The 56,140-nt window shown below is 69.8% G+C and carries 56 protein-coding genes and 1 pseudogene (2 of these 57 cut by a window edge); 28 read left to right on the top strand and 29 right to left on the bottom strand.

Annotation, left to right across the window (positions count from 1 at the left end; genetic code table 11):
* The 3 genes in view from ATM97_RS17665 to ATM97_RS17675 are tightly spaced (each overlapping or abutting the next) and all read left to right on the top strand, a layout consistent with a single transcriptional unit that may run on beyond the window.
* Window positions 1–152: the final stretch of an acyl-CoA dehydrogenase gene (locus tag ATM97_RS17665; RefSeq protein WP_255587954.1), read on the top strand. 889 nt of this gene lie to the left of the window's left edge; only the last 152 of its 1,041 coding nucleotides appear in the window; its start codon lies off the left edge, out of view; the stop codon is at window positions 150–152.
* Window positions 134–886, top strand: a complete 753-nt coding sequence (locus ATM97_RS17670) for a PIG-L deacetylase family protein (protein WP_255587955.1) — start codon at window positions 134–136, stop codon at window positions 884–886. Before ATM97_RS17665 ends, ATM97_RS17670 begins: the two co-directional genes overlap by 19 nt.
* Window positions 883–1,506 (top strand): SAM-dependent methyltransferase, encoded by a 624-nt coding sequence (locus ATM97_RS17675; protein ID WP_308248529.1) that lies wholly within the window; start codon window positions 883–885, stop codon window positions 1,504–1,506. The genes ATM97_RS17670 and ATM97_RS17675 overlap by 4 nt, the downstream gene beginning before the upstream one ends.
* 42 nt (window positions 1,507–1,548) lie before the next feature.
* Here ATM97_RS17675 and ATM97_RS17680 read toward each other — a convergent pair whose 3' ends face one another.
* The 13 genes and pseudogenes from ATM97_RS17680 to ATM97_RS17740 all read right to left on the bottom strand — a co-directional run bounded on the left by ATM97_RS17680 (window position 1,549) and on the right by ATM97_RS17740 (window position 14,470).
* A complete protein-coding gene (locus tag ATM97_RS17680; protein WP_218719126.1) occupies window positions 1,549–1,713 on the bottom strand; it encodes a hypothetical protein in 165 nt (54 codons plus the stop codon).
* Window positions 1,714–1,753: 40 nt separating this feature from the next.
* Complete coding sequence (locus ATM97_RS17685; RefSeq protein WP_218719127.1) at window positions 1,754–2,086, bottom strand: hypothetical protein; 333 nt, start codon at window positions 2,084–2,086, stop codon at window positions 1,754–1,756.
* A 141-nt stretch (window positions 2,087–2,227) separates the two neighbouring features.
* On the bottom strand, window positions 2,228–4,453 hold the full coding sequence (gene katG, locus ATM97_RS17690) for a catalase/peroxidase HPI (protein ID WP_218719128.1): 2,226 nt from the start codon (window positions 4,451–4,453) through the stop codon (window positions 2,228–2,230).
* Complete coding sequence (locus tag ATM97_RS17695; RefSeq protein ID WP_218719129.1) at window positions 4,450–4,929, bottom strand: Fur family transcriptional regulator; 480 nt, start codon at window positions 4,927–4,929, stop codon at window positions 4,450–4,452. The genes katG and ATM97_RS17695 overlap by 4 nt, the downstream gene beginning before the upstream one ends.
* A gap of 56 nt (window positions 4,930–4,985) precedes the next feature.
* Window positions 4,986–5,222: a hypothetical protein gene (locus ATM97_RS17700; RefSeq protein ID WP_218719130.1), complete on the bottom strand. Its 237-nt coding sequence runs from the start codon at window positions 5,220–5,222 to the stop codon at window positions 4,986–4,988.
* An 8-nt stretch (window positions 5,223–5,230) separates the two neighbouring features.
* A pseudogene (locus ATM97_RS17705) lies at window positions 5,231–5,413 on the bottom strand (GlsB/YeaQ/YmgE family stress response membrane protein); the annotation flags it as partial.
* Between the two features lie 63 nt (window positions 5,414–5,476).
* On the bottom strand, window positions 5,477–5,683 hold the full coding sequence (locus ATM97_RS17710; protein WP_218719131.1) for a cold-shock protein: 207 nt from the start codon (window positions 5,681–5,683) through the stop codon (window positions 5,477–5,479).
* Between the two features lie 163 nt (window positions 5,684–5,846).
* Window positions 5,847–6,197, bottom strand: coding sequence for an HNH endonuclease (locus ATM97_RS17715; protein WP_374104875.1), 351 nt, complete (start codon window positions 6,195–6,197; stop codon window positions 5,847–5,849).
* Between the two features lie 91 nt (window positions 6,198–6,288).
* On the bottom strand, window positions 6,289–7,662 hold the full coding sequence (locus ATM97_RS17720) for a cutinase family protein (RefSeq protein ID WP_218719132.1): 1,374 nt from the start codon (window positions 7,660–7,662) through the stop codon (window positions 6,289–6,291).
* A 359-nt stretch (window positions 7,663–8,021) separates the two neighbouring features.
* On the bottom strand, window positions 8,022–9,380 hold the full coding sequence (locus tag ATM97_RS17725) for a helix-turn-helix domain-containing protein (protein WP_308248530.1): 1,359 nt from the start codon (window positions 9,378–9,380) through the stop codon (window positions 8,022–8,024).
* The gene (locus ATM97_RS17730) at window positions 9,377–11,008 is read right to left on the bottom strand and encodes an MFS transporter (RefSeq protein ID WP_218719133.1); all 1,632 of its coding nucleotides are present in this window, start codon (window positions 11,006–11,008) and stop codon (window positions 9,377–9,379) included. The genes ATM97_RS17725 and ATM97_RS17730 overlap by 4 nt, the downstream gene beginning before the upstream one ends.
* 41 nt (window positions 11,009–11,049) lie before the next feature.
* Window positions 11,050–13,434 (bottom strand): glycoside hydrolase family 3 protein, encoded by a 2,385-nt coding sequence (locus ATM97_RS17735; protein WP_218719134.1) that lies wholly within the window; start codon window positions 13,432–13,434, stop codon window positions 11,050–11,052.
* Between the two features lie 22 nt (window positions 13,435–13,456).
* On the bottom strand, window positions 13,457–14,470 hold the full coding sequence (locus tag ATM97_RS17740) for a hypothetical protein (protein WP_218719135.1): 1,014 nt from the start codon (window positions 14,468–14,470) through the stop codon (window positions 13,457–13,459).
* A gap of 147 nt (window positions 14,471–14,617) precedes the next feature.
* Between ATM97_RS17740 and ATM97_RS17745 the strand changes: the two genes are divergently transcribed.
* The gene (locus tag ATM97_RS17745; RefSeq protein WP_218719136.1) at window positions 14,618–15,865 is read left to right on the top strand and encodes a helix-turn-helix domain-containing protein; all 1,248 of its coding nucleotides are present in this window, start codon (window positions 14,618–14,620) and stop codon (window positions 15,863–15,865) included.
* A 2-nt stretch (window positions 15,866–15,867) separates the two neighbouring features.
* Here the strand turns inward: ATM97_RS17745 and ATM97_RS17750 are convergent, their stop codons facing one another.
* Genes ATM97_RS17750 through ATM97_RS17760 form a run of 3 tightly spaced genes read right to left on the bottom strand, consistent with a single transcriptional unit; the run spans window position 15,868 to window position 18,637 of the window.
* Window positions 15,868–16,485 (bottom strand): DUF305 domain-containing protein, encoded by a 618-nt coding sequence (locus ATM97_RS17750; RefSeq protein WP_218719137.1) that lies wholly within the window; start codon window positions 16,483–16,485, stop codon window positions 15,868–15,870.
* Window positions 16,482–18,032, bottom strand: coding sequence for an LVIVD repeat-containing protein (locus ATM97_RS17755; protein WP_218719138.1), 1,551 nt, complete (start codon window positions 18,030–18,032; stop codon window positions 16,482–16,484). The genes ATM97_RS17750 and ATM97_RS17755 overlap by 4 nt, the downstream gene beginning before the upstream one ends.
* Window positions 18,029–18,637, bottom strand: a complete 609-nt coding sequence (locus ATM97_RS17760) for a TetR/AcrR family transcriptional regulator (RefSeq protein ID WP_218719139.1) — start codon at window positions 18,635–18,637, stop codon at window positions 18,029–18,031. Before ATM97_RS17760 ends, ATM97_RS17755 begins: the two co-directional genes overlap by 4 nt.
* Before the next feature lie 127 nt (window positions 18,638–18,764).
* On the opposite strand from ATM97_RS17760, the gene ATM97_RS17765 reads away from it, so the two are divergent.
* From ATM97_RS17765 to ATM97_RS17795, 7 genes are all read left to right on the top strand, one after another.
* Window positions 18,765–19,880, top strand: coding sequence for a hypothetical protein (locus ATM97_RS17765; RefSeq protein WP_218719140.1), 1,116 nt, complete (start codon window positions 18,765–18,767; stop codon window positions 19,878–19,880).
* The gene (locus tag ATM97_RS17770) at window positions 19,880–20,908 is read left to right on the top strand and encodes a phosphotransferase family protein (RefSeq protein ID WP_255587956.1); all 1,029 of its coding nucleotides are present in this window, start codon (window positions 19,880–19,882) and stop codon (window positions 20,906–20,908) included. Before ATM97_RS17765 ends, ATM97_RS17770 begins: the two co-directional genes overlap by 1 nt.
* A 60-nt stretch (window positions 20,909–20,968) precedes the next feature.
* A complete protein-coding gene (locus ATM97_RS17775; protein WP_308248531.1) occupies window positions 20,969–21,553 on the top strand; it encodes a TetR/AcrR family transcriptional regulator in 585 nt (194 codons plus the stop codon).
* Between the two features lie 100 nt (window positions 21,554–21,653).
* Window positions 21,654–22,667 carry a TIGR03617 family F420-dependent LLM class oxidoreductase gene (locus ATM97_RS17780; RefSeq protein ID WP_218719141.1) on the top strand — a complete coding sequence of 338 codons (1,014 nt, stop codon included), beginning with the start codon at window positions 21,654–21,656 and terminating at the stop codon, window positions 22,665–22,667.
* Complete coding sequence (locus tag ATM97_RS17785) at window positions 22,664–23,476, top strand: enoyl-CoA hydratase/isomerase family protein (protein WP_218719142.1); 813 nt, start codon at window positions 22,664–22,666, stop codon at window positions 23,474–23,476. Before ATM97_RS17780 ends, ATM97_RS17785 begins: the two co-directional genes overlap by 4 nt.
* Window positions 23,477–23,624: 148 nt before the next feature.
* On the top strand, window positions 23,625–25,886 hold the full coding sequence (locus ATM97_RS17790) for an acyl-CoA dehydrogenase (RefSeq protein ID WP_218719143.1): 2,262 nt from the start codon (window positions 23,625–23,627) through the stop codon (window positions 25,884–25,886).
* Window positions 25,883–26,719, top strand: a complete 837-nt coding sequence (locus ATM97_RS17795) for an SMP-30/gluconolactonase/LRE family protein (protein WP_218719144.1) — start codon at window positions 25,883–25,885, stop codon at window positions 26,717–26,719. The genes ATM97_RS17790 and ATM97_RS17795 overlap by 4 nt, the downstream gene beginning before the upstream one ends.
* A gap of 104 nt (window positions 26,720–26,823) precedes the next feature.
* Here ATM97_RS17795 and ATM97_RS17800 read toward each other — a convergent pair whose 3' ends face one another.
* Window positions 26,824–27,426 (bottom strand): TetR/AcrR family transcriptional regulator, encoded by a 603-nt coding sequence (locus ATM97_RS17800; protein ID WP_218719145.1) that lies wholly within the window; start codon window positions 27,424–27,426, stop codon window positions 26,824–26,826.
* 135 nt (window positions 27,427–27,561) lie between these two features.
* On the opposite strand from ATM97_RS17800, the gene ATM97_RS17805 reads away from it, so the two are divergent.
* Window positions 27,562–28,413, top strand: coding sequence for an alpha/beta fold hydrolase (locus ATM97_RS17805; protein ID WP_218719146.1), 852 nt, complete (start codon window positions 27,562–27,564; stop codon window positions 28,411–28,413).
* Window positions 28,410–30,791: a glycoside hydrolase family 3 protein gene (locus ATM97_RS17810; protein WP_218719147.1), complete on the top strand. Its 2,382-nt coding sequence runs from the start codon at window positions 28,410–28,412 to the stop codon at window positions 30,789–30,791. The genes ATM97_RS17805 and ATM97_RS17810 overlap by 4 nt, the downstream gene beginning before the upstream one ends.
* Before the next feature lie 253 nt (window positions 30,792–31,044).
* On the opposite strand, the gene ATM97_RS17815 is transcribed toward ATM97_RS17810, so the two are convergent.
* Window positions 31,045–32,058, bottom strand: coding sequence for a MerR family transcriptional regulator (locus tag ATM97_RS17815; protein ID WP_218719148.1), 1,014 nt, complete (start codon window positions 32,056–32,058; stop codon window positions 31,045–31,047).
* Window positions 32,052–32,714, bottom strand: coding sequence for a HEAT repeat domain-containing protein (locus ATM97_RS17820; protein ID WP_218719149.1), 663 nt, complete (start codon window positions 32,712–32,714; stop codon window positions 32,052–32,054). The genes ATM97_RS17815 and ATM97_RS17820 overlap by 7 nt, the downstream gene beginning before the upstream one ends.
* A 250-nt stretch (window positions 32,715–32,964) precedes the next feature.
* Here ATM97_RS17820 and ATM97_RS17825 point away from each other — a divergent pair, with 250 nt between their 5' ends.
* Window positions 32,965–33,915, top strand: coding sequence for an ABC transporter substrate-binding protein (locus ATM97_RS17825; RefSeq protein ID WP_218719150.1), 951 nt, complete (start codon window positions 32,965–32,967; stop codon window positions 33,913–33,915).
* A 6-nt stretch (window positions 33,916–33,921) separates the two neighbouring features.
* On the opposite strand, the gene ilvD is transcribed toward ATM97_RS17825, so the two are convergent.
* On the bottom strand, window positions 33,922–35,613 hold the full coding sequence (gene ilvD, locus ATM97_RS17830; protein WP_218719151.1) for a dihydroxy-acid dehydratase: 1,692 nt from the start codon (window positions 35,611–35,613) through the stop codon (window positions 33,922–33,924).
* 231 nt (window positions 35,614–35,844) lie between these two features.
* Between ilvD and ATM97_RS17835 the strand changes: the two genes are divergently transcribed.
* Entirely contained in the window at window positions 35,845–36,246 is a 402-nt protein-coding gene (locus ATM97_RS17835) for a hypothetical protein (RefSeq protein WP_218719152.1), read from the top strand.
* A gap of 316 nt (window positions 36,247–36,562) precedes the next feature.
* Window positions 36,563–36,904, top strand: coding sequence for an LGFP repeat-containing protein (locus tag ATM97_RS17840; protein ID WP_218719153.1), 342 nt, complete (start codon window positions 36,563–36,565; stop codon window positions 36,902–36,904).
* 69 nt (window positions 36,905–36,973) lie between these two features.
* Here ATM97_RS17840 and ATM97_RS17845 read toward each other — a convergent pair whose 3' ends face one another.
* A complete protein-coding gene (locus tag ATM97_RS17845; RefSeq protein ID WP_218719154.1) occupies window positions 36,974–38,482 on the bottom strand; it encodes an aldehyde dehydrogenase family protein in 1,509 nt (502 codons plus the stop codon).
* A gap of 16 nt (window positions 38,483–38,498) precedes the next feature.
* Entirely contained in the window at window positions 38,499–39,614 is a 1,116-nt protein-coding gene (locus ATM97_RS17850; RefSeq protein WP_218719155.1) for an NDMA-dependent alcohol dehydrogenase, read from the bottom strand.
* Window positions 39,615–39,746: 132 nt separating this feature from the next.
* On the opposite strand from ATM97_RS17850, the gene ATM97_RS17855 reads away from it, so the two are divergent.
* Window positions 39,747–41,363 (top strand): sigma-54-dependent Fis family transcriptional regulator, encoded by a 1,617-nt coding sequence (locus tag ATM97_RS17855; RefSeq protein WP_255587959.1) that lies wholly within the window; start codon window positions 39,747–39,749, stop codon window positions 41,361–41,363.
* Window positions 41,364–41,469: 106 nt separating this feature from the next.
* Entirely contained in the window at window positions 41,470–42,006 is a 537-nt protein-coding gene (locus ATM97_RS17860) for a DUF732 domain-containing protein (RefSeq protein WP_218719156.1), read from the top strand.
* A 51-nt stretch (window positions 42,007–42,057) separates the two neighbouring features.
* Here ATM97_RS17860 and ATM97_RS17865 read toward each other — a convergent pair whose 3' ends face one another.
* Window positions 42,058–42,681, bottom strand: coding sequence for a carbonic anhydrase (locus ATM97_RS17865; RefSeq protein WP_218719157.1), 624 nt, complete (start codon window positions 42,679–42,681; stop codon window positions 42,058–42,060).
* A 185-nt stretch (window positions 42,682–42,866) separates the two neighbouring features.
* On the opposite strand from ATM97_RS17865, the gene ATM97_RS17870 reads away from it, so the two are divergent.
* From ATM97_RS17870 to ATM97_RS17890, 5 genes are all read left to right on the top strand, one after another.
* Window positions 42,867–43,523, top strand: coding sequence for a fasciclin domain-containing protein (locus ATM97_RS17870; RefSeq protein ID WP_218719158.1), 657 nt, complete (start codon window positions 42,867–42,869; stop codon window positions 43,521–43,523).
* 122 nt (window positions 43,524–43,645) lie between these two features.
* The gene (gene sigK, locus ATM97_RS17875; RefSeq protein WP_218719159.1) at window positions 43,646–44,293 is read left to right on the top strand and encodes an ECF RNA polymerase sigma factor SigK; all 648 of its coding nucleotides are present in this window, start codon (window positions 43,646–43,648) and stop codon (window positions 44,291–44,293) included.
* On the top strand, window positions 44,290–45,024 hold the full coding sequence (locus ATM97_RS17880) for an anti-sigma factor domain-containing protein (RefSeq protein WP_218719160.1): 735 nt from the start codon (window positions 44,290–44,292) through the stop codon (window positions 45,022–45,024). Before sigK ends, ATM97_RS17880 begins: the two co-directional genes overlap by 4 nt.
* A 49-nt stretch (window positions 45,025–45,073) precedes the next feature.
* Window positions 45,074–46,615, top strand: coding sequence for a molybdopterin-dependent oxidoreductase (locus ATM97_RS17885; RefSeq protein WP_218719161.1), 1,542 nt, complete (start codon window positions 45,074–45,076; stop codon window positions 46,613–46,615).
* A gap of 115 nt (window positions 46,616–46,730) precedes the next feature.
* Window positions 46,731–47,357 (top strand): hypothetical protein, encoded by a 627-nt coding sequence (locus ATM97_RS17890; RefSeq protein WP_218719162.1) that lies wholly within the window; start codon window positions 46,731–46,733, stop codon window positions 47,355–47,357.
* Between the two features lie 84 nt (window positions 47,358–47,441).
* Here the strand turns inward: ATM97_RS17890 and ATM97_RS17895 are convergent, their stop codons facing one another.
* On the bottom strand, window positions 47,442–48,629 hold the full coding sequence (locus ATM97_RS17895; protein WP_218719163.1) for an acyl-CoA desaturase: 1,188 nt from the start codon (window positions 48,627–48,629) through the stop codon (window positions 47,442–47,444).
* A 137-nt stretch (window positions 48,630–48,766) separates the two neighbouring features.
* On the opposite strand from ATM97_RS17895, the gene ATM97_RS17900 reads away from it, so the two are divergent.
* Window positions 48,767–49,147: a DUF5994 family protein gene (locus ATM97_RS17900; RefSeq protein ID WP_218719164.1), complete on the top strand. Its 381-nt coding sequence runs from the start codon at window positions 48,767–48,769 to the stop codon at window positions 49,145–49,147.
* On the opposite strand, the gene ATM97_RS17905 is transcribed toward ATM97_RS17900, so the two are convergent.
* Window positions 49,116–49,808, bottom strand: a complete 693-nt coding sequence (locus tag ATM97_RS17905) for a TetR/AcrR family transcriptional regulator C-terminal domain-containing protein (protein WP_218719165.1) — start codon at window positions 49,806–49,808, stop codon at window positions 49,116–49,118. The genes ATM97_RS17900 and ATM97_RS17905 overlap by 32 nt on opposite strands.
* Window positions 49,809–49,953: 145 nt before the next feature.
* Between ATM97_RS17905 and ATM97_RS17910 the strand changes: the two genes are divergently transcribed.
* Together ATM97_RS17910 and ATM97_RS17915 are read left to right on the top strand one after the other, a co-directional pair.
* Entirely contained in the window at window positions 49,954–50,853 is a 900-nt protein-coding gene (locus ATM97_RS17910; protein ID WP_218719166.1) for a DUF5994 family protein, read from the top strand.
* A 48-nt stretch (window positions 50,854–50,901) separates the two neighbouring features.
* Complete coding sequence (locus ATM97_RS17915; RefSeq protein ID WP_218719167.1) at window positions 50,902–51,054, top strand: hypothetical protein; 153 nt, start codon at window positions 50,902–50,904, stop codon at window positions 51,052–51,054.
* A gap of 32 nt (window positions 51,055–51,086) precedes the next feature.
* Here the strand turns inward: ATM97_RS17915 and ATM97_RS17920 are convergent, their stop codons facing one another.
* On the bottom strand, window positions 51,087–51,485 hold the full coding sequence (locus tag ATM97_RS17920) for a VOC family protein (protein WP_218719168.1): 399 nt from the start codon (window positions 51,483–51,485) through the stop codon (window positions 51,087–51,089).
* Window positions 51,482–52,243 (bottom strand): MarR family transcriptional regulator, encoded by a 762-nt coding sequence (locus ATM97_RS17925; RefSeq protein WP_218719169.1) that lies wholly within the window; start codon window positions 52,241–52,243, stop codon window positions 51,482–51,484. The genes ATM97_RS17920 and ATM97_RS17925 overlap by 4 nt, the downstream gene beginning before the upstream one ends.
* Window positions 52,244–52,313: 70 nt before the next feature.
* On the opposite strand from ATM97_RS17925, the gene ATM97_RS17930 reads away from it, so the two are divergent.
* Window positions 52,314–53,576: an APC family permease gene (locus tag ATM97_RS17930; protein WP_308248532.1), complete on the top strand. Its 1,263-nt coding sequence runs from the start codon at window positions 52,314–52,316 to the stop codon at window positions 53,574–53,576.
* Here the strand turns inward: ATM97_RS17930 and ATM97_RS17935 are convergent.
* Both ATM97_RS17935 and ATM97_RS34470 read right to left on the bottom strand, forming a co-directional pair.
* The gene (locus ATM97_RS17935; RefSeq protein WP_218719171.1) at window positions 53,558–54,871 is read right to left on the bottom strand and encodes a DUF1254 domain-containing protein; all 1,314 of its coding nucleotides are present in this window, start codon (window positions 54,869–54,871) and stop codon (window positions 53,558–53,560) included. The genes ATM97_RS17930 and ATM97_RS17935 overlap by 19 nt on opposite strands.
* Window positions 54,872–55,009: 138 nt before the next feature.
* Window positions 55,010–55,747 (bottom strand): VOC family protein, encoded by a 738-nt coding sequence (locus ATM97_RS34470; RefSeq protein ID WP_308248533.1) that lies wholly within the window; start codon window positions 55,745–55,747, stop codon window positions 55,010–55,012.
* Window positions 55,748–55,894: 147 nt separating this feature from the next.
* Here ATM97_RS34470 and ATM97_RS17950 point away from each other — a divergent pair, with 147 nt between their 5' ends.
* Window positions 55,895–56,140: the 5' portion of an STAS domain-containing protein gene (locus tag ATM97_RS17950; protein WP_218719172.1), read on the top strand. Its footprint extends 201 nt past the window's final position; the window shows 246 of its 447 coding nt (coding positions 1–246); it begins with the start codon at window positions 55,895–55,897; its stop codon lies beyond the right edge, outside the window.

A 56,140-nucleotide genomic window follows, 5' to 3' on the forward strand; every position in this document is an offset into this window, starting at 1 on the left:
TGGGCGCCGGCCCGCTGTGCGGCGACGAAGCCCATGCGCGCAGAGTCGCCGACCTGACGGTGTACCTGCGTCAGAGCCATGCCGAACGCGATCTCGCCGCCCTCGGACGAGACCAGGCGGACAAGGAGTTCTCATGGTGGCCATGCCCCTGATCGACCCGACCGATCCCGGCACCGCGGAAGGCGCGTGGACGCCGTGGCGCGAGAGCAGACCCGAACTGCGCGTGAAGCATTGGCGGCATCTGATCGTCGTCGCCCCGCACCCCGACGACGAGGTACTCGGCGTCGGCGGGCTGATCGCGCACCTGCGATCGGCCGATCTGCCGGTCACCCTGATCTCGGTCACCGACGGTGAAGCCTCGCACCCCGGCTCGCCCACCCACACCCCGGCCGAGCTGGCCGGCCTGCGGATCGAGGAATCGGCCAACGCGGCCCACGAACTCGCCATCGGGGCGCCGATGCGGCTGGGCATGCCCGACGGCCGGGTCGCCGAGCAGCAGGCCGAACTCACCGACCTGCTCACCGAGGTGCTCGCGGTCCTGGGCGGGCCGGGGGTTCGATGCGCCGCCACGTGGCGACACGACGGCCATCCCGACCACGAAGCCGTCGGCCGCGCGACCGCCGAGGCGTGCGCGAACACAGCGACCGAATTGCTCGAGTATCCCGTCTGGATGTGGCACTGGGGCAGCCCCGACCATCCGCGAGTCGCCGCGGCCAATGCCTTCGGCCTGGCGTTGCCGTCGTCGGCGGTCGCGGCCAAGGCACGGGCACTGGCACAGCACCGCAGTCAGATCCGTCCGCTGTCGGACCATCCGGCTGACCGTCCCGTCCTGCCTCCCCATGTCCTGCATCGGTTCACCACACGCGACGAGGTCTTCTTCCAGTGACCGAGTCCGCCCTGCCGCCAGGCTATTTCGACCGGATGTACGCCACCGACGACGACCCGTGGCAGTTCACGCTCCGCTGGTACGAGCGGCGCAAACGCGCGCTGACGATGGCTATGCTGCCCAGGGCGCGCTACCGCGCCGGGTTCGAGCCCGGCTGTTCCATCGGCGTGCTCACCGAGGAACTCGCCGGGCGCTGCGATCGCCTCGTGAGCACCGATGTCGCCGAGCGGGCCCTGGATTCGGCGCGCGCACGGCTGTCGCGTTCTGGCCACGCGTCGGTGGAGTTGCGCCGGTGGGGGCTGGGACAGCGCTGGGCGGCAGAGGAATTCGATCTCATCGTGCTGAGTGAGGTCTGCTACTACCTCGATGCCGAGACGCTGCGCCAGGCCTTCGACCGTGCGGTCGCGCACCTCGAACCCGGCGGCACGCTGCTGTGCGCGCACTGGCGCCACGTGGTGGCCGACTATCCGCTGACCGGCGACGAGGTGCACGCGATCGCGCATCGCACCGCCGGACTGGCGGCCACGGCCCACTACGGCGACGAGGATGTGCTGATCGACGTGTTCGCGGCCTCGCCGCCGAACCCGCCGTCGGTGGCCCGCGTCGAGGGTCTCGTCTGAGGCAGGGGAGTCGCGGGCCGGGCGCGGCGGCCCGGCCGCGACTCAGGACCGCCGCCGTCGCCGGGCGATCAGCCAGACCACGAACCCGGCGAGCACCGCGGCTGCCACCGGCAGCGCGGGCGTGCGGGCGACATCGGCGGCCTGCCCGGTCGCATCCAGCGCCAAGTCACGGTCGAGCCGGGGGACCGGGTCGTCGGACTCGCTCATCGCGGGTTCCTTCCTCGGTGGTCTCGCAGCGTGGGGGCTGTCAGTGCCCGCGCTGATCGGTGAGCTTCAGGCCCTCCTTGGCCTTGATGCGCCGGTGCTCGAGCAGCAGCCAGACGACACCCGCGCCGGCGAGCAGGACCGCCGCGACCCCGGCGACGGTCGCCCAGCCGGTGAACCCGTAGCCGGTCGCGGTCAGGCACAGACCCAGCGCGATGACGCCCAACGCGCACAGGATGATCCCGGGGAAGTTGTAACCGTCTTCCAGGCCCTCGCCGGCGTGGCTGCGGGTCGTGCGGGCATGGTCGGGGAATTCGTCGTCGTGTCGGTCGGCGCGCTGCGGCGCGGAATCGTGGTGCGGATTCGGGTAGGTCATGGATGGTTCCCTCCAGGTTGACCGGTATGAGCGGGCCATACCCGCTGGGCCGCTGGTCAATCACCGGGCGGCGGACCGGAGGGCGAACTCGACGCGAAAAGAGCCCGGGCCGAGGGTCGGCCCGGGCTCTTCGACACCCGATCAGCGCAGGTCGAACCGATCGTTGTCGACCACCTTGACCCAGGCGGCGACGAAGTCGTCGACGAACCGCGCGCCCGCGTCCTGCTGCGCGTAGACCTCGGCCACCGCGCGCAACACCGAGTGCGCGCCGAAGACGAGGTCGTTGGCGGTGGCCGTCCATCGGGCCTGACCCGTCTTGCGGTCGACACCGTCGAAGACGTTCTCGGTCGACTCCGAGGGCTTCCACTCGGTGCCCTGATCGAGGAGATTGACGAAGAAGTCGGTCGAGAGCACGCCGGGACGCTCGGTGAGGACGCCGTGGCTACTGCCCGCGTAGTTCGCGCCGAGCACACGCAGCCCGCCGATGAGCGCGGTCAGCTGCGGCGCGGTCACGTCGAGCATGTACGCGCGGTCGAGCAACAGGCGTTCCAGCGGTGCCTTCTCCCCGTCGCGCACGTAGTTGCGGAAGCCGTCGGCCCGCGGCTCGAGCACAGCGAAGGACTCGACATCGGTGGCGTCCTGGGTGGCGTCGGTGCGGCCCGGATGGAACGGCACGGTGACCGGGTGACCGGCGTCGGCGGCCGCCTTCTCCACGGCGGCCGAGCCGGCCAGGACGATCAGGTCGGCCAGCGACACGCGCTTGCCGCCCGCGGCCGAACTGTTGAAGTCCTGCTGGATGCGCTCGAGCACGGGCAGCACCTGCGCCAGCTCGCTCGGCTCGTTGACCTGCCAGCTGCGCTGCGGTTCCAGGCGCAGGCGGGCACCGTTGGCGCCGCCGCGCTTGTCGGTGCTGCGGAAGCTCGCCGCCGCCGCCCACGCGGTCTTGACCAGCTGCGCGATCGAGAGTCCCGAGGCCAAGACGGTGCTCTTGAGCGTCGCGATGTCCTGCTCGTCGATCAGTTCGTGATCGACCGCGGGCACCGGGTCCTGCCACAGCTGCGGCTCGGGGACCCAGGGGCCCAGGTAGCGGCTGAGCGGTCCCATGTCGCGGTGGAGCAGCTTGTACCACGCCTTCGCGAACGCTTCGGCCAGCTCTTCGGGGTGATCGAGCCAGCGGCGGGTGATCTCCCGGTAGATCGGATCCTCACGCAGCGACAGGTCGGTGGTCAGCATCGTCGGTGTGCGCGCGGGGCCGTCGAACGGGTCGGGGATGGCGCCTTCGCCCGCACCGTCCTTCGGCTTCCACTGCCAGGCGCCGGCCGGGCTCTTGGTCAGTTCCCACTCGAAGCCGTACAGATTCTGCAGGAAGCCGTTGCTCCACCGGGTCGGGGTCGCGGTCCAGACGACCTCCAGGCCGCTGGTGATGGCGTCCCTGCCCTTGCCGGTGCCGTAGGAGCTCTGCCAGCCCAGCCCCTGCTGCTGGATCGGGGCGGCCTCGGGTTCGGGCCCGACCAGGCTCGCATCACCTGCCCCGTGGGTCTTGCCGAAACTGTGGCCGCCCACGATCAGCGCGGCGGTCTCCTCGTCGTTCATCGCCATCCGGCCGAACGTCTCGCGAATATCGCGGGCGGCGGCCACCGGATCGGGGGTGCCGTTGGGGCCTTCGGGGTTCACATAGATCAGGCCCATCTGCACGGCGCCGAGCGGGCCGGACAGTTCCCGGTCACCGGCGTAGCGCTCGTCGCCCAGCCAGGTGTCCTCCGGACCCCAGAAGACCTCCTCGGGCTCCCAGATGTCGGGCCGGCCGAAGCCGAAACCGAAGGTCTGGAAACCCATCGACTCCAGCGCGACGTTGCCCGCGAACACCAGCAGGTCGGCCCAGGAGATCTTGGTGCCGTACTTCTGCTTGACCGGCCACAGCAGTCGTCGCGCCTTGTCGAGATTGGCGTTGTCGGGCCAGCTGTTGAGCGGGGCGAAGCGCTGCGCGCCCTGGCCGCCGCCGCCACGCCCGTCGGCGATGCGATAGGTCCCGGCCGCGTGCCAGCTCATCCGGATGAACAGGCCGCCGTAATTGCCGTAGTCGGCGGGCCACCAGTCCTGGGAATCGGTCAGGACCGCGGCGATGTCGGCCTTGAGCGCTTCGACGTCGAGGGTGGCGAATTCCGCTGCGTAGTCGAAATCCTCGCCGAGCGGGTTGGCCTTGGACGAGTGCGCGTGCAGCACCGAGACATCGATCTGCTCCGGCCACCAGTCCTTGTTGGCGTTCGGCCTGCGGTCGGTCTGCGGGGTGGGGGCGGGGATCGCCGGGTTTTCGCTCTCGCTGGTGGAGTCGCTGTCGCCGGTGGGAGGGCGGTTATCGGTGGTCACGATATTCCTTCCTGAAACGAGTCGTGCGGGCTGCGAGCGGAGTCGTCGGCGGAGGGGACGGTGGCGCAGTCGGGGCACCGGCCCCAGTAGATGATCTCGGCCTCGTCGATCGTGAAGCCCTGGGCGTCGGCGGCCGTCAGGCACGGTGCCTCGCCGATGCGGCAGTCGACGTCGGCGATCTTCGCGCACGTGCGGCAGATCAGATGGTGATGGTTGTCGCCGACGCGCGATTCATAGCGTGCCACCGACCCCCGGGGTTGGATGGACCGGAGCAGGCCTGCGGCGGTGAGCGCACGCAGCGAGTCGTAGACGGTCTGGTGCGAGACCGCGGACAGCCTGGAGCGCACGGCGCGGATGATCGAGTCCGTATCGGCGTGCGGATGGTCGTGGACCGCCCGCAGGACCGCCACCCGCGGGGCGGTGACGCGGAGGGACGCTCCCTGCAGCAACTGCTGGAATTCCGTGTCCGTCGGCACGTCCGAAAGTGTTCTCCGTTGTCTGGAATCGGTCAAGCATATGACCGGCCTCGTGTTCAGGGCCGGGAATCCGCGGTACCGCCACCAGCAGAACGGTCACCCCCGACACCGCGGGCGGCGGCCTGCTGCTCATCACGCGTGCGGATCTGCTCGACCGCGTCGGCGATCCGATCGACGAACGCCGCCTCGCCGAGCAAGTGGCGCTGCTCGACACCGGTATCCGCCTGCTCGGGGCCTGAGCGGAATCGTCGCCGGACACCGCTGTGGCGGACCCGGACGCCCGGGTCCGCCACAGCATCGACTATCGGGTGCGGCCGGTGACCAGTCCGACCAGTGCCAGCAGCAGCACCGCACCACCGAAGCAGGTCAGGAAGCTGAACAGCAGACCACCACCGGCGACATCGACGCCCAGCACCTTCAGCAGGAACCCGCCGAGCAGACCGCCGACGACGCCGACGGCGATATTGAGCACGATGCCCTGCTGGGTCCGAGCATTGCTGCCTCCGATCGTTTCCGGCCCTGGCGGGCCGTGATTGTGCGTGGATTCTCAGTCCAGGGCGCGGACGTCGGTCGCCTGCGGGCCCCGGTCGCTGTGGTCCATCTCGAACTCGACCTTCTGGTTGTCCTCGAGGGTGCGGAATCCGTCGCCGCGGATCTCGGAGAAGTGAACGAAGATGTCGGCACTGCCCTCGTCGGGCTCGATGAACCCGAACCCCTTCTCCGCGTCGAACCACTTCACAGTGCCTTGAGCCATTGCTTCCCACTCCGTTCGATCGGTACCTCTCGATCGGAGGATGTCCCGGACCGGAATCGGTAAACGGGTCACCACCCACCGATCTTCGGCGACGATGGGGCCCACGGTCTGCTCGGTCGTGGCCCGGCGCCGCCGACCGCGAACCGTGACCTCGGGCTCCGCTCTAGGCGAAGCGGGTGGTGAGCTCGGCCGCGATCTCGTAGTGGCGCAGGAGGAAGGAGCGTTCGTCGAGCTTCTTGCGCCGCAGCCAGCCGGTGACCTCGGCGTTGCACTTGCTGGAGTTGCACGATCCGCAGGCGGGGACGACGTTGCCGAGGGTGTAGCGGCCGCCGCGCGAGATGGCTTGCACGCAGTCCTTCTGCAGCGAGGTGGCGGGGGAGCCGCAGTAGGCGCACCCACCCCAGGACGCCTTGAGCGCGTCCCACTGCGCGTCGGTGAGGTCGTGGGTGACGCGCGCCATCCGCTTCTTGCGCTTGCGCGCGGCGCGCACCTGTCTGCTACCGCCGGTCGGCACCAGGTGAGAATACCTGCCGCGACGGTCGGCGGGTCGCAGGCGGGCACACCGTGTCCGACCCGGCCGCGACGCCGCAGACGGGTGCGGTGGGCTACGAAACGACCTGGGAGCTCAGGTAGTTCAGCAGGAGGGGAACGTCCTCGCCGTAGTCGATGTGGGCTTCGGAGGCGTAGAAGTTGGCCATGTCCACGCCTTGGCGACCCAGTTGGACGAGCTCGTCGACGGTGGCGGGATCGGTGACGCTGAGCAGGGTTCGGGTGGTCGCGGTGAGGTCGGAGCGGATGCCCGCGGCGACGGGGCCGAGCACCGAGCCGGTGAGGTCGGCGCCGGTGGCGGCCAAGGCCGCCAGGTCGGCGGCGGCGGCGAGAGGGTCGTTGCGGTCGAGGGATTCGACCGCACGCCAGAGGATTTCCTGGAGGTGGCCGACGCGCTCGGCGATACCGAGGAGATCGAGGTGGGTCAGGGCGTCGGCGATGACGCTGACGCCCGCGGTCCGGCCGGACGGGTCGACCGCGGCGGCCGCGCGGATGACCTGGGCGACCAGGACCCGGTCTACCCCCGCGGCGGCCTCCACGAAGGGGGCCAGGGCGGCGTTGACGGCCCGTGCGGTCTGATGGGCGCCGCGGATGTCGCCCGCCGCGAGGGACTCCGGCAGGCGGGTGAGGTCGTCGACGATGGTCGGCAGGTTCGCCGCGGTGGCGGTCCAGCCGGCGCCCATGGTGACGGCTTGGGCGATCAGACTGCTGGGATCGGCGGTGGCGGGGAGCAAGTTCGCGATCGGGGTGGGATCGCCGCTCAGGACCCGGCCCAGCACGGCCAGGAACGGGGAGGTGGCGGCATCGAGGGAGCAGTACAGGTCGCCGTCGGCGCACAGCGTGCGAACCCGCTCGGACAGCGCGCCGAAATCACGGCTCCGGGTGCCGGCGATGCCGCGGCCGGGCTGCGGATTGCCCAGGGAGAGTGTGGTGTTCGGATCGCGATGCGGGTCGGCCAGTAGCCCGACCCCGACCACCCGATCGGCGTCGATGGGGCCGTCGCCGTTGCCGATCTCGGTGGCCAGATCGCCGATGCCGTCCGCGCCCTGGCTGTAACCGGCGAGCACGACCCGCGTCGAGCCGCACAGGCCACGCAGCATCTGGCGCAGACGGGATTCCAGGGTGCTCAGGGACTCGGCGTAGCTCAGGCCCTGATCGAAAGCGCTGGCGGCATAGGGGGCGTAGAGCACGGTGATGTCGCGGCCGAACTGCCGTCGCAGGCCGTCGCCGACAGGCCGGAGCATGCCGACGGGCACCTCGGGATCGGCGTCGAGTGTGGTCTCCCAGGTTCCCGGCCCGAGTATCGCGGTGTACGGGGTGCAGGGCTGCGGGCCGGATGTTTCCGCCCGCGCGTCGCCGACCGCCGCGGTCCCGGCCGCGACGACGGCGGCGACCAGCGTCGCGGCGGCGGATCTCGACAACCTGTTCATCGTCCAATTCCTCTGTTGCCGAAGGTGATTCGCGACGGTGCGACAGGTGTTGCAGCGCGCCGGACCGTCGTGGCCAATTCTGGCCGCTCGCCGCGGGTTTCGCCCACACTTTCAGATACAGTTTCATTTCAGATTCGATCCGGGCTGCGCGGTCCGTCGTCGGCCCCGTCGACCGACGCCGTCCCCGGCCGGCCGCGCGCCGAGCCGGGGACGGGTCTTCACGGTGGCGCCAGTTCCACCGAGTCTGTGCCGGATCCGGGCGAACCGTCCCACGCTCACCGGCACAGAACGGTAGGCGAGGTACGGGCCGCGGCACTCGTCGCCGGACGACAGACTTGTCGGTGCGGGTTGTGCGCGCGTCACGAATCCGGGCCGGGCGCGACGGATTCGCCCAGGGTCGGCAGGATCGCGAGGGCGACCTGGAGTTCGAGGGTTCTGATATCGGCACTGCGGCCCAGGATCGCCTCCGCCTGCTGCACCCGGTAGCTGACCGTGTTGGGATGCACCAGCAGCCGATCGGCGGCGCGGCGGCGACTGCCGTTCTCCCCGAGGAAGACCGACAGCGTCGTTGCGAGCCGATAGGTGGTCTCGTCGGGTGCGGCCAGGCGGCCGAGCACCCTGGTGACGAACGCGCGTGCGTGCCCTGGGTCGGCCGTGCACAGCGCCGCGACCGCGATCTCGCCGTAGCGAGTCACGGGATCGGCGCGGTGGGCGGCCATCGTGGCGACGCGGCGGGCATGCTCGGCTTCGAGATGACTGCGCCGGAAGCCGTCCAGTCCGTGCGCGGGGCCACCGATCGCCGCTCGCACACCGGGCGGCAGCGCCTGCTGGAGTTCGGTGAAAGCCCTGGGCGAGAAGGATGCACGCGACCCGGACCAGCCTGCGAGAATCAGCGCGCCGAGCGGATGGGTGAGGGTGTTCTCGGCCCCGAGGTGCCGGGCGAGCTCGGCGAAGGCCGCGCCGAGGGTGGTCTGGGCGTCGCAATGCTCCGGGGCGCGGTCGAGCCAGGCCACGGCCGCGAGGTGGTACCGGTTCACCTCGTAGCGCAGGCGAGTCGAGGCGCGTGCCGGATCGTGCTCCCGATCGGCGACGATGTCGGCGATCGCCGCCGCCTGTGCGGCCGCGGCGTTGCGCATCCAGCCCTCACGTTCGACTTCGTAGGCGTGTTCGGCCCGGATCATCGCGCCGTCGAGATAGGCGAAAAGCCATCCCGTCGCCATCCGCAGCGCGGTCGGCAGTTGGACCGACCCGGGCGCGGTGGCGGTGATGCGGGTGAACATCCACTGCCACATGCCCTCCTGCGCCAGGCGATACAGCCGCATGACCTCGGTGAGCGGAACACCGCGCCACACCCTGGCCCGGATCAGCGCCAGCCCCGGCTCCGGCAGGTCGAAGCGCCGGGGATCGCCGCCGTGCTCGAGTGTGTCGGCCAGCTGGAGCATGTGCGCACTGATGCCGGCCCGGCTAGCCTCGGCCACCTGGTCGTCGGGGAACAGTTCGGGGATCTCGACCCGCATCCGTGCCACCGACGCCGCGGTGAGGTCGGGGGCGCAGCGGCGGATCTCCCGCGCGAGGGGGCGAAGGATGTCTTCCCAAACCTGTCCGGCCGCCTCGTCGTCGGGCGGCAGCCAGCCGCCCGACGACAGTGCCCTCCCGGCCACGCTCATGCGCCCGGCTCCGGGCGCGCAGGCGCTGGTGTGGGTGTCGCCCGTGGTCACACCGCCATCTCTCCTTGTCGATGAGCGGCGCCGCCGGTGGCCGGAGTGCGGCCGTGCTTCATCACCAGTGCGAGCGAAAGGGCCGCCACCGACGCGACCGCGCAGACCCAGAAGCCCAGCCGGTAGCCGTGATCGCCGAACAGGTCGGGCAGCGGGGTCGCCGGTTGGGCTTGCCCGCCGACCGAGACCAGTGCGCTCATGCCGTTGTCGTGCAGCAACGCGGTGACGACGGCCAGGCCGATCGCCACGCCCATGGACTGCATGACGCCGAGCATGCCGAGGCTGATGCCCTGCTGCTCCTGCGGCACCGCCTCGACCAGCAGGATCGGCATGCTGGCGTAGTACATCCCGAAGCCGATGCTGAAGATCGAGTTCACGATCAGGAAGGTGGTGGTGGTCAGCGGCAGCAGCGCGAACGCGATGCCGGCACCGGCGAAGACGACCAGGGCGACGACCAGCGGCAGCCGGGCACCGATCCGCTTGGCCAGCAGGCCCGCCACCGCGCCGAAGACCATCGTGATCATCGAACCGATCAGGGCGATCCGGATGGCGAACTCGAGCAGGGAGTATCCGCTGCCGTAGCTGTATCCCGGATCGAGGGCCACTTGCACCGCCTCGGGTGGCAGCGCCTGACCGGTCAGGCCCTGGATCTCGGCCAGCGCCGCCTGCCGCACACCGGCCACGACCGTCGACTCCGGCGGGGTCTGCGCCATATAGGCGATGGCATAGGAGACGATGCCGATCTGCAGCGATGCCAGGAGCGCCCCGCCCAGGACCAGTGCGACACGCGGATGGAAGAGCAGCCGCATGTCCATGATCGGTGTCGTCACCCGCTTTTCGACGACAACGAACAGCACCAGCAGCGCGATGCCGGCGATCAACCAGGACACCGTGGTCGGCTTCGCCCATCCCCAGTCGTGGCCCTTGTCGACGTAGATCAGGGTGAGCGCGGCGCCGCCGGAGAGCAACGCCGCGCCGACGACGTCGATCCGCTCGGCGACCCGCAGCTTGGACTCGGGCACGAGGAACCACACCAGTGGCATCATCGCCAGGGTGAACGCGGCCAGTACCCAGAAGATGGCGCGCCAGCTGTGGTTGTCGACCAGGTAGCCGCCCAGGATCGGGCCCGCGATGGAGGCGACACCGAAGCCCGTCGCGGTGAGTCCGAGCGCGAGCGGAATCATGGCGCGCGGCATCAGGTCCCGGATGAGGCCGTAGGCGATCACCGCGGTGGCGATGGCGGTGGCCTGCAGGCAGCGGCCGAGAAGGAAGACGGCCCAGTTCGAGGTGGTCGCGTCGAGCACACAGCCGATGACGAACAGGGCACCGCAGATGAGGAACATCCGCTTCTTGCCCCACACGTCACTCATCTTGCCGATCAACGGAGACGCGGCCGCTCCGATCAACCCGAAAACGATGATGGCCCAGTTGATGTCGGCCCCGACACCGGGGAAGCTCGGCGCGATCTTCTGCAGTGCCGCCGCGACGATCGTGTACTGCATCGGGGCGATCTCGGAGAACAGGACGATCACGGCGAGCACCGTGAGAATCCTTGTGCGCGAGGCGCTGTCGAGTCGTCCGGTGTCGTTGTCGTCGTCTTTGTCGAGTTGCGAGGTACTGGTGGACATGGCCATGCTCCGTTGTTCGGTCGAATGGTCGAGCAGTCGGGTCAGTAGATATGGGCGGTGTGCGGGAGATCGGCAACCGAGGTGCCTACCTGCACGACGAACTCGCCGGGCTCGCTCTCCCAGCCGGTGGGTCCCCAATGCTGGAAGGCGCGATCGGGCAGGGGGATCGCGACGGTCCGGGAATCGCCGGGAGCCAGGGTGACTGCGGTGAAACCGGCAAGCCAGCGGACCGGTCGGTCCACGGCGCTGTCCGGGCGCGAAAGATAGACCTGAACGACCTGTTTGCCGTCGCGATCTCCGGTGTTGGTCACCGTGATCGACACGGTGCGCCCTGCCACGACGAGGTCGTTGGTCGACCACGTCGTATAGCCGAGGCCGTGGCCGAAGGGGTAGGCGGGTTCGGTGCCCGCCCGCAGCCACGCGCGATAGCCGATGTGGATGCCCTCGGTGTAGTCGAGGACGCCGTTGACCGGCGTGGTGTTCAGGACCGGGACGTCGGCCATGGTCTTGGGCCAGGTGGTCGGCAGCCGGCCGCCGGGTTCGGCGGTGCCGGTGAGCACATCGGCCAGTGCCGCGCCGAACTCCTGGCCGGGGAACCAGGACAGCAGCACGGCGGCGACGTCGTCGCGCCACGGCATCTCCACCGGTGCGCCGGAATTCACCACGACGACGGTGCGCGGGTTCACCGCGGCGACGGCGGCGACGAGCTCGTCCTGACGGCCGGGCAGCCGCAGCGAGGTGCGGTCGACACCTTCGCTCTCGATCTGCTCGGTGGTGCCGACCACGACCACGGCCACCCCGGCCGCGCGCGCCAGTTCGACAGCGGCCGCGAACTCCTCCTCGTCGTCGCGCTGGGGACGCCGGACGCCGAGGGTGGCGCCGAGGATGATCCCGAGGCCGGGCATGGCCTCTTCGATGCTCGTCACGAGCCGCACCTCGACCTCGTCGCCGACGGCGAGGGTTCGGGTCACGTGACGCTGGGGCGGGTCGAGCAGCGCCGCGGCCGGATCGCCGGAATCCAGCGGCACGTTCTCGTCCAGCACGGTCTCGCCGTCGAGGTCGAGCCGGATGTGGCCGACGCCGCCGAAACCGATCTGCCAGTCACCTGCCCTGTCGGCGCGCAGGCGGGTGCGCATCTCGACCGTGTTCGACTGCGCCGCCAGCGGTTCACCGAGCAGCACGAGGCGGCTGGTGGTGCGGTGCTGGGTGCCGAGCACGGTGTCGTCTTTCAGGAACCGCGCGGACAGGCCCGGTTCGCCGGTCTCGGGATCGGTCATGATCGCCACCGGGGCCGGAATCAGATCCTCGGACAGGTGAACGCCCGCGGTGTGGGTCAGTGGCAGGCGGCCGGTCAGGCCTTCCACCGGGGTGGTGGTGTGGCCTGGGATCACGGTCGCGCTGCCGCCGCCGAGGAAGCGGGGTTCGCCCGCCGACGGACCGAGCAGCGCGATGTTCGTCTCCGGCCCCAGTGGCAGGACACCGTCGTTGCGCACCAAGACCATGGCCTGCGCGGCGACCCGGCGGACCAGATCCTGTGCTTGCGCGTCGGTGAAAACCGTTGTGGGTTGCGGTGTTCCGTCCAGAGCGCCGACGCGCTCGGCGAAGCGGAGGATGCGGCGCACCTTGTCGTCGATGGCCGACTCGGCGATCTCGCCCGCGCGCACGGCGGCGGCCAGCGGCTCACCCCACAGGTACGGCGGGCCGGGCATACACAGGTCGGTGCCCTGCGCCGCGCTCTCGGTGGTGCGCACGGCAGTCCAGTCCGAGACCACCACGCCGTCGAATCCCCAAGTGCCCTTGAGTGGTTCGTCGAGCAGCGGATTCTCGGTCATGGTGGTGCCGTTGACGGCGTTGTACGCGTCCATGATCATCCACGCGCCCGCCTCGACGGTGCGTTCGAACGGGTAGAGGTAGAGCTCACGCAGTGCCCGATCGTCGACGCGGACGTCGACGGTGAAGCGCTCGGTCTCGGAATCGTTGGCCACGTAGTGTTTCGGGCACGCGCTGACGCCGTGCGCCTGCACCGCCCGCACGTAGGCGTCGGCCATCTCGGCGGTGAGGAGCGGGTCTTCGGAGAAACACTCGAAATGTCTGCCGCCCAGCGGGGAACGATGCAGGTTCATCGTCGGGCCGAGGACTGCGTAGACGTCCTTGCGGCGTGCCTCGGCGGCGATCAGGGCGCCGATCTCGCTGAGCACCGCCGGGTCCCAGGTCGCGGCGACCGCGGTGCCGGAGGGCAGGCTCACCGACGGGTCGCGTTCGTCCCAGTTCTCGCCGCGCACACCGGAGGGGCCGTCGGAGACCGGCATCTCGGCGAGTCCGAGCGCGGGGTCACCGGCCATCCGGAACAGGCTCGCACCGGAGATCAGGCGGAGCTTGCCGTCCAGATCCAGTTCGGTGAGTAGTTCCTCGAGGTGGTCTTGCATGAAAGACGCAGCCTTTCCTAGGTCAGCGGGTGATGGTGCTGGCTTGATCGGACCAGTGGGGGTTGTGCAGTATTTCGCCGGTCTCGGTGAGGAACGCGGCGCGAGCGGCGGAATCGCCGCGCAGTCGGTCCATGAACCAGGCGGTGACGTAGCCGAGGTAGCGGTAGACGCCCTCGGTGCAGCTGTAATTCGTGCAGTGCGGCTGGCCCTGGACGTCGTTGTGCTGGGCGCCGACCACCGCGGCGCGGGCTTTGGGCAGTCCGGCGGGCAGCGCGTCGTAGTACGCCTGCATCGACTGCATCCCGATCAGCTGCGGCGGGAGTTGCTGCGTCGAGGGCGAGGCGCCGTCGGCCGTGCCGTTGACCAGCAGCACCGAGCCCGAGGTCACCGCGGTGGGGTCGACGCAGGGGCTCTGGCCGTCGACGGTCGGCAGTGACCCGCAGGCCGCCGACCACGGCATCTCGAGCGTCAGCGCGGTATCGACGGCGCCGCCGCCGCGGGCGAGCGCGTTGATCGCGCCGAGGCCGCCCTGCGAATGCCCCGCCGCGCCCACAGCGGTGATGTCGATCTTGCCGTGGAAGATGCCGGTCTGGTCGCTGTTCTGCTGAGCCAGGTACCGCACCGCGTCGAGCAGTTGCACGCCGGTGCCGGTGTCGGTGCGGTCGGCGGCGATCACCACGAATCCCCAGGACGCCAGATGCGCGAGCAGATACGCGTATTCGCGCGGGTGAGCCAGGGTGCCGTTGCCCCAGGTGATGACCGGGTGCACGACGCCGCCGGCGCCGAGGTCGGCCGGGTACCAGATGTCGTAGCTGTCGCCGGTCGATGTGCAGCAGTCGATACCGGTCCGCTCGGTCACGGCCCACGGGCCCGGCGCGTAGTAGAAGGCTTCGACGGGGGCGGTGGGTCGGTAGGGCGGCGCCGCCCCCGCCGGGGTCACCCCGGTCGCGGCGGCGACCAGTAGCGCGAGGGAGATCAGCGCGACCCGCGCGCCAGTGCGCGGGCGCCGACCGGACAAGACAGTTCTATTGCTCACGATCTCGGACGATAGGGAGATCCACGGGCCGGACCACGTGGTCAGCGCCGTCTTGCAGACTGTTTGCAGACACCCCGCGCGGGGGAACACCGGCGACGTATTCTCGACACCGATGAACGAGTCGGCCCGCAGTGTCGCGGACCTCGCATGAGCGAGGTCGGCTCCGCGTTGCGTGCGGCGCGCACCGCCGCGGGGATCAGCCTGCAGGGGATGGCCGCGCGCACGAACTATTCCAAGCCGTACCTCGGTCAGCTCGAGACCGGGGCCCGGGCGGTGCGTGCCGAACACGTGGCCGCCTACGAGTCTGCACTGGAAACCTCGCTGACTGCTCTGCACGACCGGCTGACCGTCGAGTCGGTCAGCGAACTGGACGATCTGCCCACGCAGCTGTCGTCGCTGCTGCTACCGCCACACGGCGCGCACGGCCGTGGCGAGCACCCCGCCTTCGCCGCGACCGAGCTGGCGGCCGCCGAACAGCTCGTGACCTGGGCGCGAGGCAGGCAATGGAGCGACGGGCAGGCGCCGCGCCACGCGGTCACGGCCTGGCTGGCCGCGAATCTGCCACGGTTGCAGCAACTCTCGGCTGCCCAGCGGCACGGTCGCGCCCTGCGGATCGGTGCGGAACTGGCCGATATCGCCGCCGCCATGAGCTGGGACGTGGAGGACATCGTCGCGGCCCGCCGCTACTCGGTGGCCGCCGCTCGGCTGGCCCACGCCGCGGGCGACACGGTGCTGACGGCCGCGATCCTCACCGAGTCGACGTGGCAGTTGCTCGACAGCGGCAGCCCGGCGGAGGCACTGGAGATCGCCCAGCTCGCCCAGTATCTGGCGCGCCGCACGGCGACGCCGCTGCTGCGCGTGGCGCTGGCCGAGCTAGAGGCCTACGCGCACGGCATTCTCGGTGAACAGGCGGCGTTTCAGCGCGCGATCGTCGTCGCCGCGGAATGCCGTGGCGAAGCCGCGGCGACCGCGTCCGCCGATCACCCCGCCGACCGCAGCCTGATCGCGGCCACCATCGGCATGCTCCTCGGCCCGCGTCGGGACTGGCCGGGGCCGGGCCAGCAGTCGCGGCTACTCGGAAACAGCTACCGGCAGCTCATCGCGACCCGGCCGGATCTGGCCCGGATCGCCTTCGGCGACGTCCACCCACCGGTGCCGCGGGAATTCCTGACACCGGCGATGACCGCGATTTCCTCGGCTCGTCTGCAGTTGATGCTCGGCGATCCAGAACAGGCGGTCGAGCAGGTCGAACTGGCGTTGTCGTTCGAGGGCAACCCGACCGGCCGCACTGCGGCCCGGCTGTCCGACTTCTGGCACGAGTCGGTGGAGTTCGCCGCGGTTCCGGCGGTGAGCGACGTCCGCGGCGCGATCCACGACATGGTCGGGCTCGGCTGAGCTCAGCCGGTGGCTGCCGTGCCGCGCCTGCCGAGCAGCAGACCGATGAGCCCGGACTCCTGGCTCTGCGTGCTGATCATGTCGCGCGCCGCCTGTTCGACCGGGCCGCCGGTGGACAATTCGTCGAAGGTCTGGGCCATGGCCACCCCGCCCTGGTGGTGGCGATACATCAGACGCAGGAACTTCGTTTCCGCCTCCGCGCCGTGGGCCTGGGCGAGAGCGTCGAGGTCGGCCTGGGTGGCCATGCCGGGCATCGTGGCCGACACGGCGTGGTGATGGCCGGTCGGCATCCACGACATCGGGTGCGGGTTGGTCGGGGTCACCGCGGCCAACCGGAGCCAGCCGAGCATCATGCCGATCTCCAGACGCTGGGCGGCGGCGATCTGATCGGCCAGCTGCCGCACCGTGGGATCGACGTCGGCGGCGAGACGGTCGACCATCATCAGCGCCTGCTGATGGTGTCCGGTCATGTCCTGCACGAAACCGATCTCGGTCGGGGTCAACACCGGTGTGGCCGTGACGTTCTCGGAGACCACCAGCGGTCGCAGAGCTGCCCCGAGCACCAGCAGGAGCAGGATCGAGGCGGCCACTGCGGCGCCGAGGGTCACCCGTCGACTCATGCGCCGACCGTCGTGTGCTGGTCGGCGGGCGGGAGGTACACCTCGGGCGACAACTCCAGGGTGAGCAGGCCGTTGTCGGCACAGGCCGCCCACAGCTGATTGCCACGCCATTCGGGGGCCGAGAAGCACCAGTCGGTGGACAGATCGCCGAAGGCCACCTCGCCGGTACGCGAGCCGATCGCCTGCTCCGGATCGAAGGCGCCCGACTCGACGGCCTGCAGGACCGAGGGCGCGCTGAGCAGCGGGACGCCGATGATCGAAGCGAGGGCATGCGGGGAGTTCCACAGCTCACTGTTCTGGCCGGTACGCGCGGGTGGGTTGTAGTACGCGATCTCGCGCACCCGGAGCGGGTCGCGCACATCGAACACCCGGATGCCCGAGGAGATCCAGCCACACGCGAGCGCGGTGGGGTTCACCGGCCGGTCGGCGGAGCAGTAGTGGGCGTCGTAGGCGAACAGCGAGCCGCCCATGCTGGAGGCCATCGCGCTGTCGCGGTGCTGGGACAGATTGATCTCCAGCTTGATCGTGTTCACCACGCGCGGGTGGGTGTCGTCGGAGATGTCGATGAGTTTGACACCGCCGGAGCCCGCCTCGTCCGCGGTGAACAGAAACGGCACGCCGTTGTAGGTGACGGGCACGTTCTGCTGGGTCGCCCAGCCGTCGGTCCAGGTCAGCTGGGAGATGATCGGCACCTGCGGGTCGGGGTCGCGTCGCTGGACCGCGGAGGTGTCCAGGATGGTCAGCCCGCCCATGTTGTTCGCCAGATACAGGCGGTTGCCGTCGGCACGCAGGCCCATGCCGTGCATGGACTGACCCGGCATGCCCTGCCAGATCACGCGGGGGTCGGCCGGATCGGTCAGGTCGACGGCGCTGACGATGCCGGGGATGACGCCCGAGGCCCAGTAGGTGCGGCCGTCCGGGGAGAAGCCGCCTTCGTGCGCCGTGATCTGCACCGGCAGACGCAGGTCGGTGCCGGGGCCCGGGTTGAGCAGGCGCGGGTGCGCGCAGTCGGAGATGTCGTAGACCGAGATCAGCCCGGCGCCGGTGAAAGCGGGAACGCCGGTGCCGACCAGCAGCTTTCGCGCCGCGTTGACCTTGAGGCTCTCCCAGGTCCCGGCCAGCATGGCCGGCTCGGTGAGCGTTGCGGTGAGCACCGGGTTCGCCGGATCGGCGACGTCGATCACCTGCACGCCCTGGGCGGGCCCGAGTACGTTGCCGGGGAAGAAGCTGCCCAGGTAGACGCAGTGGTCGAACTGCGTCGAGGTGATTCCGGCGCCGCGCCCCGCGTAGCCGCCGATGCGGCTGATATTGCATCGGTAGCCCTGGGTGCTACGGCCGCTGTCGCGGTCGGCGGCGGGCACGTCGCCCTGCAGGCCGGGTTCCGGGAGCGCATCGCCCGCGCAGCTCGCCCGGGCGACGGCGGTATCGGCGATCGTGCGGGTCTCCAGGACGACCCCGGTGGCGTCGGGCTGTGCGAGGCCGGTGGTGGTGGGAATCAGCAGTACGGCCGCCACGGCGATGAGCAGGCGGCGATAGGGAGTTCTCATGTCGTACTTTCGTGGTGGATGGCCAGGGTGACCAGGGCGTCGGCGGTCTGGCGGCAGAATCGCTCGCCGTCCTCGTCGCCGCGGGTGAGAGCGCGCAGCAGCGTTGCGCCGCGCAGGAATTCGAAGAGCAGATCGGGATCGCAGGTGGGGGAGACCTGGCCGGACTCGATCGCCGCGTCGATAGTGGCGCGTAGCGCGACCCGCGCCAAACCTTCGCCGCGCTCACGCAGCCGCTGGTAACTCTGCTCGTCGTCGTGATAGGCCGAGAGCAAGCCGGGAATGCCCGAGCGTGCCGCGGGGTGGGTGGCGGCGGCGAAGAACAACCGGGTCCAGGCCAGTAGATCGGCGCCGATGTCACCGGTGGGCTGTGGGACGACGCCGGTCTCGAGCGCGAAGATCGCGTCCTCGACAAGGTGGATCTTGTTGGGCCAGCGGCGGTAGATCGAGGTGGCGACGACCCCGGCCCGGCGCGCGACGCCCTGGATGGTGGTGGCCTGAAAACCTTGCTCCACCAGCAATTCCTGGGTGGCTCGCAGCACTTGGGCATCCAGCTGCGGGTCGCGGGGGCGGCCCGGCCCCGATCGGGCCTCGCGGCGTTCACTCACCGTTGTTCACTCCTCCGTCGGCTGGGCAGAGCGTAGCCGAGATCGGATCTTTTTAAAAACGCTTCATGGTGTATTCCAATTAGCTAACTTGAAACCTGTTCCACCCCACATTCGCGAAGGAAAGCCCATGCTGACTCCCCAGGACGAGCTGCTCTGCCATCAGTTGCCGACCACGTTCGACCACGTCGTCCAGAGCGATTTGCGCTGGACCGAGCGCATCGTGCTCTACGGCTTCGACACCACCGGCCGGGTCAGCGTCATGACCGGCATGGCCCGCTACCCCAACCGCAACGTCATGGACGCCTACGCGATGGTCACCATCGACGGCACAGCGCACGTGGCGCGCCTGTCGCGCGAGATCGGCGGCAAGTACGACGACCTGGACGCCTGGCAGGTCGGCCCCTACCGCTACGAGATCACCGAGCCGCTGCGCGGGGTGCGCGCCAGCCTCGGCGACAACGACCACGGGGTGCGCCTCGAGCTGAACTTCGCCGGACAGTTCCCCGCCTACGAGCAGGAGCCCGCCTTCTTCCGCAGCCGCGGGCGGGTCCGCGAGGACGCGCGACGCTACTACCAGAACGGTGCGGTCACCGGCTGGCTCGAGGTCGACGGCGAACGCATCGAGATCGATCCGAGGACCTGGTGGTTCGGTCGCGACCATTCGTGGGGCACCCGGCACGGTGGTGGCGGCGGCAGTCTGGGCGAGGGGAGCGGCTTGCAGCCGTCCGAAATCCCCGACGGTGTCCTGTATTTCATGGGCATCTTCCAGTTCGACGACGAGTTGGTGCACTTCGCCCAGCGTGAGACCGCCGACGGGCAGCGCTGGCACTTCGAAGGCTCCATCCAGCAGCCCATCGAAGCGCAGGCACCGGTCGTGCCGATCGTCGGTGTCACCCACGACCTGAAGTTCCGCGACGACTTCCGGATTGTCACCGAGGGAACGTTCACGACGAATGCCGCCGACGGCAGCGTCCGTACCTTCTCCGTGACCGCGCTGCATGATTTCTGGCCCGGTCTGGCCGGCTACGACATGTACCGCGGCTACGCCTCGGGCATCTGGAAGGGCGAGTCCTACAGTGACGGCTTCACCGTCGACCTGGACGACACCGACGAACTGCGTCAGGTCAGCGTGCTCACCGAGACCTTCTGCAAGGTCGAGAGCAGCGACGGAAAGGTCGGTTACGGCCTGGTCGAGATGGTGTTCATGGGGCGCAACGCCCGGTACGGATACGAGGGCTACTGATGACCGCGCGACCCGCGGCAGAAGATCTGCCGACCGCAGTCGGTCCCGTGGTGTGCGCCGGAATTCCCGGTGCGAACGCCGCGGAGGTGACGAACTGGTCGGCCAGCCCGCGCGGGTTGGCGACCGAGACCTTCCTGTTCGATCTGGAACGCGACGACGCCGAGCCCGTGTCGCTGGTGCTGCGCCGCCCGCCCGAGGTGGCGTTGTTTCCCGACTACGACCTGCTGCGACAGGTATTGGTCATGCGCAGACTCGCCGGCACCGCGATCCCGGTGCCCATCGTCCGCTGGCTGGATCGGGGCACCGAGGCCCTCGGCAGTCCGTACTTCGTGATGGACCGGATCGAGGGCAGCGCGCCCGGTGACCTGCCGTCCTATCATTCGGCCGGGCTCTACTTCGAGGCCGAGCCCGCCGACCGGGCCACGATGTGGTGGGGCTGCGTCGACACCATCGCCGAGATCCACCAGCTCGACTGGCGCACCTTGAGTCTGGACTTCCTGGCGTTTCCGGAATTCGGGACGGCGCCGCTCGAGCAGATGATCGGCTATGTCGATGCCGCGCTCGGCTGGGCCTCGACCACTCAGCCGCCCGCGCTGCGCCGGGCCGTGGACTGGCTGCGCGCCCATCTGTACGAACCCGAGCACGTCACGCTGTGCTGGGGTGACGCCCGCATGTCGAACATCCTCTACGACAACGAATTCCGGGTCACCGGCGTGCTCGACTGGGAAATCGCCTACCTCGGCGACCATGAGGCCGACCTCGCCTGGATGCTGTTCCTGGACTGGGCGTGTTCGGAATTCCAGAACACCGAACGACTTCCGGGTACGCCGACCCGGGAGGAGACCATCGCGCGCTACGAGGAGCGCAGTGGGATGAAGGTGCGCAACCTGCGCTACAACGAGGTATTGGCGGCGGTCCTGCTCAGTATTCCGCTGCTGCGGATGGCGCACCGGCTCCAGCTGCCGCCGGAGGTCGACGTCACCGCGTTCTGCGCTCAGCGGATCGAGCAGTTGCTGGCCGAGGGCTAGGGTCAGGTGTGGGCACGGGTCGCGGCGGCTCCGAATAACATTACAGTCTAGTATGTAATAGTGACTTCGGAGACCTCGCCGCGCCCCGGCCGTCCGCGCGACGCCGACAAGGACCTCGCCGTGCTCATCGCGGCCAGGCAGCTGCTGGCCGAGGTGGGTTATCCGCAGACCACGGTCGTGGCGATCGCCAAGCGTGCCGGGGTGAATTCGCCGGCCATCTACCGGCGCTGGCCGACTCGGCAGGCCCTGCTGGAGGAGGCCATTCACGGTCCGGGCGCGTACGCGCCGCCCGAGCCGACCGGCGACCTGCGCGCCGACCTGGCGACCTGGGTGCGCATCTTCCTCGCGCGCGCGGACAGTCCCGCCGCGCGCGCGGGGGTGCCCGGCCTGCTGGCGGATTCGCAGACCGAGGAGGCGCGGCGGCGGCTGCTGGCGATCGGGGCCCCGGTGCGCAAGGCGTTCGCCGAGTTGCTCGCGGGCGCGGTCGACGACGGCCGGATCCCGCCCGGCGCCGATGCCGAACTCGTCTTCGAGATACTCGCGGGGACAACGACATTCCACGCACTGTCGCGGGGTGGCGAACAGGCCGACCTGTTCGTGTCGCGGATGGCCGACGCGCTGTACGCGCTGGTGTCCGCGGGCTGACAGGCGGCGGGGGAATGTGTGACTCACCGCGCCCGTCTAATAACGTTACATGCTATTATGTAATTATGATCGCAGTGCTTCCGCAGTTCGCGGCGGATCGATGAAGGTCGATCTCCAGTTGAACGGTCGTCCCGACGAAGCCGTCTCGCGGGCAGCCGAATTGATCGCGTGCGGCGCCGATGGTCTGTTCACCTTCGAGGGGCCCCACGACGTGTTCCTGCCGCTGACCCTGGCGGCAACCGGTGCCGAACCGGTCGACCTGATGACCAACGTCGCCATCGCCCTGCCGCGCAGCCCGATGCACCTGGCGCACACGGCCTACGACCTGCACCTGCTCAGCCGGGGCCGGTTCCGGCTGGGCCTGGGCTCGCAGACTCGCGCGCACATCGACAAGCGGTACGGCGGCCGGTGGTCCCGGCCCGCGGCGCGGATGCGCGAGGTCGTCCTGGCGGTCAAGGCCATCCTCGGTTCCTGGCAGGACGGCACCCCCTTGCGCTTCGAGGGTGAATTCACCCGGCACACCCTGATGCCGCCCACCTTCGTTCCCGGTCCCAATCCCTATGGCGTGCCCGAGATCTGCCTGGGTGCGCTCGGCCCGATCATGACCAGAACCGCGGCCGAGGTGGCCGACGGACTGCTGGTCATGCCGTTCAACAGCGCCCGCCATTTCGCCGAGCGCACCGTGCCCGCTATTCGGGAAGGACTCGCCCGCGCCGGTCGCGACGCCGCCGATCTGGCGATCTATCCCCAGGTGATCGTCGCGATGGGCCGGACCGCCGGTGAACTGGATGCCGCCGCCCTCGGCGTTCGCCGGCTGCTCGCCTTCTACGGCTCCACGCCCGCCTACCGGCCGGTCCTCGAGGTGGAGGGCTGGGGCGAGCTCCAACCCGCGCTGAACGCGCTGTCCAAGCGCGGGGAGGTCACGGCCATGACCGAACTGATCGATCACCGGATGCTGCGGACGCTCGCCGTCTACGGCACCCCCGAGGAGTGCGCCGCCGAGATCGTGGCGCGCTTCGGTGCGGTCGCCGAGCGGATCTGCTGCTATTTCCCGGGATATCCCGTCGCCGACGCACACATCCGGGACCTGGTCACCGCATTGCAGGTCGCATGAACGAGGTCGAGATCGATATCGCCGACGGTGTCGCGGTGGTGACCTTGAACCGGCCGCAACGCCGCAATGCTTTCACCGCCACGATGGGTCGCGCGCTGGGCCGGGCCTACCGCGAGCTGGACGCCGACGACACGGTCCGGGTCATCGTCCTGACCGGTACCGCCCCCGCCTTCTGCGCCGGAGCGGATCTGGGTGGCGGAGCGGCGACCTTCGACCGGCCCGACCGCGCCGCCTTTTCCGCCTCCCCGGTCGACCCGCCTGCCTTCGCCCTGCGGAAACCGGTGATCGCCGCGGTGAACGGGCACGCCATCGGCATCGGGCTGACCTTGGCGATGCAAGCCGATATCCGCCTGGTCGCTGCCGACGCCCGCTACGCCATTCCGCAGGTGCGCCTCGGTGTCGTGCCCGACGCGGTGGCGCATTGGACCGTGGCCAAGGTGGCGGGTCTGTCGGTCGCGGCCGACATCCTGTTGTCGGGGCGGACGATCGACGGCGCCGAGGCGGTGCGGCTCGGCCTCGCCACCCGCAGCCTGCCCACCGCCGATGTCCTGCCCGCCGCCCGCGCGATGGCCACCGACATGGCCACCAACGTCGCGCCGATGTCGGCGGCATTGAGCAAAAGGCTGCTGTGGGACACCGCGATCCACGGCTACGACCCCACCCGCGTCGCCGACCTCGAAACCGAACTGCACCTGCGGGTGATGGGTAGTCCCGACGCCACGGAGGGGATGCGCGCCCGGCTCGATCACCGCACGCCGGTGTGGTCTGCCCGGCTGTCGACCGACTGGCAGGACCTGCCGCGGTCGTGACCTTCCGGTCGCACTCGACAGGGCGAGCGGAGCTGCACCGGCCTGTGCTCGTCCGGTCGTAGACCCTCTTGTCCGATCCTCTCGACACCACGCGGTGCCGTCGAAATCCACACAGGCACTCGCTGTTTCAGCCCCCCAGGAGTTTCCGATGTCCCTCGCCGTAGACGCAGACCAGCAGGCACTGGCGGAATCGGTCGCCGCGTTCGCGCGCAAGATCGCCCCGCTGGCGCAGACGCGCGAGCACCTGTCCGACTATACGGCCGGGACCATGCCCGCCGAGGCATGGACGGCATTGTGCGAGCAGGGCTTACACGCGCTGCACCTGCCCGCGACCTACGGTGGCGACGACTGTGGACTGGCCACACTCACGGTCGCCGTCGAGCAACTGAGCACAACGCTGTTTCCCGGGCCCTACCTGCCGACCGTGACCGCTAGCGCGCTCGCCATGGCCGCGGCTGACGCCCAGGCCCTGCTGGCCGACTTCGGCGCGGGGATGACCGGAGCGGTCGCCACCGGCCCCGACCTGCGTGCCACTCGCGACGGCGACGGCTGGGTGGTATCGGGAACCTCCGATCCGGCCATCGGTCTGCCCGGCGCCGAACGAGTGGTGGTGCGCGCCGCCATCGACGGCGATCCGGAAGCGAGCGTGTGGTTCTGGCTCGACTCCGTTGACGTGGTCGCCTCCGGCACTACCGACCCCGTTGAGGTCCCCGCGGTTCAGCTGACTACCGCCGAAGCCGTCGACCTCACCCGATCGCTCGGGCGCGCTGCGTTCGAGGCCTACCGCGTGGATCCGGCACGGGTCCTCGGTGGCATCGACCCTGCCGTCGCGCAGCTGTGGACGACCACACTGGCCGCCGCGGAAGCGACCGGAATCTGCCGGTGGTGTCTGGACACCACCGTCGACTACGTCCGTGTCCGACACCAGTTCGGTCGTCCGATCGGCAGTTTCCAAGCGGTGCAGCACAAGACGGCGTTCATGTTGGTCCGGGCCGAGGTGACGAGCGCGGTGACCTGGGACGCGGCCCGCGCCGAGAGTCAACCGGCCGAGCAGCGACTCCTCGCCGCGGCGAGCGCCGCGCTGACCGCGCTGCCCGCCGCCATCGACCAGGCGGTCGATTGCGTGAGTCTGCTCGGCGGCATCGGATTCACCTGGGAACACGACGCCCACCTGTACTGGCGGCGCGCGATCGCCCTGGCCGCCACGGTCGGCGGTGAAGACGCGGCGGCTCGCGAGCTGGGGGAGCGGTGCCTGCGCGCCGAGCGTGACTTCGCCTTCGTCACCGCCGAGACATTGCCGGCCCTGCGCGCCACGGTCGGCGCCGTCCTCGACGAAGTCCGCACGCTACCCGACGACGAAATCGCCACGGCGGGTTGGGCTCCCGCGCGAGGAGCGGCCCGCCGGGCCCGGTTGGCCGCCGCCGGCTTGGTCGCCCCGCACTACCCGCCGCCGTACGGGCTCGGCGCAGGCCCGGCCGATCAGGCCGTGATCGCCGAGGAATTCGCGCGCCGCGACCTGACCCAGCCCGAACTCGGCATCGGCGGCTGGGTGCTGCCCACGCTGATCGAACACGGTGACGACGAGCAGCGCGCGCGGTTCGTCACCGATACCCTGCTCGGCAAGATCATCTGGTGTCAGCTGTTCTCCGAGCCGGGCGCGGGATCGGACCTGGCCGGGCTGTCCACCGGCGCACGCAAGGTGGATGGCGGATGGATGATCACCGGGCAGAAGGTGTGGAATTCCCAAGCGGTGGAGGCGGACTGGGCCGTGTGCCTGGCCCGCACCGACGCCACCGTGCCCAAGCACGCGGGCCTGACGTACTTCCTGATCCCGATGGACGCCGACGGCGTCGACGTTCGTCCGCTCCGGCAGGCCACCGGGATCTGGGAATTCAACGAGGTCTTCCTCGACGAGGTCTTCGTGCCCGACACTCAGGTGGTCGCGAACCCCGGTGACGGGTGGCGGATCGCGGTCACCACCCTGTCCAACGAACGACTCGCCATGGGCTCGGCCACCTTCGGCCACGGCTCGAGCACCCTGGTGCGCCGCCTGCTGGAATCCGGCGATCACGCAGGCACCCGCGACGACGCCGTGCGCGTGCTCGGCCGCAACACCGCGCTCGAGCTCTCGGTCGCCGCGCTGAACCTGCGCAACGCCGTGATCAGGATGAACGGCAGCGCTGTCGGCGCAGGCGCGGGCGACAGCGTCCGCAAGGTCTGGCATGCCATCGCCCAGCGCGACGCCTCCCGCGCGCTGGTCTCGGTCCTGGGCCCCCGCGCCGCCGTCGGCGCCCCCGAACAGCCCTACACCTTCGACTTCCTCGGCCTGCCTGCCATCCTCTTCGGTGGCGGCACCATCGAGATCCAGCTGGATATCATCGCCCGCCGCGTGCTGAGTCTGCCCCGATGACAGGGCGTTTCGGCGACGGACCGCTACGCGTGGAGGTCGTGGCCGACGGGCTCGGCTTCGTCGAAGGCCCGGCCGTCCTCCCGGACGGCCGGATCGCGCTGGTCTCGATGAGCCGGGGCAGCGTCTTGATCCTGGACCCCGATGGCACCGTCGCTGCCGAGCATCACACCGGCGGCGGCCCCAACGGCCTCGCCGTCGGCGCCGACGGCGCACTGTACGTCGCGCAGAACGGCGGTCGCTTCGCGGCGCGCAGCACCGCCGCACCGGGCATCCAGGTCATCCGCGACGGCCGCGTCGACTACGCATTCCGTGGCCTGGAATCACCGAACGACCTGGTCTTCGGACCCGACGGCCGACTGTGGGTCACCGACTCCCGCGCCGACGCCGACTTCCGGCGCCCGGAATCCATATCCCCGGGCCAGGTCTGGGCCATCGACCTCGACACCGGGCGACCCGAGCTGATGGCGCAAGGCCCGATCTTCGTCAACGGTATCGGCATCAGCCCCGACCATCACACCCTCTACGTCACCGAAACAGTGCACGCCCACATCACCGCGTACCCCCTCGTCGCAGGCGCCCTCGAACACGCCCGCATCCTCGCCACCCTCCCGGCCGCGCATCCCGACGGACTCGCCGTAGACCCCACCGGTCGCCTCTGGATCGCCACCACCACCGCAGACCGCATCGACGTCCTCACCCCCGAAGGCCTCCCCCTGACCCAGCACCCCCTCCCACCACGCAGCATGCCGACCAATGCCTGCCTAGGCCCCGGCCCGGCACTGTTCGTCACCGCCGCGGGCACCGGCAGCCTGCTCCGACTCACCCCCGAGTGACGCCGGGACGGGCGTTCATCTGATCGATCAGCGAGTCCGATCATCCCCGCCGCGGGCCCGGGAGCGCGCGTTTTCGTGGTGGATTGTCCTGTGGGGCAACAGGATCAGCTCGAGAGCTGGGTGGTCAGGTCGTCGATGTAGGTGCGGAACAGGGATGCCATGTCGACGCGTTCGGGGTCGAGGAGCCATTGCAGTTGCAGGCCGTCCATCATGGCCGAGATCTGGCGGGCTACGGCGGGGGCGTCGATGTCGGGGCGGAAGGTTCCGTCGGTGACGCCGCCTGCGAGGGCCTCGGCCAGGTAGGTTTCCAGGATTCGGTAGCGCTCGACGACCCAGGCACGGGCGGGGTGGTCGCTGGTGACCGCCTCGCTGGTGACGACGGTGAAGAGCTGGACCAGGCCGGGGACGTGCATGTTGTGCTCGACCAGGCGGACCAGCTGTTGCAGGGCGTCCGTGCCGCGCAGTTGCCGGTTCATGCCGAGGCGGTCGTAGTCGAGGCGATCGCGGTAGTCCAGGACCGCGGCGAGGAGCGCCGCCTTGGTCGGGAAGTAGTGCAGCAGGCCGGTTTGGGACAGTCCGCAGCGCGTGGCGATCTCGGCGAGCGAGGAGTGGTGATAGCCGTTCGCGGCGAAGCTGTGCAGCGCCTGGTCGATGATCTGCTCGCGGCGGTCCTCGCCCCGTCTCCGGCGTTGGGGATGCGGCGTCATGAGCAGCGACAGTAGTCCGAACGGCGGGACCTGCAAACCGGAAGATAACGAACAAGTCACAGTACCGAGTGACCACTCGGGAACCTGGCACACTCGTGGCTGCCGGACTGGAATTCTGCGAGGGAAGGACCGCCGATGACTCGGAGCACCGAGGCAGTGATCGAATCGATCACGCTGCGGGGTGGCGCGGGTGCGCTCGCCGGATGGGAGATCACCCCGCCCTCCGGAACACCGGAACTCGGCACCGTGGTGCTGGTGCCGGGCTTCACCGGCTCCAAGGAAGACTTCGAAGCGATGCTCCCGCTGCTCGCGGCGGCCGGATATCGCGCGGTCGCCTACGACCAGCGCGGCCAATGGCAGTCGGAGGGACCCGACGACATCGCCGGCTACGCCATGGCCGATTTCTGCGGTGACCTGCACGGTGTCGTCGATCAGGTGTCGCCGCGGGCGCCCGTGCATCTGGTCGGGCACTCCTTCGGCGGCTATGTCTCCCGCGTCGCGGTGGTCGAGACACCCGCGCGGTTCCGTAGCCTCACCCTGCTGGCGTCGGGGCCGTCATCCGTCGAGGACATCAAGTTCCCGCCTCCGCAGATGGTGGCGCAGGTGGTGGAGACGGCAGGCCAGGAATTCCTGTGGCAGCAGATGAGCGATGCCATGGCCGCCGCCGGTCGGACGCCCTCACCCGAGCGCGCCGAGTTCCTGCGCAACCGGCTCGTGCGGACCGAGAAGGCGAACATCCTCGGCATTCTGAAATGCATGCAGACCCCGCCGCCGGTCGATCCCGCCGCGCTGCGCGATGCCGGAGTGCCGCTGCTGGTCGCCTACGGCGACACCAACGACCTGTGGGACCCCGAGGTCCATGAGAACTTCGCTCGGCAGCTGCGGGCCAGGACCGCGGTGTACCCGGGCATCGGCCACGTGCCGAACGAAGACGTCCCCGCACAGGTCACAGCCGACCTGGTGAACTTCTGGAGGGAACTGGCATGACCGACGACATCGACGACCTGCTGGACAAACTGGATCTGGCGGCCAAGATCCGGCTCATCTCCGGATCCGGTGTCTTCCGCTTCGCGGGCGAGGAGAGCATCGGCCTGGCCGAGATGCCCGTGTCCGACGGTCCCTCCGGGGTGCGCGGCGAGACCTGGGACGAGCGCGACCCCTCGATCAGCCTGCCGTCCGGCTCGGCACTGGCCGCCACCTGGGATCGTGAGTTGCTGGCCGAGATCGGCGGGCTCGTCGCCGCCGAAGCGCGGCGCAAGAATGTGTACGCGGTGCTCGGCCCGACCGTCAACCTGCACCGGAGTCCGCTCGGCGGACGGCATTTCGAGTGCTTCTCCGAGGACCCGGTGCTCACCGGTGAGATGGCCGTGGCCTACGTGTCCGGCGTGCAGGCGCACGGCGTCAGCGCCTGCCCGAAGCACTACGTGGCCAACGACTCCGAGACCGAGCGCTTCACCGCCGACGCGATCGTCGACGATCGCACCCTGCGGGAGCTGTATCTGTACCCGTTCGAGCGGGCGGTGGCGGCGGGCGCGTGGATGATCATGAACGCCTACAACTCGGTCAACGGCGTCACCATGACCGAGAATCCGCTGCTGGACGAGCCGTTGAAGGGCGAATGGGGTTTCGACGGCGTGGTGGTCTCGGACTGGACCGCCGTGCGCTCCACCGCGGGCGCGGCCAAGGGCACCGACGTCGCCATGCCCGGACCGTGGGAACTCTGGGGGGCGCCGCTGGTCGAGGCCGTCCGCGCGGGTGCGGTATCCGAGGCGGCGATCGACGAGAAGGTCCGCCGCATACTGCGATTCGCGCAGCGTGTGGGCGCGCTGAACGGAACGCCGCAGCAGCCACCGGCTTTCACCGAGGCGGCCGCGCGCCGGTTGGTACGTGATGCCGCCGCCAAGGCGATGGTGCTGGCCGCCAACGACGGGGTGCTGCCGCTGGGCGAGCCCGCCCAGGTCGCCCTGCTGGGCGCGGCGGCCGCCCAGCCGCGCCTCGGCGGCGGCGGTAGCTCGACAGTTGTTCCGTCGCACACCAGGTCGCCGTTGCAGGGCCTGCGCGAGGTGCTGCCGGTGGCGCACACACCGGGCGTCCACCTCGACGAGAACATGATCGCGGTGCCGCTGGACATCGTCACCGATCCCGAGACCGGCACCGCGGGCGTGCACCTGCGCTTCCTCGACGGCGAGACCGTCCTGCACTCCGAGCACCGCACCGCGGGCAATCTCATGCTCTTCGGTACGCCGTTCGCCCTGCAGGCCACCTCCGTCGAGGTCCGTGGTCGCCTACGCGCCGATGCGGCGGGGGAGTGGCGAATCGGCTACGCGGGCGTGGGCACACTGCGCCTCGAGCTCGACGGTGAGACGGTGCTCAGCGAGACCGTCTTCCCCGAAGGCGGCGATCCGGTCGAGATGTTGCTGAATCCGCCGCAGCGCTGGGTCACTAGGACTCTCGCCGAGGGCGACGAGGTCGATGTGCGGATCGAGCTGGTTCCCGCTCTCGACAAGGGCCTGCCCGCGATGGGCCTCACCTTCGGCATCGGCCGCCCGCGCCGCTCCGCCGACGAAGAGTTCGCCGCCGCGGTGGAATTGGCGCGGACCTCCGAGGTCGCCGTGGTCGTGGTCGGTACCACCGAGGCGATCGAATCCGAGGGCTACGACCGCACGGACCTGTCGCTGCCGGGCCGCCAGAACGACCTGGTGGCGGCGGTGGCCGCGGTGAATCCGCGAACGATCGTGGTGGTGAACGCCGGCGCGCCGGTCGAAATGCCGTGGCGCGACGACGTGGCGGCCGTGATCCTGGCCTGGTTCCCGGGCCAGGAATTCGGCGATGCGCTCGCCGATGTGCTCACCGGCGTGACCGAACCCGGTGGCCGGCTGCCCACCACCTGGCCCAAGGCGATGGCCGACGTGCCGGTTTCGGATACCACGCCGGCCGCCGACAACACCCTGCCCTACCCCGAGGGCATCCACATCGGCTACCGCGCCTGGCTGAAATCCGGTGTGGCTCCGGCCTACCCGTTCGGTCACGGTCTCGGCTACACCAACTGGGAGCTCGTCGACCTGACCGTGCAGGGGCACACCGCCACCGTCACCGTCCGCAATATCGGTGCGCGGTCGGGCCGCCAGGTGGTGCAGGCCTACCTGTCCCGCGAGGACAGCGCCGTCGACCGCCCGGTGCGCTGGCTCGCGGGCTTCGTCGCGGTGGAGGCCGAGGCGGGCGAAACCGTCACCGCCACCATCGAATTGCCGCAGCGCTCCTTCGAGCACTGGACCGACCAGGGGTGGACCGTCGAACCGGGCGCGTTCACCCTGCATGTCGGCACCTCGGTCGCCGCTGTCCCGCTCACCGCGGAAATCAGCTGATCCGGCGCTCGTCTCCGAGCCGGAAGCAGGCGACCGAGGTGTAGTTCGCCGTCGACGTGGAGCCGCTCGATACCGAGGTCGCGTGGGTCACCGATGGGAGTGACGACCAGGCTGGTTCCGATGCGCCGCGCCGTTCGAGCCGCTCCGTCCACGGGTCAGCACGTGACCACCGCCGAATGCGTCGGTGTGGAATCGCGAGAGCACCTCATCGCGAGAGGGAACCGGATGCGGCGATCCGCGACGCCCGCCGACCTCAGCTCGTGGTCCGGGCGGCGACCAGTGCGGTGCAGGCGGTGGCGACGAGGGCGACGGAGTGATCGGCGTCCTCGCTGAGCGATCGCAGGGTCGCCAGTGCGTGGGTCCCGGGCAACTCGACCAAGGCCTGGACGAGCCGGATCCGGATGGCGGCATCGTCGGCGTGCGCGGTCAGCGCGTGGGTCAGCGCACCCAGCACGCGATCGGCGGATCCCGGATCCTGGGCGAGCGCGCCGAGGACCTCACCCGCCTCGACATCATTGGCGCCCGCGATCACCATGGCCACCAGGATCGGTTCGGCCGCGCTCACCCCGCGGCTGCCGGCGGCCAGGGCGGCGGGGCCGCGGACGGCGGGGTCCGGGTCGTCGAGCGCGGAAGTGAGCAGTTCGGTCGCGGCCTCGCCGGGAATCTCGGCCACCGCCAGTACGGCCCGCCGCCGGACCTCGACGTCGACGGCGGCCAGCCCCGGTGCGAGTGCGGCCAGGCCGTCGGCGCCGGCCCGCGACAGCGCCCAGCGCAGCGCGCCGGCCATATTGGGCTCGGCCTCGCCGAGCACCGCCGTGGCCAGCAGCTCGGTCGGTACCGGCTCGTTCTCGGCGGGGTTCAGCACCGCCTGCAGGCGGCGCGGCGCGTCCGCCGAACCGAGCGTGCGCACCAGCTCGACGATGCGCAGCACATCGCGCCAGTCGCCGGGTTCGGCGTCCTCGACGGCGCGCAACCGCGCCAGCAGCTCGCGCTCGCGCACGAGCCGTTCCTCGGTGCGTTGGATGAGACCGGCGACCAGGGCCTGCGGGGTGAACGACCGATCGGCCAGCACCCGGGCGATCTCGCGCAGGGAGAGTCCCAGCGACCGCAGGCTCTCGACATGAAAGATGCGCCGGATATCGGCATCGGAGTACTCGCGATAGCCGCCGACGGTGCGCCCGGTGGGGGACACCAGCCCCAACGAGTCGTAGTGGCGCAGCATCCGGGTGCTGACACCCGAACGCCGCGCCACCTCACCGATCAGCACGGGGCACCGTCGAGCGCCGCGACCCGCTTCGCCGCGTCGACATCGAGATCGAAGGCGGCGTCCGGATCGTGCAGCAGCTGCTCGGTGGCCGCGGCGTGCGCCCGCACCCGGGGGTCGGCACTGCGCGACGCCCGGTCGAGCACCGGGACGATCGCCTCGCCCAGCGTCGTCAGCGCCCGGCTGAGGCTGCGCCGAACCTCCCGATCACCGCGTCCGAACTGGGTGGCGAGTGCGACGGCCAATGCCTCGTGTTCGGCCTGCGGCGCGAGTACCACCGCGGCCCGCCAGGCACTGCGCGCCACCTCGTCGTCGGGATCGCGCAGCAGCGCCGGGGTGATCGCCGGCCAGGCGGCCGGATCCCCGATCTTGGACAGCGTGTGCAGCGCCTGGCTGCGAGCCTGAGCGTGGTCGGAGTCCAGCTCGGCGCGCAGCCGGGGCACGGTCAGCTCCGCGGGGAGCCGCGTCAGCGCCCAGGTCAGCATGTCGCGCACGAAGAAGTCCGGCTCCACGGCGCAACGGTCGATCAGCACGCCGAGCAGCGCCGGGCCGGGGTGGGTGCCCGCGGCCAGCGCCGCCTGTAGTCGGGTCGACGCGGTCGGCGCGTTCAGTGCGGCGAGCAGCCGCGGGTCCACGGAATGTTCTGGTGTCCAGGTCATGGGAACCACCTCCTGCGTCCAGTGAAGACGTTGTCACTGTGTCAGGGTCAAGCGCTCGCGACCTCGTCGCCGCTCCGTCACCGTGTGCTCCGCTCTGCCGGTAGCGACTCTAGATAAGGTTTGCCTTGCCTTATTTTGTGTGGTCTAGTGGTGGCGAACCAGGAGCCACGTGTGGAGGAGGATCGTCATCGCGAACGAGAATCGGCACGACCGCGTGCTGAGTCGCCGACGGTTGTTCGCGGTGGCGAGGATGGCGGGAGTGAGTGCGGGCCTGGTGGCGTGCGGCGGGGGACCGGACGACGCGCCCGACAGTGCGGGGGACTGGGAGTTTCCCGATGGCCGCGGCGGCACCGTTCGCTCGGGTGCGACGCCGAGCCGGGTGGTCGCGTTCACCGGCTCCGCCGGCGCCCTGGTCGATTACGGGGTGCGCGGGCGCATCGTGGGTGTCTTCGGTGAGGCACACGCGCCGCACCTGCGCGGCGACCTCGACCCCGCCTCGGTGGCTGTCGTCGGGGACGCGTGGGGCGAGTTCGACATCGAGAAGTACGCGACCCTCGAGCCCGACCTGCTCGTCACCGATTCCTATGTGCCGGGCCGGCTCTGGTACGTCCCGGACGAGAACCTGACCAAGATCGAGTCCGCGAACCCGACTGTCGTCGCCATGGAGGTCTCCGGCCGGAGCCTGCCCGAGATCATCGCGCGGTACCGGGCGCTGGCCGAGGCGCTCGGCGCCGATACCGCCGCTCCCGCGGTGACCGCCGCGCAGCAGCGCTTCCTGGCCGCGTCGCAGGCGGTGCGGGACGCGTCGGCAGCGCGCCCCGGGGTGCGGGTACTCGCCGCCTCGGCGTCTCCGGAGCTGTTCTACGTCTCCGATCCGCGCGCCTCGGCGGATCTGCGGTACTTCACCGAGCTCGGCGTGGAATTCGTTGTGCCCGAACGGGTGGACGCGGGCGGCTACTTCCAGTCGCTGAGCTGGGAGACGGCCGACCGGTACGCGGCGGATGTGATCCTGCTCGACGACCGGTCAACGGGCCTGCAGCCGAACGCGCTCGCCGACCGGCCGGTGTGGCGGAGCCTGCCCGCGGTGGCGGCCGGACAGGTCGCGTCGTGGTCGCCGATCTTCCGGTTCTCCCCCGCGGCCACCGCGCCGCTGCTGGAACGGCTGGCGGCCACGATCCGGGATGCGCGGACGGTGCGCTGAGCCGGGTCAGCCCGTGACGGCGCCGTGGGCGGCGGAGCTGACGAGTTTGCGGTATTTGGCCAGGACGCCGGAGGTGTACTTGGGCGGCAGTGGCTCCCAGCCGATCTTGCGCGCGGTCAGTTCGTCGTCGTCGATCTCGACGTCGAGGATGTGGTTGGCGACATCGAGGACGATCGGGTCGCCGTCGCGGACGAAGGCGATCGGGCCGCCGTCGACGGCTTCGGGCGCGACGTGGCCCACGCACAATCCGGTGGTGCCGCCGGAGAAGCGGCCGTCGGTGAGCAGCAGGACGTCCTTGCCCAGGCCCGCGCCCTTGATGGCGCCGGTGATGGCGAGCATCTCGCGCATACCCGGTCCGCCCTTGGGACCCTCGTAGCGGATGACGACCACGTCACCGGCGACGATCGTGCCGTTCTCGAGCGCGTCCATGGCGGCGCGTTCCCCGTCGAAGACGCGCGCCGTGCCACGGAAGACGTCGGAGTCGAAGCCCGCGCTCTTGACGACGGCGCCCTCGGGGGCGAGGGAACCGTGCAGGATGGTGAGTCCGCCGGTCCGATGGATCGGCCGATCCAGGCGCCGGATGACGTCACCGTCGAGGCCGAGCTCGATCGAGGCCAGGTTCTCGGCCATGGTCTTGCCGGTCACGGTCATGACGTCGCCGTGCAGCAGGCCCGCGTCCAGCAGCGCTTTCAGCACCACCGGGATGCCGCCGACCTTGTCGACATCGTTCATGACGTAGCGGCCGAACGGCTTGAGATCGCCCAGGTGCGGCACCTTCTCGCCGACGCGGTTGAAGTCGGCGAGGGTGAGGCCGACGCCGGCCTCGCGGGCGATGGCCAGCAGATGCAGCACGGCGTTGGTGGACCCGCCGAGCGCCATGACGATGGTGATCGCGTTCTCGAACGCCTCCATCGTCATGATGTCGCGGGCGGTGATTCCCCGGCGCAGCAGCTCGACGACGGCCTCGCCGGATTTGCGGGCGTACTCGTCACGGCGACGATCGGGGGCGGGCGGCGCGGCCGAGCCCGGCAGGCTCATCCCGAGCGCCTCGGCCACCGAGGCCATGGTGTTGGCCGTGTACATGCCGCCGCAGGCACCTTCACCCGGGCAGATCGCCCGCTCGATGCGATCGACCTCCTCGCGGGTGATCAGACCCTTGATGCACGCGCCGACGGCCTCGAACGCGTCGATGATCGTGACGTCGCGGCCGTCGACATTGCCCGGCAGGGTCGATCCGGCGTAGAGGAACACGCTCGCCAGGTCCAGCCGGGCGGCCGCCATCAGCATGCCCGGCAGGCTCTTGTCGCACCCGGCGAGCAGCACCGAGCCGTCGAGGCGTTCGGCCATCATCACGGTCTCGACCGAGTCGGCGATGATCTCGCGGCTGACCAGCGAGAAATGCATGCCCTCGTGGCCCATGGAGATACCGTCGGACACCGAGATCGTGCCGAACTCGAGCGGGTAGCCGCCGCCGGCGTGGACGCCCTCCTTGACCGCTTTCGCGAGCCGGTCGAGCGACAGATTGCAGGGGGTGATCTCGTTCCAGCTCGAAGCCACCCCGATCTGCGGTTTGGCCCAGTCCTCGTCACCCATCCCGACGGCGCGCAGCATGCCGCGCGCTGCAGTCTTCTCGAGTCCGTCGGTGACATCGCGTGAACGGGGCTTGATGTCGATCGACCGGTCGGTGTCGTCTGCCATGACCCGAGTGTAGGACCCGCGCGGTCCGAAGCTGATCAGCCTGCGGCCAACACTTGGGCGCTCGTCGTGCCGGCCCGGACGCACCAGGCAGTCGGTCGCCGCTGCGCCGCAACGACAACGCAAGTGCCGCACTGTGATTCAATGTTCGGTTCGCCCGGGCAGTGCCTCGTGCGGACTGTTGCCGACGGGAGCGTTCCGTCGGCGCATCGTTTCGCGAAAGGACAGCTTGACATGACACGGTCTGCCCTCCGTCACACCATCGCGATGATCGGAGCGGGCGGCGCCCTCGCCGGCGCCGTCGTCGCGGGCAGTGGGGTGGCGAACGCCGCCGAAGTCCCTGCCTACGGCAACGTCCGCTACGTCTTCTGCTCGGACGCGCAGACAGGCAACGAGATCACCTACTACGACTCGCTCGGCAAGCGCGACGAGGTCGTGACACTGACCGACCCGATGGAGGGTGACCGGTGGTGTCGCACCGTCGACGTGCGGTTCCCCAAGGAATCCTTCACCTGGGCGGCGATCTCGCACTCCGAGGCGCACTACGCGTACGCCGCGATCTACGTCGACGGCAAGCTGGTGGCCCGCGACGAGGACCGCTCGAGCTTCGGGTACGTGGCCGCCCAGGCCATGTGACCCGTCGACTGTTCGTCCGGACGGATTGAGGACATCTTCACATCGGGTGCGTTCGCGGCGTGTCGAGGTGTGGAGTCGCGGCGACTGGGTATGGATTACGGCGGGAAAGCGCTGGCTCGGAGGCCGATCGACCCTATCGATGCTGGTCGGTAGCTGATGGCCCTTCAAACATCCGATCTCGAACGTGGTCTGTCGCTGAGAATTGCGTGTGTACAGCTGATCTGGCGCAATACGAGTCTCTGTACGGTGCGGTCGCTATGCGATAGCGTCGCCGCTGGCAATCGCCAGTTGGTATCCGTACGAAAGGGTTTGTGGGATGGCATTCGAAGTCAAGGGCACGATCGGCGACCACTACAACGAAGCGGGCGGCGCGTCGAGCCCGCTGGGCGAACCGATCTCGGAGGAACTCGACGCCGCGAACGGTGGCAAGTACCAGGAGTTCACCGGCGGTGTCATCTACTTCAACCTGGCGACGGGAACCAAGACCGTCTACGGCGCGATCCGGCAGGCGTGGGAGGCAGAGGGCGGCGCAGGGGGCCGCCTCGGCTACCCGACCTCCGACGAGCAGGACATCGAGGGCGGCAAGATCAGCTACTTCGAGAACGGGTCGATCAGCTACTCGATCGCCGACGACGCGGTGACCGTCAACGCGAACTGACGCGAGCGCGGTAGCCACGGTGGGCGCCGATCTGCGAGGCGGTGCCCACCGTGGCCGGGTCGGGGACGGTCAGCCGAGGAAGGTGTTGACCGACTTCTGCTCGGTATAGGCCTCGATCGCCGCGGTACCCAGTTCACGGCCCCAGCCGGACTGCTTGTAGCCGCCGAACGGCAGTGCGGCGTCGAAAGCGTTGTGCGCGTTGATCCATACCGTGCCCGCCTTGATCTGGCGAGCGGTGCGATGGGCCTTGGACACGTCCTGGGTCCACACCGAGGCGGCCAACCCGTAGGGGGTGTCGTTGGCCGCTGCGGCCACGCCCTGCTCGGCGTTGAACGGGGTCGCCACCACGACCGGGCCGAAGATCTCCTCGCGGTACACGCTGAACGAGGACTCGACGTCGACGAACACCGTCGGTTCGACGAAGTAGCCGCTCTCGCCGTGGCGGCGCCCGCCCGTCAGTGCTCGCGCACCCGCCCGCAATCCGGCATCGACATAGCCCAGGACCCGGTCGAGCTGGGTCTGCGAGACCAGGGGGCCGACCTCGGTGGCCGGGTCGAGCCCCGAGCCGATCTTGCTGGCCGCGGCGACCTCGGCGACGCCCCGGGTGAACTCGTCGAAGATCTTGTCCTCCACCAGCAATCGGGTGCCGCTGGTGCAGGTCTGGCCCTGGTTGAACAGGAATCCCGACGCCGTACCGGGGATCGCCAGGTCCAGATCGGCGTCGGCGAAGACGACCTGGGGACTCTTGCCGCCGAGCTCGAGGCTGACCTTCTTCAGATTGCCCTTGGCGGCGTCGACGATGAGCTTGCCCACCTCGGTGGAACCGGTGAAAGCGATCTTGTCGACATCGTCGTGGGCGGCCAGCGCGGCCCCGGCGTCGCCGTAGCCGGTGACGACATTGAGCACGCCGTCGGGCAGACCGACCTCGGCCAGGATCTCGGCCAGCCGCAGGGCGGTGAGCGGGGTGTCCTCGGCGGGCTTGAGCACGACGGTGTTGCCGGTCGCCAGCGCGACGGGAATCTTGAACGCGGCCATCAGCAGCGGGAAGTTCCACGGGACGATGGCTCCGCACACGCCGATCGGTTCGCGCAGGGTGTAGGCGTGCCACTGGGTGCCGGGTGCCCACGGCACCGACACCGGAATGGTGCGGCCTTCGATCTTGGTGGCCCAGCCGGCGTAGTACTGGAAGAGCTCGGCGACCCAGGTGATGTCGACGGCCTGGGCGACGCCGGCGGACTTGCCGTTGTCGAGCGATTCCAGCTGCGCCAATTCCTCGGCATGGGCGTAGATCGCCTCGCCCGCGCGGAACAGCAGACGCTGGCGCTGGGCCGGGGTCCACAGCGACCACTCGCCTTCGAAGGCGACGCGTGCCGCGCGCACCGCGCGGTCGACATCGACGGCCTCGGCGTGGGCGACCTCGGTCAGCACCTGGCCGGTGGCCGGGTCGCGGGTCTGGAAGGTCCGGCCCGAGGCCGCGTCGACCCACCGGCCGCCGATGAACAGTTGCTTGGGCGTGGACAGCCAGGCGCGGACCTGCGGCAGCACCGCGGTGGTGGTGGGTTCGAGTACTTCGGTCATCGTCGTGCCTTTCGGATCAGGAGTGGTCGTGCACGAGCACGCCGCGGATGTTCTGGCCGTTGAGCAGGTCGTCGTAGCCCTGATTGACCTGATCGAGGGTGTAGGTGCGGGTGATGAGCTCGTCGAGCTTCAGATCGCCGCTCTGGTAGAGACCGAGGATCTTGGGGATGTCGACGGTCGGGTTGCAGTCGCCGAAGAGGCTGCCGCGCAGTTCCTTCCGGAACAGCGTCATGATCGAACCGGGGAGCTGGATGTTGATCTCGTCGAGCTTGTTGAGCCCGGTCAGCACGACCTTGCCGCCCTTGCCGACAGCGTCGAAGCCGGCGCTGACGATCTCGGCGGTCATCAGGTCCGGGATCAGGATCGCGGCGTCGGCGCCTTGGCCGCGGGTCAGGTCGTTGATCGTGGCCAGGGCGTCACCGGCGTCGGCGAACGCGTGCGTGGCACCGAGTTCGAGGGCGCGTTCGCGTTTGTTGTGCAGCGGGTCGACCGCGACGACATAGCGCGCGCCGGCGAAGCGCGCGCCCTGCACCGCGTTGATGCCGAGCCCGCCGATGCCGAAGACGACCACCACGTCACCGGGTTTCACCTCGGCGGTGTTGACCGCCGAACCCCACCCGCTGGGGACACCGCAACCCACCAGCACCGCCTTGTCCAGCGGCAGGTCGTCGTCGACCTTGACGCAGGAGTTCTGGTGGATCACCCCGTACTGGCTGAACGTGCCGAGCATGCACATCGCGCCGTAGTCACCGGCCGGTCCCCGCAGCGGGAAACGACCACCGGGCAGATAGCCCTCGAGGATCGTGGCGCCCATGTCGCAGATGGACTGCTGACCGTTGGAGCAGTAGCGACAGGTGCCGCAGTTCGGGATGAACGAGCACACCACGTGATCGCCGGGCGCCACCCGGGTGACGCCGGGCCCGACCTCCTCGATGATGCCCGCGCCCTCGTGGCCGAGCACCATCGGCAGCCGCGCCTCCAGGTCACCGTGGGCGATGTGGACATCGGAATGGCACAGCCCGCCGTAGAGGTACCGGATGAGTACCTCTCCCTCGCGCGGCTTGTCGAGTTCGAGCTCTTCGATCTCGATCGGTTTGCCTGGCTGGTAGACGACCGCGGCCTTGGTCTTCATGGCGGGTTCTCCTGATCCTCGTCGATGCGTCCCGTCCGGAGCGACGCCGAACCACAGTCGCAACGGTGGGCTGACGCGACTGTTCAGAAACTGGACAATCGTGACCCCGGTCACCATTGCTACGGTGAGTGCATGGAACCCGAGGTGAACGGCATGGTGGCCAAGCGGGAACCGATCGCCGCGTCCTGGCATCGGGCGACGATGGCCGGACTGGAGCCGGGCTCGGCGCTGGACACGATCAGCTATGTCGACATCGACGAGACCAGTCCGCTGATGGCCGCGGCCGCGGTGGTCCTCGACGACCTCAACCATCGACTCGAGGGCACCGACTTCACCACGATCGTCATCGACCGGGAAGGCCGCGTCGCGCATCAGTGGTGCGGAAATCGCAGTGCCCGCAAGGTCTTCGACGACCTCGGCGTCGACATCGGTGCCTCCCTGCTCGAGGAGGCGGTCGGCACCACCGCGCCGGGGGTGGCGCTGGAGACCCGCACCAGCATCGCCGTCAACGGCGACGAGCACTTCGCTGTCCCACTGCGGCGCATGAGCTGCTACGGACATCCCATCTTCCACCCCACCACCCGCCGGATCGAGGGTGTGCTGGATCTGTCGACGGTGGCCCGGGAAGCCAGCCCGCTGTTGCCGCCGCTGGTCGCCCGCGCGGTCGCCGACATCGAGCAGCGACTGCTCGACGGCTCCCGCGTGTCGGACAAGGAACTGCTCGCCGCGTTCCAGGCCGCGGGCACCCGCCGCCGCGCGGTGCTGGCCATCGGGCGCGACCTGCTCATGTCCAACCAGGCCGCCGCGGACCTGCTCGGCGCCACCGACGTCGCGTTGCTGCGCATGATGGCACCGGATGTGCGGCGCAGCTCGGTCTTCGATCTGACGCTGGAGTCCGGGCTGGCGGTGCGGGTCGAAGCGACCCGGGTCGGCGGTCCGGCCGGGGGAACCCTGCTCAACGTCGAACCCCGCGAACGGGCGAGCATCGCCTATTCCCGCCGGGCGCTCGAGCCCGGCGACCCGCTCCTGGTCGCGGGACCACCGGGTTCCGGGCGCTCGCGCACCGCGCGCGAACACGCCACCGAGCAGCCGGTCACCGTCCTGACCGCCGCCAACGCCCTGCTCGACGGCAGCGACGTCTTCGCCCGTGACTTCGCCGCGCTGGTCCGCGCCCGGCAGGGCACCGTGTGCGTCGACGGCCTCGACCTGTTGCCCGACGATCTGATCGATCTCGTCGCCACCCATGTCGCCGACCGGCAGGTGCCGCGCGTCGTGCTGGTCACCGGAGCGGTGGACACCCTCACCGGCCGGGCCGCCGCGCTGGCCGCCGAATGCACCGACCGCGTCGAACTCGGGCCGCTGAGCAACCGCCGCGGCGAGATCCCGGCGCTGGTCGCGGCGATGCTACGCGAGGCGGGCGCGGACAGCTCGCTGTATTTCACCCCGGGCGCGCTCTCGGCGCTGTCCGCGCATCATTGGCCCGGCAATCTGCGCGAATTGCGCGCGGTCGTCACCGACGTCATCCGGCACCGGCGAAGCGGCGCGGTCGTCGTGAACGACCTCCCCGAGGCCTACCGCACGCAGCAGCCGATCCGGCAACTCATGCCGATCGACCGCGCCGAACGCGACGTCATCGTCGAGGCGCTGCGCCGATTCGAGGGCAACAAGGTCAAAACCGCGCAGGCCCTGGGGATCTCGCGCACCACGCTCTACGCGAAGATGCGTGCGCTGCGCATCACCGTCTACTGACGCGCACGCGCGGCGGCACCGGGAATCGGGCGCGCGGGTCGTTGATAACGCGGGTGCGGTGAATGGCGATCTTGCACCGCTGTTCGTCTCGCACCGAAGGAGATTCGTGACCCAGCCGCCGATTCCACCGCAGTATCCGTCCGCGCCCTACCCGGCCTATCCACCGCAGCCGCCGCGCCGCGACAACACGACCCTGTGGGTGTTGCTCGCGGTTGTCGGTGTTCTGCTGCTGGTCTGTGGCGGGTGCGCCACCTCGGTGCTGCTCGCCGCCGGAGACACCCAGGACACCGGCCGGACCGCGGTGAGCACGCCACCGCCGGGTGGGCCCGCCGAGCCGCCACCGGGTTCGGGCGCACCCCGCACCAGCGCTCCACGTACCGCGCCCTCGACACCGAGCGCGTCGAGCAACAGCCAGAACACGACCAAGCAGGACGCGTTCATCGCGACACTCGACCGCGAGGGGATCTACTACTCCTCACGCCAGGCGGCGCTCGACATGGGCGTGGCGATCTGCGAGGAACGCGCCGCCGGGGCGACCGATGTCGAGATGGCGACCGCGCTCACCGAGAAGGGGTATTCGAGCCGCGACGCCGCCTACCTCGTCGTCGCTGCCCAGATGCAGTTCTGTCCCGAATACGCCTGACGAGGTGGTGCTGGTCGGCCGGTCCCGGAGAGGCGGAACCGGCCGACCCGCTCAGGCGACTTCGCCGATGTCGCCGATGACGCTGCGCAGCTGGGCGCGCCCGTCGGCGAGGTTGTAGGTCACGCAGGCGATGGCCAGCTGGCCCGCCTCGACGCGGTCGGAGATGGTCGACGAACGCTGCATGAGCAGGCGCGCGGTTTCCTCCACATGACGGGCTTCCAGGTCGTCGACGTTGGTCAGACCTTCCCGGCGGCCGAGCAGGATCGACGGGGTGACGCGTTCGACCACGCTACGGATGAAACCGCCCGGCACCGTCCCGTTGTCGAGGGCATCGATGGTGGCGGCCACCGCGCCGCACGAGTCGTGGCCGAGGACCACGATCAGCGGCACCTGCAGTACCGCGACGCCGTACTCGATCGAGCCGAGCACCGAACTGTCCACCACATGACCGGCGGTGCGCACGACGAACATGTCGCCGAGCCCCCGGTCGAAGATGATCTCGGCGGCGACCCGGGAGTCACCACACCCGAACAGGATCGCCGAGGGCTGCTGGCCACCCGCCAGCTTGGCGCGATCCGCGGCACCCTGGCTGGGGTGCTGCAGGGTATCGGTGACGAAACGGTCGTTTCCATCACGCAGGGACTTCCACGCGGCAACAGGATTCGAATGGGGCATAACCCCCATAGTGCCTGAATTGCGACGCGTGGCGACACCGACCCCCTGACGGCTTCGTCACCCGCCGGGTGTCCGGTGAACCGGGTCTCGATCCCGAGCCATCCGGCCGGGCGGGCTGGCCGAACTCCGTTGCGTCCACATCAGCGCGGCACTCTCGCCGCCCTTTCGGAAGCGACGGAACGACCATGCGAACCCTGCGCAGCACCCTCGTGGCGGCAGCCCTTCTCGGCTCGGTACTCGGCGCCTCGGCCTGTTCCGACGACGATTCGACCACCTCGTCCGCGACCACCTCGGCGACGACCTCCTCCTCGTCGATGACCGCGTCCGCGGCGAACGGCTCCGGCGCGTCGGGTCTCGTCGGGCCCGGGTGCGCCGAATACGCCGCCCAGGTTCCCAGCGGCCCCGGCTCGGTGAGCGGGATGGCTCAGGACCCGGTCGCGGTCGCCGCGTCCAACAACCCCATGCTCACCACGCTGGTGGCGGCGGTGTCGGGCAAACTCAATCCCCAGGTCAACCTGGTCGACACCCTCAACGGCGGCCAGTTCACCGTCTTCGCGCCCGTCGACTCCGCGTTCGCGAAGATCGACCCGGCCACCATCGAGTCGCTGAAGACCGATTCGGCCACCCTCACCAAGATCCTGACCTACCACGTGGTGCCCGGTCAGCTCGCGCCCCAGGATGTCGCGGGCACGCACAAGACCGTCGAGGGCGCGGCCGTCACGGTGACCGGCTCCGGGGACAGCCTGAAGGTCGGTGACGCGGCCGTGGTCTGCGGTGGCGTGCGCACGGCGAACGCGACGGTCTACATGATCGACAGCGTGCTCATGCCGCCCGCGGCGTGAGGTCGACGATGGTCACGCCGCCGGGAACCGTAGAGTTGCGGAAGAAAGTTTTCGGCGGCGCCCATCCGTACCGCGGGGCTGGCCGAAATCCCTCTCATGCTGATGCACGCAGGGACCACACGATGACGAACCGCCCGGGCTCCTCGCCGATCCGGTTGCGCGTGGTGACCGATCCGGCGCCCGCATGCCCGGCGCCCGCCAAGCCCGACCACGCCGTGCAAGCGCGGCTGGTGACGCTGCTCGGCGCGATCGCGTCCGGGGACCGGACGGCGTTCGCCGAGTTCTATCGGGCGACCAGTCCGCGGGTGTTCGGACTCGCGCTGCGGGTGGTGCGCAACCACGGCGCGGCCGAGGACATCGCGCAGGAGGTGTTCCTGCAGGCCTGGTCGCTGGCGGGGGAGTACGACGTGGGTAAGGCCAGCCCGATCGGCTGGCTGATGATGCTGACCCACCGCCGCGCGGTCGACCGGGTGCGTGCCGAACAGTCGGCGACCAGCCGTGACCTGGTGTTCGGGCACACCCATCTGGGCCGTGACCACGACACCGTGGCCGAGGAGGTCACCCAGCGGCTCGACGAGCAGTCGGTCCAGGACTGTCTCGCGACGATGACCGAGCTGCAGCGCGAGGCGGTGGCGCTGGCCTATTACAGCGGGCGCACCTACGCCGAGGTCTCCGAGACCCTGGACGTGCCGTTGCCGACGGTGAAGAGCCGGATCAGGGACGGCTTGAAGCGACTCGAAAACTGTTTGACCGGAGGGAATTCCCGATGAGCGAGACAGATCGGCGGACCCCTCGGCCGTTGCTCGACGACGCCTACCCCTACGCCCTCGACGCGCTCGATCCCCAGCAGCGACGCGCTATCGACGACGAGCTCGCGGCCGCGGATCCCGAGCGCGCGCGGGAGTTCCTCGCCGCCGTGTCGCGCATTCGCGAGACCATGGCCGCGTTGACGGTGTCCGACTCGGTGCCCCCACCCGCCCGGCTCGAAGCCGCGCTGATGCGGGCGCTGGACCGGCTCGATCCGCAGGTGCGCCCGCTGACCCGGCGGGACACGCAGGGCAAAGGGTGGCGACTGCGCTGGTTGACCGCCGCCGCGGCCGCGGTCGTCGCGGTCGGCATCGGCACCGGGGTCGCGGTCGTGATCGACCGCACGAACGACGGCACCGGCGCGATCACCGCGCAACAGGTGCTCGACCAGCCCGACAGCCGGGAGTCGTCGGTCGCGATCACCGGCGGCGGCGCGATGACGGTGCACCAGTCCACGGCACTGGGCGCCGCGGCGGTGTCGTTCCAGGACATGCCCGCGCTGTCCGCCGACCGCGCGTACCAGTTGTGGCGCATTCCCACCGGCGGTGCCCCCCGCTCGGTTGCGGTGATGGAAGGTCCGGCCTCGGTGGTCACCGCCGTCGACGCCGCCGACACCCTCGCGGTGACCGTCGAACCCGCCGGTGGTTCGGCCGGCCCCACCACACCGGTGATCGTCAGCATGACAGTCGGCTGACCCGCCCGCGGCGGGCCGCGCCGACACTCGATACCTCAGGAGTGACAGCATGGTCCGCCGCAACGCGTACACCCCACGGCCGCTGGGCCGCGCCACCGCAGCGCTCGCCGCGACGGCCGCCGCCGCGACGGTGCTCGGCATCGGACACCTGGTCGCGGCGGTTCTCGATCCGGCCGCCTCCCCGTTCTTCGTGCTGGGCGCCACCGTCGTCGACCACACGCCGAAGTGGTTGAAGGACAGTGCCATCCGCTGGTTCGGTACCAACGACAAACTGGCGCTGGCGATCACGATGGCCGTAGTCATGGTGGCGGCCGCCGCGCTGATCGGATTGCTCGCGCGTCGCAGCCCGGCTCGGGGCGCCGTCGTCCTGGCCGGGTTCGGGACCACAGTCGCTGTTCTCGCGGTGCTGCGGCCGACCGCGGGACCGGACTTCGCGATACCCGCGGTGGCGGGAACGGCCGCGGGAATCGCCACCCTCTGTCTGCTTTTCGTCGTCCCGGCCGCTCGGCGACCCGGAGATGGTCTCACCCGGCGTGGCTTCCTGCTGGCGGTCGCGGGAGTGACCGCCGGTGCGGTGGCCGCGGGCGCCGCGGGGCGCGTCATCGGTAGCCGACTGCGCGATATCGGCGCGGACCGAGCGGCTTTCGTGCCGCCGCGCGTGGCCGACCCGGCACCGCCGGTCCTGCCCGAGATGGATCTCCCGGTGCCCGGCCTGACCCGGTTCGTCACCCCGGCCGCGGAGTTCTACCGCATCGACACGGCGTTGCAACTGCCGGCGCTGACCCGCGCGCAGTGGCGGCTGCGCATCCACGGGATGGTGGCGCGGGAGATCGTGCTGGACTTCGACGCGTTGAGCGCGCGCCGCGCCGTCGAATCACTGATCACGCTGACCTGTGTGTCGAACGAGGTCGGCGGCACGCTCGCCGGAACGGCCACCTGGACCGGCTATCGCCTCACCGACCTGCTCAGGGAAGCGGGTCCGGCGCCCGGCGCCGATATGATCCTGTCGCGCAGTGTGGACGGCTTCACCGCCGGGACCCCGCTGGACGCGGTCCTGGGCAACCCGGACGCCTTGCTCGCGGTGGCCATGAACGGCGCGGCGCTGCCCGTCGCCCACGGCTATCCGGTGCGGATGATCGTGCCCGGACTCTACGGCTACGTCTCGGCCACCAAATGGGTCGTCGACCTCGAACTCACCCGCTTCGACCAGGCCCGCGCGTACTGGACCGAGCGCGGCTGGTCGGAGCGGGCACCGATCAAGACCGCGTCGCGGATCGATGTCCCCGCCGCGTTCGCGAACCTCGCCGCCGGACCGGTGACCGTGGCCGGCGTCGCCTGGGCACAGGGCCGCGGGATCACCGCCGTCGAGGTGCAGGTGGACGACGGACCGTGGCGGCAGGCCACGCTGGCCACGGCCTATTCCCTCGATACCTGGCGGCAGTGGACCTGGACGTGGGATGCCATGCCGGGTACGCACACCCTGCGCGTCCGTGCCGTGGACGGCACCGGTGTCGTCCAGACCGAGACCCGCGCCGCGCCGTTCCCCGACGGCGCCACCGGCCGGCATTCCCGGGTGGTCACCGTCCGCTGACGGCCGAGCATCGCGATCGCACCCATCTGCGCCCGGGCGCGGCGCGAACTCCCTGCGCACTACGGGCACATCTGGCCCGACGGCGCGACTTTTCGCTGGACCCCTAGGAGGAACTGTGAACAGTGAGCTGGGCGAAGTAGTCGTGGCGAGCACCGTCCGCGACGGCGACCGTGAGTTCGGGGTGGAGATCGCCGATCCCCGGCAGGACGCCATGACACAGGACTGGCACTGCACCTATCGCGTCGCGGGTACGCGCACCCATCGAGTCCGCGGCCCGGACCGGCTGTCGGCGGTCTACGCGGCCCTGATCGACATCCACAGTGCGACAGCCCGATTCGGCTCCCCGGACAACGCGGACGACCCCCATCGGCCTCGTGAACCCGTGGCCGCCCGCCCCCGCATCGGCGGCGCCCCCGCCGCGCACGCCCGCGAGTTCGGCCCGCCGCTGGGCGCACGAGCCGTCGACACCGCCGCCGGCCCCGTGGTCATCGTGCTCGGTCGCCCCCGCCGCGACCCGTACAGTCCCCACACCTGCCTGTGCCCCTTCCGCATCGACGACCGCACCGAAGCCTTCGGACAGGGATTCGACGACCTGCACGCGGTGCTGTCGGCGATCCGCGGCGTGAGCGCCATCTTGGGCATCCCGCAGGACTGGCCGGCGCCGGGCGGGCGAGGCTCGGGTCTTTCCGCGCCGGTGCGCAAGGGAGAGGCGCGGAGCCCCAGGCACGCCGCGCATCAGTGACAGGAATCCCGGGAGTTCGGTACCGCCGCGATGGGGCAGACAGCATCGGTGCTCATCGAAGGTTGGTGCACCGAGACCGGGTACCTACCGCGAGCGCAAGGCGGTGCGCAGGCCGCGCCGGATCGCGCCGGGCTCGGCGGGTGTCACGGTGGTGAACTTGCGCTCGGACGCGGTTTCGGGCGCGTCGTCGCTGGTCGCCAGCAGGAACGAGTCGGGGAGGGCGAGCTTGTTGATCGTGCGCAGGGTGAGCAGGTACTGCTTGGGCAGGGGGCCCGTGGTGTAGGGCAGGTCGTACTTGTCACAGAGCGCGCGCACCCGCACCGCGATCTCGGCATAGCGGTTGCTGGGCAGGTCGGGGAAGAGGTGATGCTCGATCTGATGCGACAGATGGCCGCTGAGGAAGCCCAGGATCGGGCCCGCGTCGAAGTTGGCGGTGCCGAGCATCTGACGCAGGTACCACTCACCGTGGGTTTCGTGCTCGATCGCTTCCGGTGTGAACTTCTCTGCGCCATCGGGGAAGTGGCCGCAGAAGATCACGACATAGGCCCACATGTTGCGCAGCGCGTTGGCGGCGATGTCGGCGGTCAGGGTGCGGCGCCAGCGCCGTCTACTGAGGATCGGGAAGAACAGGTAGTCCTTGGCGGCCTGCCTGCCGATCTTGCGGACCAAAGCCTTGGTGTGCGCGGTCTTCTCGGCGTCGGTCGCGGCGCGGTCGCGTTCGGAGTACAGGCCGTGCAGGGCGATGCCCCACTCGAAAGTGGCTGCCAGGAGCAGGTTCTGCAGCGGTTGCAGCAACAGGCGAGGGCGCCATTGCTGGTCCCTGGTCACCCGGATGACGCCGAAGCCGACGTCGTCGTCCATGCCGACCACGTTGGTGAACATGTGATGGCGGTAGTTGTGCGAGTAGCGCCATTGCGACGACACCCCGGCCATGTCCCATTCCCAGGTGCGGGAATGGATCTCGGGATCGTTCATCCAATCCCATTGGCCGTGCGACACATTGTGGCCGATCTCCATGTTCTCGATGCTCTTGGCCGCGGCCAGCGCCGAGGTGCCGACGAGCCAGCCCAGTCGTGAGCCGCTGCTCGCCAGGAGCAACCGCGCACTCGCGTCGAGGATGCGCTGGAAGGCGATCGTGCGCCGGATGTAGTCGGCGTCGGGGGTGCCGCGCCGATCCTCGATATCGCGACGGATCGCGTCGAGTTCCTCGCCGAGCGCCTCGACATCGGCTTTGCTCAGGTGCGCGTAAACCGCGACTTCGGTAATGGCCATGGGGGTCCTCGCCTGGTCGTAATAGTGATTCTACGTACTCCTACAACTGACGTCTACAGCGTAGACTAACGACATAGACCTCCGCGGTGACTGCCGTGCGACGGAGTCGGCGCGAGCCGGGACAGGAGCGCCGGATCATGACGCGGATATCGGCCGGACCACACGCGGACGCCTCGACGACCTGGTGGCCGCACGGCGCAGACCTGGTCGCCGAGCTGCCCGACCTGCTGGCGCGGCTCGAGACCCGGCGCGGACCGATTCATCGGCTGAGCTACAACATCGGCGAATGGTCGGCCACCGCACGTACTTTCGACAATCGGGGTCATCGGGTGCGCTTGGACGGCTATCACTACATGCGCCCGCACACCGTCGATGTGCTCGGCGTCGACGGCTACCGGCTCCACCTGCGAGTGGTCCCGGCCGACCTCGACGGCGAGTCCGCCGAGCAGCGGTGGGAGTCCGAGGGCGGGGCCGAGCCGGCGGGTGTCAGCCCGCGGGGTAGGTCAGGGTCGCGGTGAGACCGGTGAGCAGGATGTCCAGGCCGCGCTCGAGTTCGGCCGCGCCATCGTAGGCGGCCAGCACCGGGGCGAGTTCGCGCACCAGCGGGAATTCGGTGATCGGCAAACGGTGCAGGCCGAGGCGCAGGACCTCGTCGGACTCCTCCGGCCGCTCGATCACCTCCTGGAGCTCGTTGAGCACGTGGCCGTAGAGGAATCCGAACAGCGCGCGGTAGATGTGCAGGGCGTCGGCGCCGGCGAAACCGGCGTTGGTGAGCAGCCGCAGGATGTTCTCGAGTGGCCGGACCACCGCGATCGGGCGCATGCCGAGCGGGGTCGACAACGGCCGGGTCACCAGCAGCGGGACCACATTCGGGTGGGCGAGCGCCAGGGCGCGGAACGAGCGTGCGACCGCACGCAGCTGTGCGGCCCAGTCCGGATCGTCGGCGTCGACCATCAACTGCTCGAACACCAACTCGGCTACGCCGTCGAGCACCGCGGCCTTGTTGGGCAGGTGGCGGTAGATCACCATCGGGTCCCGGCCGACCGCCTCGGCCAGCCGCCGCATCGACAGCGCGTCGACGCCGTCGCGATCGACGATCATCAGCGCCGCGATGAGCACGGAATCCCTGGTCACCGCGCTGGGGGGACGGCGGGCGCCATCGGTCGAAGCCTCGGTCATGAGGGCACCTCCGTCTGCTTCGGTTGTCGTTGCCAGTGTAGACCTACAACGTTGACAACCGCGGGATTCGCGCGTCTACTGGAGGTGTACAGGTCCCCGGAGCTGATACCGATTCCTCGGATCCCGGCCGAAAGGACCGATCGACATGCGCGTTCGCGAAACTCATCATCACGCCGCGGCACCCGCCCGCCACCAGGTTCCCCCGCTCTACACGCCGCGGCTGCGGATGCGGTCACGCTCCGCGGGAGACCGCTACATCGACGGTGCCTGGTGGCCGCGTTCGACCGACCTGGCCGCCGAACTTCCCGACTTGCTCGCGGTGCTGGGCGTGCGGCTCGGCCCGGTCTGGCGGGTCGTGTACGACCCGTCGTGCTGGGCCTCGGCGCCCGCGCGGATCACCGTCGCGGGAGAGACCGTCCGGCTGGATTCCTATCACTTCGAGCTGTGGAACACGATGTATGTGTTCGGGCGCGACGCGAGCATGCTGGTGCTACAGGTGATTCCGTCCGACACCGACGAACGGGTCGCCCACCAGTCCTTGATGGCCGCGGCCGAAGCAGACCCCGCCGAGTCCGAGCCCGAGCCCGAGCCCGCGGACAGTCCGCGGCCCATCACCGATCACCAGGCGATGGGCGGCGACCGGCAGCCCTTCCCGGTGCCGACCCGCACCCCGCGACTGCTGTTGCGCGGCAGCGAAAATCACACCGAGCTGTTCGACGGCGCCTGGTGGCCCCGGACGGTGAACCTCACCGCCGAACTCCACGATCTGATCAGCGCCCTCACGCCCCGCCTCGGCCAGACGGCGCGAATCAGCTTCGACTGGAACGTGACCAGCCGCAACCAGCGCCGCATCGACCACGACGACGGCATCGATCTGCGGGTCCCCGACATCGGCCAGTTGCCCGACACCATGCACCTCGTCGGCGTGAACGGCGTCCACCTGACCCTGCTGGTTATCGCGGCCGACACCCCGGACGACGTGGCGAACGCCCAGATCCTGCACGCGGTCGGCCGCGTCGGCCACCATTTGCCCGATATCGGCTGACCGCGTGTGCGCCCTCGGCCGCCGCGGCATTATCGAGAGACCTCCGTCATGACCGATGAACTCGACGCGGACCCCACGCGCCCCGAACCCGCCCCCGAGACACCGTTCGTGGACTGGCCCGATCCGAGCCCCCTGCAATCCTGGTGGCTCGACATCATGGACGGCGGCTCCCCGGCTACGCGCTCCGCCGGTCACGACTAGGTGGAGCGACCGCGCGGGCACCATGGCCTCGGTCAGTGGCGGCCCGGCGGGTGGTCGGCCGGCTGGAACAATTCGATCAGGTTGCCCGCGGGGTCGGCGAGCAGGATCTGACTGCCGCCCGGCCCGGAAACGATGTCGGTGCGGAAGACGACGCCGTTGTCGCGCAGGCGGGTGACCTCGGCAGCAAGGTCGTCGACGATCAGATGGATACGGTTGGCGCCGGGCGTCGCGATGTCGGCGGGGGTGGCCCGCGCACCGGAGCTGGCCGGTCCGGACAGCAGCAGCCGCAGCGATCCCCGCACGACGTCGGCGAATGCGGGTGCGGCATTGATGTGCACGGTGAAACCGAGTGTGCCGGTATAGAACTCGATGGCGGCCGCGACGTCGTCGACGAGATAGCGGACGCCGACATATTCGGTGGAGGACGTCATGACGCACTTCCTTTCGTGCGGACGGTGAGGGTGGGCAGCAGGTAGCGAACGCGGGTGTCGATCTCGCTCGCGGTGGCGCGGAAGAGCGGGTAGTTCTCGCCCGCTGCCGCCGGATCGGGGATACTCCAATGCAGGTGGCGGGGATTCTCGCCGAAGTCGGGGCAGACCTCGCGGGCCTTGTCGCACAGGGTGATCACCGCGTCGAATCGGGTGTCGTCGACCTCGGTCAGCGCGCGGGGAGATCGTCCGCTGATGTCGATGCCGAACTCCTCGCGCAATACCCGGATCGTGGCGGGGTGCATCGCCGGTTTCGGGCGCGTGCCCGCGCTGACGGCGTCGACCCGGTGGTCACCTCGGTGGCGCAGCAGCGCTTCGGCGATCACCGAGCGGGCGCTGTTGCCGGTGCAGACGAACAGCACCGCCGGTGTCGACGGCGGATCGAAGGCAGGCGCGTTCGGGTGCAGGCGCAACGCGGGGTGGAGTGCGGGGCCCGCGGCGGTGAGCAGGGCGGCGCACCGGTCCAGATCCAGGTGGTTGTAGCTGTCGCGGCCGTCGTGGCTGCTGCGCGTCGTGGTGACCAGCCCGCCTTCCCGCAGGAGACGCAGATGGTAGGAGATGAGGTTCTGCGGCTGGTCGAGGCGGGTCGCGAGGTCGCGGACGCGACAGTCACTGCCCGAGAGTTCTCTGAGCAACTGCCATCGCACCGGATGGGCGGCCAGATGAACAAACGGTGGAACAGCTTGACGAGTCGACGTCACCGATCCAGGATAACACCGAACCCATCAAATGAATTTGATGGATATCGCGATCACCCGAGACGGGAGCAAGGTGTCCGACACAACGCCGACCGGCCTGCGCCGCAGCCTGGGGGTCACCGACGCGGTCATGATCGGGCTGGGCGCCATGATCGGCGCCGGGATCTTCGCGGCCCTGGCACCGGCGGCACGCTCGGCCGGATCGTGGTTGCTGGTGGGGCTCGCGGTGGCGGCCGTGGTCGCGTACTGCAACGCGACCTCCTCGGCGCGATTGGCCGCTCGGTACCCGGCCTCCGGTGGCACGTATGTGTACGGGCGCGAACGGCTCGGCGAATTCTGGGGCTACCTGGCCGGCTGGTGTTTCGTCGTCGGCAAGACCGCCTCGTGCGCGGCGATGGCGTTGACCGTGGGCACCTACGCGTGGCCGGCGCACGCGCATGCGGTGGCCGTCGGCACGGTCGTGGCGGTGACGGCGGTGAACTACCGCGGTGTCCAGAAATCGGCGCTGCTGAACCGGGTGATCGTAGCGATCGTGCTGGCGGTGCTGGCCGCGGTCGTGGTCGCGGCGTGCACGTCCGAGTCCGCCGAGTTCGCGCGGCTGGAACTCGGCTCCGAGGTCACCGTATTCGGGGTGTTGCAGGCGGCGGGCCTGCTGTTCTTCGCGTTCGCCGGGTACGCGCGGATCGCCACGCTGGGTGAGGAGGTCCGCGATCCGGCGCGCACGATTCCGCGCGCGATTCCGCTGGCGCTGGCCATCACGCTGGTGGTGTACGCGTTCGTCGTGGTCGCGGCCGTGGTCGTGCTGGGGCCGCAGGGGTTGGCGCGGGCGAGCGCACCGCTGACCGAGGTCGTCCGGGTCGCCGGCGCCGGGTGGCTCGAGCCGGTGGTTCGGGTCGGTGCCGTGGTGGCCGCACTCGGATCGCTCCTGGCCTTGATTCTCGGTGTGTCGCGCACGACGCTGGCGATGGCCCGGGATCGCCACCTGCCCCACGGACTGGCGGCGGTGCATCCGCGCTTCGCGGTGCCGCACCGGGCCGAGGTGACGGTCGGGGTGATCGTCGCCGTCGCCGCGGCCACGGCCGACATCCGGGCCGCGATCGGATTCTCCTCCTTCGGCGTGCTGCTCTACTACGCCGTGGCGAACGCGGCCGCGTGGACGCTGACCTCGTCGGAGGGTCGCCCGCCGCGGTGGGTGCCGGTCATCGGGTTGCTCGGGTGTGCGGTCCTGGCCTGCACGCTGCCCGCCATCTCCGTGCTGGCCGGGGCGGGCGTCGTCGCGCTCGGCATCGTGATCTATGCCGTGCGCCGCGGCGGTGCTCAGTCCTTGCGCCGCTGAACCGGTGGCGGCGCCCAGGTGCCGTCGAGTGCTTCGGAGCGCGGCGCGTAGAGGCGCATGGTGATGCCCATCGGGCCGCTCGCCGCCGGCAGCCAGTTCGATTCGAGGTCGGGGCCCGGGTTCTTGCGCGAGACGGAGATGTCGAGTGAACCGTCCGCGTTGTACCGCAAGGGATCTCGGTCGCCGATGGCGAAGCGATCGAGTTCGTTGGGGATCTGGAAGCCCTCGGCGTCGTACATGGTGATCGACCAGAACGCCGTGGCCGGTGGCAGTTTCCCCGCGTCGAAGTGGATCACGTAGTCGTTGTCGCCGACGAGCGGTTCGCCGTCGGCGTCGGCGGTCAGCAGCGGATAGATCGCGTCCTCGGGCGGGTTGGCGCCCAGCCCGACCAGCGTGACGGCGGATCGTTTGAGGTAGTCGTTGCCGTAGACGCCGATGTTGCCGTGCACGCTCACCCACCCGTTGACCGGCGGAGCCAGGTGAGGCGTTGCCGCGGCCACCGCCGCGCGCGCCGCGGCGACACCCGCCTCGATCGCTTCCAGCTCCTCGGGGGAGAAGCGGGTCGCGTCGAAGTCCTGCCCGGGCACGATGCCCAGCAGCGCGATCCGTGCCAGCTGGGAGAAATCGGTGCTGTGCGGCGGGTCGGCTTTCAGTGCGGCGGCGGCGCGGTCGAAGAACTCGGTCGCCGACATCGTATCGACCTGCCGCAGTGGTTCGGTTTCGGTGACCAGGGCGGGATCCGGCTCGAACGGGGGCGGGTCGGCCAGTTCGGTGATCCGCAATCCGTCCTGGAACTTGTTCACCGCCGCGTAGTCGGCGGGCCCGTTGGTCTGGGTACGGCCGATCATCCAGGCATGAGGCGTGGGGGAGCGGATCACCGTGACGTCGGCGGGCAGCTCGTCGCGGTAGCCGGGGCCGGCGATGACGAAGTCCTGTTCGGCGGTGCCGGTGGTCCGCTTGCCCGGGGTGGCGAACACATCGGTCCAGGCGTCCAGGATCGGGAGCATGTAGTAGCGGTCGTCACTGTCGGGAGCGTGGACGAGGACGGGGCCGCGGGTCAGATCCAGCCAGGCCGACGAGTACAGCGTGTCGAAGTTCGGCCGCACGACCGCGCGGAACTCGACATCCGGGAACTGGCGCATGTGGTGGAACTGGTTCGGAGGTCCGAAACCGGGGGTGGAACCGGCGGGTGAGTTCGTCTGCTGCTGACGGGTCACCTCCATCGTCACCAGCGAGTAGAGATAGACGTACGCTTCGTAGCTGAGAGTTTGCAAGTCGTCGGACAAAACGCTCATGACGCCTCCATTGTGGATCGCAATCCGCCTGGTACCAGCCTCTTTTCGAACGTATCAGGGGCGGATAACGGCGCAATCACACGATGTTCGCTCGATTGCTGGAGGCCGGGAGCTGTCCCGACGAGTGGTGTGCTGCCGTCAGGCCGGGGTGAGCACGCAGAATTCGTGGCCCTCGGGGTCGGCCAGGACGGTCCACGGCACTTCGCCCTGGCCGATGTCGAGATCGGTCGCGCCCAGGGTCCGCAGCCGCTCCACCTCCGCCGCGTGGTCGTCGCCCGGATAGGGCCGCAGGTCGAGGTGGATGCGGTTGCGCACGGTCTTCGGCTCCGGCGTGCGGAGGAACTCCAGATAGGGGCCGACGCCGACGGCGGAGCGCAGTGTCGCGTGATCGTCGGACACCTCGTGCACGGTCCAGTCCATCGCCTCGCCCCAGAACTCCGCCATGGCCCGGGGATCGACGCAGTCGACGACCACCGCGGCGATCGGCCCGGTGCCCCGGTAGACCGCCCGAGGCTCCAGCACGCAGAACTCGTTGCCCTCGGGGTCGGCGAGCACCGTCCACGGCACCTCGCCCTGGCCCACGTCCGCGGGCGTCGCACCGAGCGCCCGCAGTCGCGTGACCAGCTCCGTCTGCTCGGTCGCCGAAATGGTCGCGAGGTCGATGTGCACGCGGTTCTTCACCGTCTTGGGCGCGGGATCGGCCACCACATCGATACAGACCGCGCTCGGATCGGGATAGGCGAAGTCCTCGGGCTCGAGATTGGTCACCCCCGGCGCCTCCCTGCCCGTCTCCCAACCGAGCGCCGCCGCCCAGAACCGTCCGAGCGCACCGTCATCGCGAGCTTTCATATGGATCTGCACCAGCCGCGTAGCCACGGGGCCGATCCTATGCGGCAACAGTGCTGTCACAGTCGCTGACACCGAGGGCTGACAGTGGTGGAATCGAGGCGCGACCGTCCTTGATGAGACAGGGCCGATCGTGCATTCGGGGCCTGCACCGGTGCCCTGAGAATTCGAGGACTCGTGAGCGTCCACTCCCGTCACGGCGGAAACCATTTTCCGCCCCTTCCCGGCGAGCCCGCCGAGGTGTGCGCGCGGCTGCAGGGCGAACTGGTCGCCCGGCCCAACGCGGTGATCCTGTACGTCTGCGGTGAGGTCGACGCCTACACGCTCCCGCGGTGGCGACGCATGCTCGATGCCGCCTTCCTCGCCGCCGCCGAGACCGGCCACCTCGTCGTCGACATCGGCGACGCGGGATTTCTCGGCTGC

The organism is Nocardia sp. MH4, from assembly GCF_019266065.1.
GTDB classification, from domain to species: Bacteria; Actinomycetota; Actinomycetes; order Mycobacteriales; family Mycobacteriaceae; genus Nocardia; species Nocardia canadensis.

Coding starts and splice junctions, on each gene's coding strand:
- ATM97_RS17850 (WP_218719155.1), bottom strand. CDS start 39,614: ATGAAGACCAAGGCCGCGGTCGTCTACCAGCCAGGCAAACCGATCGAG.
- ATM97_RS17755 (WP_218719138.1), bottom strand. CDS start 18,032: ATGAGAACTCCCTATCGCCGCCTGCTCATCGCCGTGGCGGCCGTACTG.
- ATM97_RS17935 (WP_218719171.1), bottom strand. CDS start 54,871: ATGAGCGTTTTGTCCGACGACTTGCAAACTCTCAGCTACGAAGCGTAC.
- ATM97_RS17680 (WP_218719126.1), bottom strand. CDS start 1,713: ATGAGCGAGTCCGACGACCCGGTCCCCCGGCTCGACCGTGACTTGGCG.
- ATM97_RS17870 (WP_218719158.1), top strand. CDS start 42,867: ATGCGAACCCTGCGCAGCACCCTCGTGGCGGCAGCCCTTCTCGGCTCG.
- ATM97_RS17720 (WP_218719132.1), bottom strand. CDS start 7,662: ATGAACAGGTTGTCGAGATCCGCCGCCGCGACGCTGGTCGCCGCCGTC.
- ATM97_RS17835 (WP_218719152.1), top strand. CDS start 35,845: ATGACACGGTCTGCCCTCCGTCACACCATCGCGATGATCGGAGCGGGC.
- ATM97_RS17895 (WP_218719163.1), bottom strand. CDS start 48,629: ATGGCCATTACCGAAGTCGCGGTTTACGCGCACCTGAGCAAAGCCGAT.
- ATM97_RS17885 (WP_218719161.1), top strand. CDS start 45,074: ATGGTCCGCCGCAACGCGTACACCCCACGGCCGCTGGGCCGCGCCACC.
- ATM97_RS17730 (WP_218719133.1), bottom strand. CDS start 11,008: ATGTCCACCAGTACCTCGCAACTCGACAAAGACGACGACAACGACACC.
- ATM97_RS17765 (WP_218719140.1), top strand. CDS start 18,765: ATGCTGACTCCCCAGGACGAGCTGCTCTGCCATCAGTTGCCGACCACG.
- ATM97_RS17865 (WP_218719157.1), bottom strand. CDS start 42,681: ATGCCCCATTCGAATCCTGTTGCCGCGTGGAAGTCCCTGCGTGATGGA.
- ATM97_RS17900 (WP_218719164.1), top strand. CDS start 48,767: ATGACGCGGATATCGGCCGGACCACACGCGGACGCCTCGACGACCTGG.
- ATM97_RS17790 (WP_218719143.1), top strand. CDS start 23,625: ATGTCCCTCGCCGTAGACGCAGACCAGCAGGCACTGGCGGAATCGGTC.
- ATM97_RS17920 (WP_218719168.1), bottom strand. CDS start 51,485: ATGACGTCCTCCACCGAATATGTCGGCGTCCGCTATCTCGTCGACGAC.
- ATM97_RS17905 (WP_218719165.1), bottom strand. CDS start 49,808: ATGACCGAGGCTTCGACCGATGGCGCCCGCCGTCCCCCCAGCGCGGTG.
- ATM97_RS17770 (WP_255587956.1), top strand. CDS start 19,880: ATGACCGCGCGACCCGCGGCAGAAGATCTGCCGACCGCAGTCGGTCCC.
- ATM97_RS17685 (WP_218719127.1), bottom strand. CDS start 2,086: ATGACCTACCCGAATCCGCACCACGATTCCGCGCCGCAGCGCGCCGAC.
- ATM97_RS17915 (WP_218719167.1), top strand. CDS start 50,902: ATGACCGATGAACTCGACGCGGACCCCACGCGCCCCGAACCCGCCCCC.
- sigK (WP_218719159.1), top strand. CDS start 43,646: ATGACGAACCGCCCGGGCTCCTCGCCGATCCGGTTGCGCGTGGTGACC.
- ATM97_RS17805 (WP_218719146.1), top strand. CDS start 27,562: ATGACTCGGAGCACCGAGGCAGTGATCGAATCGATCACGCTGCGGGGT.
- ATM97_RS17825 (WP_218719150.1), top strand. CDS start 32,965: ATGGCGGGAGTGAGTGCGGGCCTGGTGGCGTGCGGCGGGGGACCGGAC.
- ATM97_RS17800 (WP_218719145.1), bottom strand. CDS start 27,426: ATGACGCCGCATCCCCAACGCCGGAGACGGGGCGAGGACCGCCGCGAG.
- ATM97_RS17795 (WP_218719144.1), top strand. CDS start 25,883: ATGACAGGGCGTTTCGGCGACGGACCGCTACGCGTGGAGGTCGTGGCC.
- ATM97_RS17745 (WP_218719136.1), top strand. CDS start 14,618: ATGAGCGAGGTCGGCTCCGCGTTGCGTGCGGCGCGCACCGCCGCGGGG.
- ATM97_RS17750 (WP_218719137.1), bottom strand. CDS start 16,485: ATGAGTCGACGGGTGACCCTCGGCGCCGCAGTGGCCGCCTCGATCCTG.
- ATM97_RS17735 (WP_218719134.1), bottom strand. CDS start 13,434: ATGCAAGACCACCTCGAGGAACTACTCACCGAACTGGATCTGGACGGC.
- ATM97_RS17820 (WP_218719149.1), bottom strand. CDS start 32,714: ATGACCTGGACACCAGAACATTCCGTGGACCCGCGGCTGCTCGCCGCA.
- ATM97_RS17780 (WP_218719141.1), top strand. CDS start 21,654: ATGAAGGTCGATCTCCAGTTGAACGGTCGTCCCGACGAAGCCGTCTCG.
- ilvD (WP_218719151.1), bottom strand. CDS start 35,613: ATGGCAGACGACACCGACCGGTCGATCGACATCAAGCCCCGTTCACGC.
- ATM97_RS17910 (WP_218719166.1), top strand. CDS start 49,954: ATGCGCGTTCGCGAAACTCATCATCACGCCGCGGCACCCGCCCGCCAC.
- ATM97_RS17880 (WP_218719160.1), top strand. CDS start 44,290: ATGAGCGAGACAGATCGGCGGACCCCTCGGCCGTTGCTCGACGACGCC.
- ATM97_RS17810 (WP_218719147.1), top strand. CDS start 28,410: ATGACCGACGACATCGACGACCTGCTGGACAAACTGGATCTGGCGGCC.
- ATM97_RS17840 (WP_218719153.1), top strand. CDS start 36,563: ATGGCATTCGAAGTCAAGGGCACGATCGGCGACCACTACAACGAAGCG.
- ATM97_RS17710 (WP_218719131.1), bottom strand. CDS start 5,683: ATGGCTCAAGGCACTGTGAAGTGGTTCGACGCGGAGAAGGGGTTCGGG.
- ATM97_RS17855 (WP_255587959.1), top strand. CDS start 39,747: ATGGAACCCGAGGTGAACGGCATGGTGGCCAAGCGGGAACCGATCGCC.
- ATM97_RS17670 (WP_255587955.1), top strand. CDS start 134: ATGGTGGCCATGCCCCTGATCGACCCGACCGATCCCGGCACCGCGGAA.
- ATM97_RS17785 (WP_218719142.1), top strand. CDS start 22,664: ATGAACGAGGTCGAGATCGATATCGCCGACGGTGTCGCGGTGGTGACC.
- ATM97_RS17845 (WP_218719154.1), bottom strand. CDS start 38,482: ATGACCGAAGTACTCGAACCCACCACCACCGCGGTGCTGCCGCAGGTC.